We start from the raw sequence: 55,827 nt of genomic DNA, 5'->3' as shown, positions 1-55,827 counted from the left end.
CCTTAACGCCCATCACGCCAATTTAGCCACTGCCGTCGCCATTTTGTTGATCCTGTTCAACCCGCTGGGGATTGATCTTTACCTGCCGGCGTTGCCGCAGCTGCACAGCCAATTCCATGCCGACGCCTCGGCCAGCATCGGCGCCTTCGTGTTCAGCCTGGGCTTGGGCCAGCTGTTGTTCGGGCCGCTGGCGGACCGCATCGGCCGCCGCCCTGTAGCGCTGGGCGGCCTGCTGGTCTATGCCGCCGCCTCCGTGCTGGCCAGCCGCAGCGGCGCCTTGTCCGGTTTCATGCTGGCGCGCATGCTGCAGGGGCTGGGCGCCAGCGCCAGCGCGGTATGCGCCTTCACCCTGATCCGCGACTGCTACTCCGGCCACGCGGCCGCCCGCCGCTACAGCCTGCTCAACGGCACGCTCAGCATCGTGCCGGCGCTGGCGCCGTCCTTGGGCGGCTTGTTGATCCGGCAATACGGCTGGCCGTCCTGTTTCCAGCTGCTGGCGGCGCTGGCCCTGGCCGCCTTCGCCGTCCTGGCCTGGCGCATGCCGGAGACGCGTCCCGCCGCGCCGCCGCGGGCCGAGCGCATCGGCAGCGCCGATTTGCTGCGCCACCCGGAACTGCTGCGCTACGGCGCCTGCAGTTGCGCCGCGCTGGGCATGATATTGAGCTACGTCACACTGGCTCCCGGCGTGCTGATCGCCCGCGGCGGGATGGACGCTGCCGCCTTCGGTCTGCTGTTCGGCGCCAATGCCTTGTTGATCATGGCCGCCAGCTTCGCCAGCCTGCGGCTGATCGGCCGTTTTTCGCTGCAGGCGCTGCTGCACTGCGGGCTCAGCCTGATGGCCTTGGCCGGCTTGCTGCTGCTGGTGTTTTCCGGCCGCGGCGAAGCCTGGCATTACATGGGGCCGGTGGCGGTGTTGAGCGTGGGCTTCGCCTTCACCTTGGGGCCGGCCAGCAGCCTGGCGATGGCGCCGTTCAGCCATGCCGCCGGCCGCGCCGCCGCCTTGTTGGGCTGCAGCCAGATGCTGTTCGCCGCCGCGCTGTCGGCCGGACTGGCCGCCTTGCCGGTGCCGGGCGAGTGGGCGCTGGCCGGCGCGGCGCTGGTGCTGTCCGCCGGCTGCGCTCTGGCCTTGCGCCAGCCTGGGGTGCCGGCGCCGGCGGGCGCTTGACGATTTCCCGCAGGCGCTGCGGGAAATCAGGCCAACTGCCTGAATCGCTTGGGACATTTGCCGCGGCGCGAGTACAATCGCGGCTGTTCCAAGTTTTGGCAAATTCATGAGCACTCACATCCCGCGCAAGCGTTTCGGGCAGAACTTCCTGCAGGACGCCAGCGTCATCGCCGGCATCGTCCACGCGGTCAACCCGCAACCGGACGACATTGTCATTGAAATCGGCCCCGGCCTGGGCGCCATCACCAAACCGCTGCTGGCGCGTCTCAAGCACCTGCATGTGGTGGAAATCGACCGCGACATCATCGAGCGGCTCAAGGCCGAGCATCCAACCGACAAGCTGACCATCCACGCCGGCGACGCGCTGGCCTTCGATTTCGCCTCGGTCAGCCAACAGCCGCTGAAGATCGTCGGCAACCTGCCGTACAACATCTCCACGCCGCTGCTGTTCCACCTGGCCAGCTACGGCAACCGCGTGCTGGACATGCACTTCATGCTGCAGAAGGAAGTGATCGAGCGCATGGTGGCGGAGCCGTCCACCGCCGATTACGGCCGGCTCTCCGTCATGCTGCAGTACCGCTTCTACATGGAAAACATCCTGTTCGTGCCGCCGGAGGCGTTCTGGCCGCCGCCGAAGGTGGATTCCGCCGTGGTGCGGATGATCCCGGCGCCGGGCCGCTGCGGCGTGGCGCGCGATGAGGCGATGCTGGAAAAACTGGTGATCCAGGCCTTTGCCCAGCGCCGCAAGACGCTGCGCAACAATCTCAAGGGCCTGGTCGATGCGGCCGATCTGGAGGCGCTGGGCATCGATCCCGGCCTGCGTCCGGAGAACCTGCCGGTGGAGGACTATGTCCGCCTGGCTAACCATTTATCTGACAAAGGCATTCAGTCCTGACACAAACAAAAAATATCAGCATACTGTCAGACAATCGCTAAAAAGAAGATCAAGGCGCCGCCCAAGCGGCGCCGCCTCCCCCGCAAAGAGAGTCTATAAGGAGAAACTCCATGCATATCCGCACCTCCGTCATTGCCGGATGTACCTTGGCCGCACTGGCCTCCCTGCCTGCAGGCGCGGCCGAGCTGACCGGCACGCTGAAGAAGATCAAGGAATCCGGCGTGATCGTGCTGGGCAACCGCGATTCGTCCATCCCGTTCTCGTACTACGACAACAACCAGAAGCCGATCGGCTATTCGGTGGACCTCGCCAATAAAGTGGTGGACGAGGTCAAGAAAGAACTGAAGATGCCGAACCTGCAGGTGCGCTACAACCTGGTGACCTCGCAGACCCGCATCCCGCTGGTGCAGAACGGCACGGTGGACCTGGAGTGCGGCTCCACCACCAATAACGCTGAACGCGGCAAGCAGGTGGCGTTCTCGGTCGGCATCTTCGAGATCGGCACCCGCTTGCTGACGGCCAAGACCTCCGGCATCAAGGACTTTCCGGACCTGAAGGGCAAAAACGTGGTCACCACCGCCGGCACCACGTCCGAACGCCTGATCAAGGCGATGAACGCCAGCAAGAACCTGGGCATGAACGTGATCTCGGCCAAGGACCACGGCGAATCGTTCCTGATGCTGGAATCCGGCCGCGCCGCCGCCTTCATGATGGACGACGCGCTGTTGTACGGCGAAATGGCCAAGGCCAAGAACCCGGCCAATTGGACCGTGACCGGCAAGTCGCAGTCGTATGAAATCTACGGCTGCATGCTGCGCAAGGACGACCCGGCCTTCAAGAAGGTGGTGGACACCGCGCTGACCAATACCTTCAAGTCCGGCGAGATCAACAAGATCTACGCCAAGTGGTTCACCAGCCCGGTGCCGCCGAAAGGCCTGAACCTCAACTTCCCGATGTCCGACGAGCTGAAGGCGCTGTTGGCCAAGCCGACCGACAAGCCCGCCGAGTAAGCCGGCCTGGCCGCGGCTGCGGCCTTCGCCCTGAAGCTTTGAACGCCAAGCCGCCTGCCCAAGCAGGCGGCGGTTTCACCCTGCGCGGCCGTCTTGGGCCGGCAGGGGCATCAATCGCCGCGCCGTCTGACGACCGCGCGGCTGGGAGTGGTTGCCATGAATTATCACTGGGACTGGGGAATCTTCTTCAAACCTACCGGCGTCGGTAGCGAAATCTATCTCAATTGGTTTGCCAGCGGACTGTACTGGACGCTGGCGGTGGCGCTGAGCGGCTGGCTCATCGCGCTCGCCATCGGCACGGTGGTCGGCGTGGCGCGCACGCTGCCCACGCGCTGGCCGGCCGCGCTCGCCGCCGCTTATATCGATTTGTTCCGCAATGTGCCGTTGCTGGTGCAGCTGTTCATCTGGTATTTCCTGGTGCCGGACCTGCTGCCGGAGGGCGCGCAGGTCTGGTTCAAGCAGGACTTGTCGCCGACGACTTCGCAGTTCCTGTCGGTGGTCGTCTGCCTGGGCCTGTTCACCGCCGCCCGCGTGGCGGAACAGGTGCGCACCGGCATCGAAGCATTGCCTAAAGGTCAGCGCAACGCCGCCATGGCGATGGGCTTCTCGCAGGCGCAAACCTACCGCCACGTGCTGCTGCCGCAGGCGCTGCGCGTCATCATCCCGCCCTTGACCAGCGAGTTCCTGAACATCATCAAGAACTCGTCGGTGGCGTCGCTGATCGGGCTGATGGAGTTGCTGGCGCAAACCCGGCAGACCGCCGAGTATTCCGCGAATATCTTCGAGGCTTTCACCCTGGCCACCGTCATCTACTTCGTGCTCAATATGAGCCTGATGCTGCTGATGAACGGGCTGGAGAAACAGCTCAGGGTGCCCGGCATGATGGGAGGCAAATGATGGATTTCAGCCAAATCGTTCCCGCCTTGCCCGGACTGAGCCAAGGCATGCTGCTGACACTGAAGATGCTGGCCGGCGGCGTGATAGGCGGCGTGTTGCTTGGGATTGTGCTGGCGCTGGCGCGCTTATCCGACTTCAAACCGCTGTCGGCGCTGGCCACGGCCTACATCTATTACTTCCGCTCCATTCCGCTCTTGCTGGTGATCTCCTGGTTCTACCTGGCGGTGCCGCTGCTGTTGAACCGGATCACCGGCAGCCTGGAGCCGGTGGGCGCTTTCACCTCCTGCCTCACCGCCTTCGTGATGTTCGAGGCGGCGTATTTCGCCGAGATCGTCCGCGCCGGCATCCAGGCGATACCGAAAGGCCAGCCCAATGCCGCCTACGCGCTGGGCATGCGCTACCACCAGGTGATGGCGCTGATCGTGCTGCCGCAGGCGCTGCGCAAGATGCTGCCGCTGCTCTTGCAGCAGTCCATCATCCTGTTCCAGGATACGTCTCTGGTATACGCTGTCGGACTGATGGATTTTCTGAATACCTCCCGCTCCAAGGGCGACATCGTCGGCCTGCCGCACGAATTCCTGATATTCGCCGGCGTGGTCTACTTCGTAATCAGTTTTAGCGCTTCGCGTTTGGTGAAGCGCCTGCAACAAAGGTTGGCTGTATGACTGCAATGATTTCGCTGAACAAGGTCAGCAAATGGTATGGCGACTTCCAGGTGCTGACCGACTGCACCACCGAGGTCGCCAAGGGCGAGGTAGTGGTGGTGTGCGGGCCGTCCGGCTCCGGCAAATCCACCCTGATCAAGTGCGTCAACGCGCTGGAGCCGTTCCAGCAGGGCGAGATCGTCGTCGACGGCATCTCGGTGGGCGATCCTAAAACCGACCTGCCCAAGCTGCGTAGCCGCGTAGGCATGGTGTTCCAGCACTTCGAGCTGTTCCCGCACCTGTCCATCACCGAGAACCTGGCCATCGCCCAGGTCAAGGTGCTGGGCCGCAGCCGGGACGAGGCGGCGGACAAGGGCCTGAAGCTGCTGGACCGCGTCGGCCTGCGCGCCCACGCCGACAAGCACCCCGGCCAGCTGTCCGGCGGCCAGCAGCAGCGCGTGGCCATCGCCCGCGCGCTGGCGATGGACCCCATCGCCATGCTGTTCGACGAGCCGACCTCCGCGCTCGACCCGGAAATGATCAACGAAGTGCTGGATGTGATGAGCGAGCTGGCGCACGAGGGCATGACCATGATGTGCGTGACGCACGAGATGGGCTTCGCCCGCCGCGTGGCCGACCGCGTGATCTTCATGGACCAGGGCCGCATCGTCGAGGATTGCAAGAAAGACGAATTCTTCGGCAATCTGGATGCCCGCAGCGAGCGCGCGCGGCAGTTCCTGTCGAAAATCCTGCAGCATTGATCCGGTTTTCCGGCCAGACCCAAGCCCGCGCCTTGGCGCGGGCTTTTTGCATCGGCACCGCCTGCGGGCGCGCCATGAAAATGGCAAAGCGCTGAAAACTGCCTTTTTGCAACAGCCAAACTCATCGGGCAACAACAAAAACCATGTCATTCGCAATTACCGGATACGATTGCTGAAAACATTTCCAAGCAAAACCACCGTGAAGAAACTGACCGCTCTGTTGCTGTTCGTTCTGTCCGCCTCGGCGCTGGCCGCCGCGCAGGCTAAGCCGCAAGCGCTGGTTTTCGCCTACAACGCATTCGCCCCCTGGAAAACATTCGACAGCCAAGGCCAGCCGGCCGGGCCGTACACCGATATCGTGCGCGAGCTGGCGCGGCGCATGCATCTCTCGCTGCATTTCCTGCCCTGCCCGCTGTCGCGCTGTCTGGCCGCCATGCAGAATGGCAAGGCAGACCTGATGATAGGCGTGCAGAACACGCCGCAGCGGGCGCGCTATCTGGACTTCCTGGAGCCGCCGTTCGCCAACGACAACCGGCTGGCGTTTTACCAACGCAGCGGCGACAGCCGCGACATCAGCCATTACGCCGACCTGCTGCCGCTGACGGTGGGCGTGGTGGAAGGCGTGCAGTACCAGCCGCAATTCGACGCCGATGGCCGCATCCGCCGCGACGCCGGGCCGACGGTGGAATCGAGCTTCCGCAAGCTGGTGGCCGGCCGCGTCGACGTGCTGATAGACAATGAGCAGCAAAGCGCGCTGCTGGCGTCCACCGAGGAATTCGCCGGCCGGGTGCAGCGCGCGCGGCTGACGCTGGACAATCCCCATCCCAACCGGCTGGCCCTGGCGCGCCATTCGCCATTGCAGCCGGAAAAAGCCGAATTTGAACACGCGCTGCGCGCCATGCTGGCCGACGGCACCATCTCCCGCCTGCTGGCTTTCGAACGCGCCCGGATTCGCTAGCAAAAATCCGTACTGGCCGCGCGCGGTGGCGGCTGGCATAGTAGGGTCTTTGCACGATCACCAGTGGGACGCAACGCCATGCAAGACCAACACGCCTGGTCCGGCCGCTTTTCCGAGCCGGTTTCCGAACTCGTCAAGCACTACACCGCCTCCATCGGCTTCGACTACCGCCTGGCCGAGGTGGACATCGAAGGCTCGCTGGCGCACGCCGCGATGCTGAATCGATCCGGCGTGCTCAGCGACGCCGATCTGGATGCGATCCGACGAGGCATGGCCGACATCCGCACCGAAATCCGCGCCGGCCAGATGGAGTGGAGCGTCGATCTGGAAGACGTGCACATGAACATCGAGCGCCGGCTGACCGACCGCATCGGCGACGCCGGCAAGCGCCTGCACACCGGCCGCAGTCGCAACGACCAGGTCGCCACCGACATCCGGCTGTGGCTGCGCGGCGAGATCGACGCCACCGTCGGCCTGCTGGCGGAGCTGCAGCAGAGCCTGCTGGATCTGGCCGAGCGGCACGCCGACACCGTGATGCCCGGCTTCACCCATCTGCAGGTGGCGCAGCCGGTGACCTTCGGCCACCACCTGCTGGCCTATGTGGAAATGCTGGCGCGCGACGCCGAACGGATGCTGGACTGCCGCAAGCGCGTCAACCGCCTGCCGCTGGGCGCGGCGGCGCTGGCCGGCACCACCTATCCGATAGACCGCCACTACACCGCCAGCCTGCTGGGTTTCGACGACGTCTGCCACAACTCGCTGGACGCGGTGTCCGACCGCGACTTCGCCATCGAATTCACCGCCGCCGCCAGTCTGGCCATGCTCCACCTGTCGCGGCTGTCGGAAGAACTGATCCTGTGGATGAGCCCGCGCGTCGGCTTCATCGACATCGCCGACCGCTTCTGCACTGGCTCGTCCATCATGCCGCAGAAGAAGAACCCGGACGTGCCGGAGCTGGTGCGAGGCAAGTCCGGCCGCGTCGTCGGCCACCTAATCGCGCTGATCACGCTGATGAAGGCGCAGCCCCTGGCTTACAACAAGGACAATCAGGAAGACAAGGAGCCGCTGTTCGACACCGTGGACACGCTGCAGACCACGCTGCGCATCTACGCCGACATGATGCGCGGCGTGACGGTGAAGCCGGAGGCGATGCGCGCGGCCGTGCTGCAGGGTTACGCCACCGCCACCGACCTGGCCGACTACCTGGTGAAAAAAGGCCTGCCCTTCCGCGACAGCCACGAAGTGGTGGCGCTGGCGGTGCGCCATGCCGAACAGCAGGGCGTCGATCTGTCCGAGCTGGCGCTGCCGGTGCTGCAGGGCTTCAGTGCGCTGATCGCCGAAGATGTCTATACCGTATTGACGCCGGAAGGCAGTTTGGCGCAGCGCGACCACGTCGGCGGGACCGCGCCGACCCAGGTAAGAACGCAGATCGCACGCCACCGCGCACGGCTGGCATAAGCCCGCCCCGCGTCCGCCAAACCCTCCGCCCGGAGGGTTTTTGCATTTCTGGTTTAATATAAAACGCTTATTTAAAACCAAATTGCGGCGGACCAGGCCTTGAGGACGGGGGGTCCTGTCGCGGAGACGCGATGAATCCCTTGCATCCACGCCGCCAGCACCGCGTGTCGCATCTGCTGGCCAGCCTGCTGGTCAGCGCGCTGCCCTTGCTGGCCATCATTCCCACCCTGATATGGCAGGAAAAGCAGGACCTGCGGCGCCAGGCCGAGCAACAGGTGACGCAGGCCCAAATCCAGCTGGACGAAATTCTCGGACAAGCAGAGCTGGCAAGCCGCGCCATTCTACCGCTGGCTGGCGCACCCTGCGCTGATGCCGAACAGGAGCTGCGCCGCCAGGCCGCCATCGTGCCCTTCGTGCGCAGTACCGCATTGCTGCGCGATGATGCAATCTATTGCACCTCGATTTTGGGCGCTGTACCGCATCCCAAGCCCTATCGCACGCCATTCGTCGCCGGCACCTTGCGGCTGCTGCCCGGCAACCGCACCACGCCCGATGTGCCGGTGCTGCATTTCCGTCTGCACGGCGAGCATGGCGATGCGCTATCGGCAGTGGACGGCCGTTACCTGCAACTCGCCTTGCAGGACGCCAGCGACGAGGGCCCGGTCTACCTAATCGTGGGCGCGCGCTGGCTGGGCCCGCATAAAACCGGCGAGGGCCAGCCGCCGCACCCCACCCAGATCCAGGCGCAGCGACGGTCCGCGCGCTACCCGTATTCGGTTTCCACCGGCTACGTGCTGCCCGCCGGTCACTGGGTGCTGTGGCAACATCATGCCGCGCTGCTATTGGTGGTGGCGGCGTTGAGCTTGTTGGCCGGCGGCACACTGTATCGGCTGCTAGGGCGGCCGGCCTCGCCCACCGAGGAGCTGCTGCGCGCGCTGGACAACGAGGAATTCGAAGGCTTCCTGCAGCCCATCGTCCGGCCCAGGCAAGCCGGCTGGCTGGGAGCGGAGGTATTGATGCGCTGGCGCCATCCGCGCGAAGGCTTGATCCGTCCCGACCTGTTCATCCCGCGCGCCGAGGAGAGCGGGATGATCGTACCGATGACGCGCAGCATGATGAACCGGCTGCTGCGGCAACTGGCCGCGCTGCGGCTGCCGGACGGTTTCCATCTGGGGCTGAACATCAGCCGCGCCCATCTGGACGATCCGCGCTTCTACAGCGACTGCGAGAGCTGGCAGCAAACGCTGGCCGGCTGCGGCGCGACGCTGACGCTGGAGCTGACCGAACGCGAGATCATCGCCATCACGCCGGAAGTGGAGGCCTTGTTCCGCCAGCTGCATGCCTTGGGCGTCACGATCGCGCTGGACGATTTCGGCACCGGCCACTCCAGCCTGGTTTACCTGCAGCAGCTGGCGGTGGACGGACTGAAGATAGACCAGAGCTTCGTCGCCGGCATCGGCAGCGACGGGCTGTCGGCCCACATCGTGGACAGCGTGGCCGAACTGGCGGCCAAACTGGGCCTGGATACGGTGGCGGAAGGAGTGGAAACCGCCGAGCAGTTCGACTACCTGTGCCAGCTCGGCGTCGGCTGGCTGCAGGGCTACTACATCGCCAAACCGATGCCGCTGGATGCCTTCATCCGCCGGCTGCGCGCCGGCGACACCTGGAACGGTTATGGGACATTGTCATTTTAATGGCTGATGCGTAGACTGCCCCGATTGGCGCCGGCATGCGGCGCCGTCAGACTGGCAGAATCATGACAGCAAAAACCATAGGCATCGCCGGCGTGACCGTGCCCGGCGCCGTCGATTGCCTCTCCAAGATCCATCGTCTGTGCGCAGACCGCTTCCCCACCCATCACCACCCGCGCTTTGTGCTGGACCAGCCGGACTTCGGCATCGTGCACCAGGCCCAGGACGACGACCGCTGGGACAAGGTGGCCGACTCCATCGTCGGCTCGCTGCAACGCCTGGCCGGCGCCGGCGCCGAACTGGCGGTGATCCCGGCCAACACCGTGCACTTGGCGGTGGACGACATCCGCGCCCGCTCGCCCATCCCGCTGATCAGCATGCTAGACGTGGTGGCCGACGCCTGCGCGGCGCGCGGCCTGAAACGAGTGGCGATACTCGGCACGCGCTGGACCATGGCGCGCCGGTTGTACCAAGCGCCGCTCGCCGCCCGCGGCATAGCAGAAATGATCCCCGACGAAGCGCAGCAGGCCATCATCCAGCGCGCGATTTTCTCCGAACTGGTGCCCACCGGCCGCGCCAGCGACGAAACGCTGGCCGCGCTGCTGCAAGTGGTGCAGTCCATGCAGGCCCAGGGTTGCGACGGCGTGGCGCTGGCCTGCACCGAACTGCCCTTGGTGCTGAACGACGCCAATTGCGGCATGCCGGCCATCGATACCACGCTTACTCTGGCTGAAGCGGCCTTGAATGCCGCCTGCGCTTAATCCGGCAGCGCCGCGCGGCGGTATTCGCCCGGCGGCATCCCGGTCAGCCGCTTGAACGCGCGCTGGAAGGCGGCGTCGCTGTCGTAGCCGACGCGCGCCGCCACTTCGGCAAGGTGGTGATCACGCACTAACCCGCACACTGGCGCGAGGGCATCGCCTACGCGCCGGTCGGTATCGGCGCCGGGAATCACGCCAAGTCCCTTGCCCAAGCGCGAGCAGCCAGTCTTGCGCCAGAACGCACATGCGGCTTTTTTTGCATCCTGCATTTGCTATTGCGGGGACAAATATGTTACTAAAGTAACGTGATTTTCGATTCCGAATAGTTATGAGCCGCTCTCCACGTCACGACAAGATTCTGCAACTGGTCCGCGAAAACGGCTTCATGCCGATCGAAGAGCTGGCCCGTCTGCTCGATGTCACGCCGCAAACGATACGCCGCGACATCAACCAGCTGTGCGAAGCCAACCTGCTGCGCCGCTATCACGGCGGCGCCGCGCTGGGCAACAGCGTGGAGAACGAGGACTACTTTGCTCGCAAAGGAAAGTTCCAGAGCGAAAAAGCCCATATCGCGGACATGATCGCCCGCAGCATCCCGGACCACGCCTCGCTGTTCATGAGCATAGGCACCACCATTGAAGCGGTGGCGCAGGCGCTGACGGCCACCCACAAGGGGCTGCGCGTCATCACCAACAACATCCACGTCGCCTCCATCATGTCCACCAACCCGGACTTCACCGCGATGATCACCTCCGGCACGGTGCGCGCGTCCGACGGCGGCATCACCGGCGTGGCGACGCTGGACTTCATCAACCAGTTCAAGGTGGACTACGCCATCATCGGCGTCTCCGGCATCGAGCCGGACGGCTCGCTGCTGGACTTCGACTACCGCGAGGTGCGCGTGGCGCAGGCGATGATGAACAACGCCCGCCACCGCTACCTGGCCGCCGACCACAGCAAGTTCGGCCGCAACGCGCTGGTGCGCATGGGCCACATCAGCGAATTCCACACCGTATTCACCGATGCCGCGCCGCCGGAGCCGGTCACCAAGCTGCTGGAAGAGCACAACGTCAGGCTGGTGCTGTCCGAGGCCTGAGCCGCCTCATCCCTCCCCGTTTATTGAAACCCGGCCGCTGGCCGGGTTTTTCATTTTCAGCGCGCCGCCGCCACGCTAGGGGCTAGCACAGGTTCGCCAACGGCGATACCCGCGACAACCTTAGCCTCCGCTCAGCCCGCAAACACATGCGCCGCCATATAGTCGATGAAGACGCGCAACCTTGGCGGCATGGCCGGCGTGGCGGGCCAGAGCAGATACAGATTGCCGCTGCGCCGCACCTGCGGCGTTTCCAGCGCCACCAGCGCGCCTGAGGCCAGCTCGCGGCGGATGGAGAAGTCGGGCAGGCAAGCGATGCCCAGGCCGCGCGCCGCCAGCTCGATCAGCGCCTCGCCGGTATTGCAGCTGGCGCTGATCGGATGTTCTGCCTCCTCGCCCGGAGCCAACACCAGCGGCCACGGCAGCAGCTTGCCGCTGCTGGGAAAGCGGTAATGCAGGCAGCGATGATGGGCCAGGTCGGCAGCGGCGGCCGGCGCGCCGTATTCCGCCAGATAGCCCGGCGCGGCGACCAGCCGCATGCGGTAGCCGCCCAGCCGCCGCCCGGCCAGCCGAGAATCGCCCGGCTCGCCGCCGCGCACCACCACGTCGAAACCTTCGCCGATCACATCCACCAGCCGATCGCTGTAGTCCAGGTCTAAGGCCACCTGCGGATACGCGCGCATGAAGCCGGCCAAATGCGGCGTCAGCAAGCTGCTTTCGTGCGGCACTCCCACTTTCAGCCTGCCGCTGGGCGCGGCCAGGCCTTGCTGCAACTCGCGCTCGGCGGCATCCACCTCATCCAGGATGCGCTGGCAGCGCGCCAGATACTGCTGACCCTCGGCGGTCAGCGCCAGCCGCCGGGTGCTGCGGTGAACCAGCCGCACGCCCAACCGCTGCTCCAGCCGCAGCAATCCCTTGCCCACCGCCGACGCCGACAGGCCCAGCTGCCGTCCGGCCGCCACCAGGCTGCCCTGGCGCGCCACCTGGACGAACAGCTCGATTCCGTTCATTTTTTCCATTGAACTATCCATTACGGAATTTTGTTCCGCTTTAAATGGCATGCTAAATCATTTATTCGTCATGAGGCGGCCTTTAGCATGGTTCCACCAACACTTTCTGGAGTGGAATCATGTCTATCGCTTTATCTGTCGCCCTCGACAAGGCGCGGCTAGACAGCGTATTGGAACTCGCCTTGGCCGAAGGCCGGCTGGTGGGCGCTGAGGCGCTGCTGTCCGTGCGCGGCCGCGTGGCCTATCACCGCGCCGCCGGCTGGAGCGACCGCGAGGCGGGCCTGCCGATGCGGCCCAACAGCCTGTTCCGACTGGCCTCGCTCAGCAAACTCTACACCAGCGCCGCCGTCATCCGCCTGGCGGCGCAAGGCGCGCTGCGGCTGGATGCCGCTGTCAGCGACTACCTGCCTGACTTCACCCCGCTCTTGGCCGATGGCAGCCAGCCGCTCATCACCCTGCGCCAGCTGCTGACCCACACCGCCGGACTGGGCTATGGCTTTCTGGAGCCGGCCGGCGGCGGCGCTTACCGCGCGGCCGGCGTCTCGGATGGCTTGGACCACACGGAACTGAGCCTAGAGGAAAACCTGCGCCGCCTGGCTGCGCAGACGCTGTGGCAAACACCCGGCCAGGGCTGGATCTACTCCCTGGCCACCGATGTGTTGGGCGGCGTGCTGCAAGCGGCGACGGGCCTGCCACTGCCGGAGGTGATCCGCCGCGAGGTGAGCGCGCCGCTGGGCCTGGCCGATACCGACTTCCACGCCGTCGATCCAGCCCGGCTGGGCGCGGCTTATGCCGAAACCGATGGCGGGCCGCAAAGAATGGGCGCATCGCATCTTCTGGCCCTGTTGCCGGAGCTGGCCGGCATCGCCTTCGCCCCGGAGCGGGCGCTGGATAAGCAAGCCTATCCCTCCGGCGGGGCAGGCATGGTCGGCACCGCCGCGGACTTCCTCACGTTGTTGGAAGCGCTGCGCGGAGAACGGGATGATTGGCTGCCCAAAGACTGGCGCGAGGAAATGCTGCGCGAGCAGATCGCCGGCATCGACATGGAAGGCTGGCCGGGCTGGGGTCACAGCCTGGGCGGCGCGATATTGCGCGACCCCGTCGCCGCCGGCTTGCCGGCCAGCCGCGGCAGCTGGCGCTGGCTGGGCGCTTACGGCCATAGCTGGCTGGTGGATCCGGCGCGCGGCATCAGCTTCGTCGTCTGCACCAATACCGCCGAGGAAGGCTCGATGGGCGCATTCAGCCAAGAGTGGCTGCATGCCGTCTATGCCGCGCTGGATCTGGACAGGAGGGCCGCCTGATGCCCGCCGCCATCTATCTGCTCAGCCTGTGCATTTTCGCCATGGCCACTTCGGAATTCATGGTGGCCGGCATGATGCCGTCGCTGGCGGCCGCGTTTCACATCTCGCTGGCCGAGGTGGGCAATCTGGTGTCCGCCTTTGCCGCCAGCGTGGTGGTGGGCGGGCCGCTACTGACCTTGCGGCTGCGCGCGGTGCGGCGCAAACCGGCCTTGCTGGGCCTGCTGGCGCTGTTTCTGCTGGGCCAGCTGATAGGTGCCGCCGCCGACAGCTATGCCCAAATGCTGGCCTCGCGCATCGTCTGCGGCGTGGCGCAATCGGCCTTCTTCGGCGTGGCCTTGGCCTTGGCCGGAGAACTGGTGGGCATGGACCGCATCGCCCGCGCCGCAGGCCTGGTGCTCAATGGCTTGATGCTGGCGTCTGTCGCCGGCCTGCCCATGGCGACGCTGCTGGATCAGCGCTGGGGCTGGCGCGTGTCCTTCTGGCTGGTGGCGGCCCTGGTTGGCTTGGCCATGCTGGGCATCGCCGTCCTGACGCCGGCCGGCGCGAAGCCGGCGCGGCAAGGCGCAGCCGAGGAAATCCGCGCGCTGGCCAAGCCGGCCTTATGGGCGGCCTATCTTTCCAGCGCGCTGATCATCGGCTCGGTATTCGCCGTCTTCACCTATCTTGCCCCCCTGTTCCAACAAGTCAGCGGCTTCTCCGCCGCCCTGGCGCCTGCGCTGTTTGGCGTCTACGGCGTGGCCACCGTATTGGGCAATCTGGTGACCGGAAGACTGGCCGACCGCCATACCCGCCGCGTGCTGCAAGGCGGCATTCTGACGCTGCTGGCGGTGATGCTGGCGCTGGCCCTGGGCGCGCAATGGCAGGTGCTGACCGTGGCGGCGGTGTTCCTGCTGGGCGCGGCCGGCCTGCCGATGAACCCAGCCATGGTGGCGCGGGTGGTACGGGCCGGAGGCAGCGGCGCGATGACAAACAGCCTGCACATGTCGGTGATCAATCTCGGCCTGATGTTCGGCGCCTGGGCGGGCGGCCTGTGCCTAGACGCCGGCTGGGGCCTGCGCGCGCCCTTGTGGCTGGGCGCGGCGCTGGCCTTGCTGGCTTGGCTCAGTTTGAGCCTGGATAGAGGCGGCGACAGCTGGCAGGCCAAGACCCGACCGGCGGAGGTGTCCGTTTGATGGCAGTTGGTTAATGGGTACGCCGTGAGCGGCGGATCACCCCGTGAACGGGGCATCCGCCCTACGCGAAACCATCAACCGTAGGGCGGAATCCCGGCCAAGCGGGGAGTTCCGCCAAGCCACGCTCATCTTGGCAATATCCGGGGCGGCCAGCCTAAGCCTGGATAGGAGGGGCTACAGTTGGCAGGCCACCGCCAGCTCGCCCGGCCGACCCAGGTAGAAGCCCTGGTACAGTTCGACACCGAGCGCGCGCATCGCTTCCAGCTGCTCGGCGGTTTCCACGCCTTCCACCAGCATGCGGCTACCGATCTGCCAACCCGATTCCAGCAGCGCCGGCAGCTTTTTGGTTTCGCCCGCCATGTACTCGTGCAGCAGGCTGGGATGGAGCTTGATGATGTCCGGCGACAATTCGGTCACCTTGCCGTGAGGGGCCTCCGCCGCGCCGAAATCATCGACCGCCGTGCCGAAACCCATTTCCGCGGCATGGCGCAAACCGACCAGCAGGGCTTGGCCGTGGTGCTCCAACTCGCGCGCCGGCACTTCGAAAATCACCCCGCCGCAATCCAGCTCCACGCTTTGCAGCAGATTTTTCAGCAGGGGCAGGTGGGTGCGGCCGCGATGGTCTTCCTGCACCGTCGCCGCCAATAAGTTCAGCGTCAGGCAGCTTTCCTGCCGGCTCTGGGCAAAATTGCGGACATGGATCAGCCGCGCCAGGGTGTCGGCCAGTTGCGCCCGCTCCGGGGGCAGGCCGGCCAGGAAACGGTCCGGCGCCTGCCATTCGCCGCCTTCGTCCACCACCCGCAGCAGCGCCTCATAGCCGAACAGGCTGCCGCCTTTATAGAAAATCGGCTGAAACACGCTGAGAAAACGATAGCCATCCAGGCTGGCGCAATAGCGGCCCGAGGCATCGCGGAACAGCGTGCCGCTTTGGGCGGAAAAAGAGGGTTCCATGCCGCCCCTCCAGTTGGACGCGATGCTTCAGCATAGCAATGCCGAAAATACTTATCAGTGCTATTCGGCGATATGCAATTGCGTGCCGGCTTCCTGCATCAGGCGGGCGATGGCCGGCGGCACCGGCTTGTCGGTGAACAGCGCGGCGATCTGGGACAGCCGGCCCAACTCCACCAGCGCGGGGCGGTCGAACTTGCTGTGGTCGGCCGCCAGGAACACTTGGCGCGACTGCTGGATGATGGCCTCGGTGGTGCGCACTTCGCGGTAGTCGTAGTCGCGCAGTGTGCCGTCGGATTCGATGCTGGACACGCCGATGATGCCGTAATCGACTCGGAACTGGCGGATCATCTGCACCGTCGCCTCGCCAGTCAGGCCGCGGTCGCGCTTCCTGAGCGAGCCGCCCAGCACGATGACCTCGCAGTCCGGGTAGTCGCACATCTGCTCAGCCACGTGCAGATTGTTGGTGATGACCCGCAAACCGCGGTGGCGGTGCAGCGCCTTGGCCACTTCCTCGGTGGTGGTGCCCAGGTTGATGAACAGCGAGGCGTTGTCCGGGATGTGCCGCGCCAAGCAGGCGGCGATGCGGCGCTTTTCCTCTATGCACAGCACCTGGCGCGCCTGGTAGGCGACGTTCTCCACGCTGGACAGCACGCTGGCGCCGCCGTGGTAGCGCTGCAGCTGCTGATGCTCGGCCAGCAAGGTGATGTCGCGGCGTATGGTCTGCCGGGTGACTTCGAAGTATTCGGCCAGCTTCTCCACGCTGACATAGCTTTCGCGCCTGACCATGTCCAGCAGCTCTTGTTGTCTTTGATTCAGGATCAGCATGCTTGTGGTTTCTCCCCTTTGCCGGCGATTGTAAGCGATTTGCTCTAATCCAGCAGCGCGGCCACGGCATCGGCGATGGCCAGGCAGCTGGTGAGGCCGGGCGATTCGATCCCAAACAGGTTGACCAAGCCCTTCGCGCCGTGGCGCGCCGGCCCCTGAATGACAAAATCCGCGTCCGGCTGTCCCGGCCCGGCGATCTTGGCGCGGATGCCGGCGTAGCCGGGCGACAGCGCGCCGTCCGGCAGCTGCGGCCACCAGGCGCGCACCGCGCGGTAGAAGGCGTCGGCGCGCGCCGGATCGACGCGGTAATCGACGCCGTCCACCCATTCCACATCCGGGCCGAAGCGCGCCTGGCCGGCGAGGTCCAAGGTCAAATGGCTGCCCAGGCCGCCGGCTTCCGGCAGCGGATAGATCAGCCGCGAGAACGGCGCGCGGCCCTGCAGCGAGAAATACACGCCGCGCGCGTAATGGGCCTGCGGAATCGCAGCGGCGGGCAGGCCGGCGATGGCGCGTGCGACATCGGGCGCGAACAGGCCGGCTGCATTGACCACGCGCTCGGCCAGCAGCTCCAGGCCGGCCACGCGCAGCACGACGCCGTCCGGCGTGACCGCGCCGCTCTCCACCGGCGATGCCAGCGCCAGCTGCGCGCCGGCGGCTGCGGCGTCGCCCAGCAGCGACAACATCAGGGCGTGGCTGTCTATGATGCCGGTGGACGGCGACAGCAGGGCGGCGGCGCAATCGAGCGCCGGCTCCAACGCGCGGGCCTCTCTGGCGGACAGCCGCTGGATATCCGCCACGCCGTTGGCTCGCGCCTGCGCCTCCAGGGCATCCAGCCTGGCCAGCTGCCCGTCGCGGCTGGCGACGATCAGCTTGCCCAGCCGCGCATGCGGAATGGCGCGCTCGGCGCAGTAACGGTAGAGCAGGTCGCGCCCGGCCACGCACAGCCTGGCCTTCAGGCTGCCGGCCGGATAATACAGGCCGGCGTGGATCACCTCGCTGTTGCGGCTGGAGGCGTGCTGGCCGATGGCCCGCTCCGCCTCGACGATCACCACCTCGCGCCCGGCCTCGGCCAGCGCCTTGGCGACGGCCAGGCCAACCACGCCGGCGCCGATGACCACGCTATCGATTCTGTCCATCGTGTTGCCTCAGTCGATGGCGCGCCGCAAGGCGACGCGATTGCGGAAACCGGCCGCCGCCTCGGCGCGCAGCCGCGCCGCCAGTTGGCTGCCGGCGGCGGGCGCATCATCTTGAAAGCCATGGCGGCGATAGAACGGCGCATTCCACGGCAGATGGGCAAAGGTGGTCAGCGTGACGGCGGCGCAGCCGCGGCGCGCGGCCTCGGCCAATACTTGCCGCAACAGCGCCGCGCCCAATCCGCGCCGCGCGTGGTCCGGGTCCACGTCCATCTCGGCCAGATGCAGCTGGCCATCGACGATCTCCGCCAGGGCGAAGCCGGCCACGCGCCCTTCGTCCTCCGCCACCCACAACAGGCCGTCAAGCTGCGCGCCGGCCAGCGCTTCGGCCGGCAGCGCCGCGCCGCGCAAAGCCGGCGGCAGATCGGATTCCGGAAACAACGCGGCGGCACGGCGCTCGATGTCGGCCAGCAAGGGCAGGTCGGCCACGCGGGCCGGCCGGATGGCGATGCAGGTGTCTAGCATGTCTTCCTCAGTTGTTCGGTGGCCAATTGCCCCAGGCGGACGATGGCCTGCTGTTGCGCCGCGTCCCAGGGCTGGCCGAAGTTCAGGCGCAGGCAATGGCGGAAGCGCGGCTCGGCCGAGAACAGCATGCCCGGCGCGAAGCTGATCGATTCCTGCAGCGCCGCTTCCAGCAACCGGCCGCTGTCCAAGCCTTCCGGTCCTTCCACCCACAACAACAGCCCGCCCTGCGGCCGCCTGAGCGTGGTGCCGCGCGGGAAGGCCGCCAGCACCGCGTCGGCCACCTGTTCCATCTGCCGCGCCAGCAGTCGGCGCAGGCGCTGGCTGATGCGGGCGTAGTCGCCGCTGGCCAAGAGATCGGTCAGCGTGCCCAGCAGCAAGGCCGGGCTGACCAGGCTGCTGCTGGCGCGTAGCCGCTCCAAGGCCGCGTGGTGGCGGCCGCCGGACAGCCAACCCAGGCGGAACGACGGCGCCAGGCTCTTGGTGAACGAGGCGCAGTAGATCACGTCGCCGTCGCGGTCCCAGGCTTTCAGCGGCGTCGGCCGCGCCTCGCCGAAATACAGTTCGCCGAACACGTCGTCCTCGATGATGGCGACGCCATGGCGGCGCGCCAGCGCCAGCAGCCGTTTCTTGTTGTCGTCCGGCATGCGCGCGCCGGTGGGGTTCTGGTAATTGGTCACCGTCACCAGGCAGCGCACCGGCGGGCCGTACTGCAGCGCGAATTCCAAGGCCTCCAGTGACAGGCCGGCGTCGGGTGTGCAGGGAATTTCCAGCGCCTTCAGTCCCAGCGCCGCCAGCGTCTGCAGCAGGCCGAAGTACACCGGCGTCTCCACCGCCACCGTGTCGCCGGGCCGGGTCAAATGGCGCAAGGCCAGGCTGATGCCCTCGGTGATGCCGTTGCAGAACAGGATCTCATCCGTCTTCACCTCCATCTGCCAGGCGGCCGCCATCTGCTTGAGCAAGCCGCACAGCCGCTCATGCTGGGCCGCGGGCAGATAGGCGCCGATCAGCTCCGGCCGCTGCAGCAGGGCGTTCTGCAGCCGCCGCGCCAGCTCGGCCGACGGGTACAGGCTGTGGTGGGCCTCCGCCATGTGCAGCTGCACCGCCACGTCCGAGGCCGACAGCGCCACCAGTTGCGACATGCGGCTGTCCACGTCCACCAGCGTGGCCGGCGACGGCAATGCGCGGGCGGGCGGTTGACCGGCGGAACGAACAGGCAGCGCGGCGAAGAAACCGGCGCGCGGCCGCGCCACCACCCGCTGCTTTTGTTCCAGCCAGCGGTAGGCGGCCAGCGCGGTCAGGCTGTTGACGCCGTGGCTGGCGGCCAGCTGCCGCACCGAGGGCAGTTTGCTGCCGGGCGGGAATTCGCCGGCGTCCATTCTGGCCGCCAATTGGCGGGCGATGTCTTGGTAGATCGCTTCCATGCAGCTGTTATATCAAACAGATTGCGCCGCATACAAACTGTTTACCAGGCTTGTGGGAGGAAGCAGGCGGCCGGCATGGCACGCTGCCGCTATTCGTCTTGATGGAAGAAAGCCCGCTCATGAAGTTTTGGCACACACTGCGGCGCGACGCCGCGCCGTCCTCGGCCCTGGCCGCCGCGCTGGCCTTGCTGGTCGGTTATTCCGGCCCGTTTTTGATCATCGTCCATGCCGCGCAATCGGCCGGCCTCAGCGCCGGCCAGCTCGGCTCCTGGGTGTGGGCGGTGTCCATCGGGTCCGGCGTTGCCGGCCTGTGGCTGAGCTGGCGCTGGAAAGCCCCGGTGATCACCGCCTGGAGCACGTCCGGCGCGGCGCTGCTGCTGACGGCCTTGCCCGGCGTGCCTTACCCGGAGGCGATCGGCGCCTTCCTGGCCGCGGCGGCCATCGTGACGCTGGTGGGCGCGAGCGGCCTGTTCGACCGGCTGATGGCGCTGTTTCCGCCGGCGCTGGCGGCGGCGCTGCTGGCCGGCATCCTGTTCCATTTTGTCGGCGAGGTGGTGACCGAGGCCGGGCGGCAGCTGGCGTTGGTGCTGCCGATGGCGGCGCTGTTTTTTGCCGGCCGCCGCTGGTTTCCGCGCTGGGCGCTGCTGGCGGCCATCGCGCTGGGCGTGGCGCTGTGCGCGGTCCAAGGACAGCTCCACGCGCCGCCGGCCGGCGCGCTCTCCGGCATCGCCGGCCCGGCCTTCACTCTGCCAGCCTGGTCGTGGTCCGCTTTCATCAATCTGGCCTTGCCGCTGGCCCTGCTGGCCTTGACCAGCCAGTTCCTGCCCGGCATGGCCGTGCTGCGCACCTTTGGCTATGGCGTTCCCGCTCGCTCCCCGGTCACCGTGCTCGGCGTCGCTTCGCTGCTGACGGCGCCGTTCGGCGGCCACGGCGTGACGCTGGCCGCCATCATCGCCGCCATCTGCACCGGACCGGAAGCGCATGCGGACCGCAGCCGCCGCTACGTGGCCGGACTGTTCTGCGGCCTGTTCTACATCGTCCTGGGCCTGGCCGGCGGCGCGCTGGCCGCCCTGGTGCTGTTGCTGCCCAAGGCGCTGGTGGTGACGGCGGCCGGGCTGGCGCTGTTCGGCACCCTGGCTTCGTCCTTGGGCGCGGCGCTGGCCGACGGCGAACACCGCGAAGCGGCGCTGCTGACCTTCGTGGTGGCGGCCTCCGGCGTCAGCATCGCCGGCCTGGGCGCGCCCTTGTGGGCCATGCTGGCCGGCGGCCTGCTGCGCCGGCTGCTGCAACCGGCCAAGCCTGCGCCTTCCAAGACGGAGGCCGCGGCCGCGCCTTGAGCCGGCGGCTGGCCGGCCGGGCCGGCGCGTGATAAGTTAGACGGCTAAATCTATCCGCAGCGGCATGCTTAGCCGCCCTGCGGCAAAAGGAGAAAAGCATGTTCGCCCCTTCCGTCTTCGCCGCGCGCCGCGCCCGCCTGCAACAGGCTGGCCTGTCCGGCCTGCTGCTGTTCGTCGGCAATGTCGACTCGCCGATGAACTACCACGACAACACCCTGCCCTTTGTGCAGGACTCCAGCTTCCGCTACTTCTTCGGCCTGAACGAGCCCGCCCTGGCCGGCGTCATCGACGCCGACAGCGGCGAAGCGACGCTGTTCGGCAATGATCCGGATGTGTCCGACATCGTCTGGACCGGCCCGCTGCCCAGCTTGTCCGAACGCGCCGCCAAGGCCGCCGTGGGCCGCAGCCGCCCGTACGCCGAGCTGGCGCAACTGCTGGCCGAGGCCCGCGCCGCCGGCCGCCCCGTGCGCTACCTGGCGCCGTACCGCGGCGAGACGCTGATCGAAATGGGTCGTCTGCTGGACGTGCATCCGGCCGTGGTGAAGGCAGGCTTCTGTCCGGCGCTGACCCGCGCCGTGGTGGCGCTGCGCGAGATCAAGGGCGAGGAAGAGATCGCCGAGATGGAAAGCGCGCTGGGCGTGACCCACGCCATGCATATCGCGGCGATGCAAAACGCCAAGCCGGGCGTGCTGGAATACCAGGTGGTGGGCATCATGGAAGGCATCATGCGCCGCCATGACTGGCATCTGGCCTATCCGTCCATCTTCTCCAAGCGCGGCGAAGTGCTGCACAACCATGGTCACGGCAATGTGCTGCAGCAAGGCGACCTGGTGCTGAACGACACCGGCTGCGCCAGCGGCGGCGGCTACGCCAGCGACATCACCCGCACCTTCCCGGTGGGCGGCAAGTTCTCCACCCGCCAGCGCGAGCTGTACGACATCGTGCTGGAGATGCAGGAAGCCGCCATCGCCGCCATCAAACCCGGCATCAAATACCAGGACATCCACAAGCTGTCCGCCGCCGTGATGGTGGAGCGCATGGCCGAGCTGGGCTTCTTCCGCGGCGACGCCGACGCCATCGTCGAATCCGGCGCTTATGCCATCGCCTTCCCGCACGGCCTAGGCCACCAGATCGGCATGGACGTGCATGATATGGAAGCGTTGGGCGAAGACCTGGTCGGTTACGGCGACGGCGCCGAGCGCAGCCCGCTGTTCGGCCTGGGCTACCTGCGCCTGGGCAAGCCGCTGAAGGCCGGCATGGTGGTGACGGTGGAGCCGGGCGTTTACTTCATTCCGGCGCTGATCGAAGCCTGGGAGAAGGAGGAACGCCACAGCGCCTTCATCAACTACGCCAAGTTCCGCGAATACGCCGATTTCGGCGGCATCCGCATCGAAGACAACGTGCTGGTGACGGCAGACGGCAGCCGCGTGCTGGGCGAGCCGATTCCGAAGACGGTGGAAGAGATCGAGGCGGTGATGGCGGTATAAACGCCTGCCGCAGCCATCCCGCAACCCGCGCCGCCAGGCGCGGGTTTTTTGTTGATCCGGCGCAGGCTTATCCACAACGCCAGCTGAATAGCCGATTGATCCACAGCCCGCGCGCCTGATCCGAATCAACCAGCCTGCGCGGCGACGACATCGCGGGTGTACACCGCCATCCATACGGGATATCTTGAAGACAGTACCGTTCCCTGCGGAAATCCCTCCCCATGCGCTATCTGGACTGGCTGCCGCCCGAGGCGACGCAAATCACCCTGGTGCTGTTCCTGGCCTTCCTGATTGGCTTGGAGCGGGAAGAGCGCAAGGCCGGCGGCGATAAATACGCCTTCGGCGGCGTGCGCACCTATCCGCTGATCGGGCTGATCGGCTATGTCATCGCCACGCTGGCGCACGACGAATGGATGCCGGTGGCGCTGGGCTTCGCGGTGGTGGCGGCGTTCCTGCTGATGTCGTACTGGCACAAGCTCAGCGGCTCCGGCTATTCCAGCGTCACCACCGAGATGACCGGTCTGGCCACCTATCTGATCGGCGTGCTGGTCTGCCGCGAGCTGTACTGGCTGGCCGCCACGCTGACTGTGGCCAGCCTGCTGCTGCTGGAATTCAAGACGCGGCTGGAAACCCTGGCCCAACGCATCGACCCGACGGACATCCTCATCCTCACCCAGTTTCTGCTGCTGGCCGCAGTGATTCTGCCCCTGCTGCCCAATCAGGCCATGAGCCGCTTCCAGATCAATCCGTTCAACACCTGGCTGGTGGTGGTGGCGGTCAGCGCCATTTCTTATGGCAGTTATTTGCTGCAGCGGCTGCGCCAGGGGCGCGGCGGCCTGTTGCTGGCGGCGCTGGCCGGCGGCGCCTATTCGTCCACCGTCACCACGGTGGTGCTGGCGCGGCGTTCCGCCGGCGCCGCCGCGCCGCGCGTGTACGCCGGAGCCATCGTGATGGCTTCCGGCATGATGTATCTGCGGCTGATGGCCTTCCTGGCGCTGTTCAATTTCGCGCTGCTCTTGCGGCTGTGGCCGCTGTTTTCGCTATTGGCGGCGCTGGCGCTGGTGGGCGGCTGGCTATGGTCCAGAAGCGGATCGGACGCCGCCGTCGCCGACGAAGCCTATCAACCGAAAAACCCGCTGGAAATCGGCGCGGCCCTGCTGTTTGCGGCCCTGTTCATCGCCATGCTGGTGGCGACGCGGCTGGCGGCGCAATACCTGGGAACGGCCGGCGTCTATACGCTGGCGGCGGTGATGGGCGTCAGCGACGTGGACCCGTTCATCATGGGCATCACCCAGTCCACGCCGCAGCTGACGCCGCTGCCGGCGGCGGCCGCGGCCATCTTGATCGCCGCCTCGGCAAATAACGTGGCCAAGGGATGTTACGCGCTGTCGCTGGGGTCGCGCGAAGCGGGGCGGCAGGCCCTGATGATGTTGCTGGCGCTGGCGGCGCTGGGGTTCGCGTCTGTTTTATGGGCGTGAAGTCCGCTTATCCACAACCATGCAACACGCTGAAACTTATCCACCATTGCCTTCATTGCGCCGCGCGGCCTTGCAGCGGCAGGCGCAAGGTCTGCGGCAAACCTACGCCCCACACCACGGCCAAGATAGGCAACAGGCCCCACCAGGGCAAACCCGGCTGCAGAGCCTGCAGCTGGAAACCGGCGTAATAGGCGGCCGGACCAGCCAGCGCGCCCAAGGCGGCCAACAGACGCGGCGACGGCCGCCAGGCCTGCAGCAGCCAGACCCACCAGCAGGCGAAGCTGAGCCAGAGCGTCATCATCCACAAGGGCAGGGTGCCGACGCCGACGAAACGCAGCAGTCCGCTGGCGGCCAAGGCGAAATCCAGCGCGCTGCCGGCAGCCGCCAACAGCAGGGCGGGCTTTCTCAGGCCGGACGGCAGCGCCTCCCAGGCCAGCAGGGCGCCGGCCAGGGTCAGCACGGCCAGATGGTCGCGGAACCACACCAACAGCAGCCACCAGCCGTTGAAGGCCAAGCCGGCTAGGAGCAGCCACCCCCATGACGGCGCGCCGCGTTCAGGCGTCATAGCCCAGATTCGGCGCGAGATCGCGCTCGGCCTGTTCGATGCTGACGCCGCGGCGTTCGGCGTAGCTTTGCACCTGGTCCTTCTCCACCTTGCCGACGCCGAAGTAGCGCGACGCCGGATGGCTGAAGTAGAAGCCGGACACGGCGGCGGTCGGCAGCATCGCGTAGCCCTCGGTCAGCGTCATGCCGATGGCCGGCGCGTCCAGCAGCTGGAACAGCTCGGTCTTCACCGTGTGGTCGGGGCAGGCCGGGTAGCCGGGCGCCGGGCGGATGCCGCGGTACTGCTCATCGATCAGGCCTTCGTTGTCGATCTGCTCGTCGGCGGCGTAGCCCCAGAACTCGCGCCGCACGCGGGCGTGCATCAGCTCGGCGAAGGCCTCGGCCAGGCGGTCGGCCAGGGCCTTGAGCAGAATGGCCGAGTAGTCGTCGTTGGCGTCTTCGAAGCGCTTCACATGCGGCTCGATGCCGATGCCGGCGGTGACGGCGAAGGCGCCGATGTAGTCGTCGACGCCGCTGTCCCTGGGCGCGATGTAATCTGCCAGCGCCCAGTTGGCCTTGCCGTCGGTTTTCGGCAGTTGCTGGCGCAGGCCCACCCAGGTCATCAGGCTGGCGCTGTTGTCCGCGTTGCGGATTTCGATGTCGTCGTGATTGACGCTATTGGCCGGAAACAGCCCGATCACCGCGTTGGCGGCGAGCCAGTTCTCGTCGACGATCCGCTTCAGCATCACTTGGGCGTCTTCATACAGCGCGCGCGCCGATTCGCCGACGATCTCGTCGTCGAGGATGCGCGGGAAGCGGCCGGCCAGCTCCCAGCTCTGGAAAAACGGCGTCCAGTCGATGTACTGGGCGATCTCGGAAAGCGGATAGTGCTCGAAACGGCGCACGCCCAGCCATTGCGGCTTGGGCGGCGTATAGCCGGCCCAGTCGATTTTCTCTTTGTTGGCGCGCGCCTGCTCCAAGGAAACCACCTTGCGGTTGGCCTTGTTGGCGTGGCCATCGCGAGCACGCTGCTGCTCGGCGGCGTTTTCCAGCACGAAGGCGTCCTTCAGGGTGTCGGACAACAGATTGGAGCAGACGCCCACCGCGCGGCTGGCGTCCGGCACATACACCACCGGATGCGGGTAGTGCGGCGCGATCTTGACCGCGGTGTGCACCTTGGACGTTGTCGCCCCGCCTATCAGTAAGGGAATGGTAAAGCCCTGGCGCTGCATCTCCTTGGCCACATGGCTCATCTCTTCCAAGCTGGGGGTGATCAGGCCGGACAGGCCGATGATGTCGGCCTGGTGCTCGAGGGCGGCGTCCAGAATCTTCTGGCACGGCACCATCACGCCCAGGTCTATCACCTTGTAGTTATTGCAGCGCAGCACCACGCCGACGATGTTCTTGCCGATATCGTGCACGTCGCCCTTGACCGTGGCCATGATGATCACGCCCTTGGCCGGCGCGTCGGACAAGCCCAGCGCGATCTTTTCCTCCTCGATGAACGGCTCCAGGTGGGCGACGGCGGCCTTCATCACGCGGGCCGACTTCACCACCTGCGGCAAAAACATCTTGCCGGCGCCGAACAGGTCGCCGACCACGTTCATGCCGTCCATCAGCGGGCCTTCGATCACGTGTATCGGCCGCGCGCACTTCAACCGCACCTCTTCGGTATCCTCGACGATGAAGGTGGTGATGCCCTTGACCAGCGCGTGCTCCAGCCGCTTTTCCACCGGCCAGGAACGCCAGGCCAGGTCTTCGCCCTTCTTCTCGCCGGCGGCCTCGCCCTTGAACTTCTCGGCCAGTCCAATCAAGTGTTCCGTCGCGTCGCCGCCGTCCTTGGGCTGGCGCATCAGCACCACGTCCTCGATGCGCGCGCGCAGCTCGGGATCGACCTCGTCGTACACCTCCAGCGCGCCGGCGTTGACGATGCCCATGGTCATGCCGCGCTGGATGGCGTGGTATAGGAACACCGCGTGGATGGCCTCGCGCACCTTGTTGTTGCCGCGGAAGCTGAAGCTGACGTTGGACACGCCGCCGGAGATCTTGGCGTGCGGCAGGTGCTGCTTGATCCAGCCGGTGGCCTCGATGAAGTCCAGGCCGTAGCGGGCGTGCTCCTCGATGCCGGTGGCTACGGCGAAGATATTGGGGTCGAAGATGATGTCTTCCGGCGGGAAGCCCACCTCGTCCACCAGGATGCGGTAGCTGTGGTCGCAGATCTCGATCTTGCGGGCGTAGGTGTCGGCCTGGCCCTTCTCGTCGAAGGCCATCACGATCACCGCCGCGCCGTAGCGGCGGATCAGCCGCGCCTGCTCGACGAACTTGTCGCGGCCTTCCTTCATGGAGATGGAATTGACGATGCCCTTGCCCTGGATGCATTTCAGGCCGGCCTCGATCACGCCCCACTTGGACGAGTCGATCATGATCGGCACCCGGGCGATGTCCGGCTCCGACGCGATCAGGTTGAGGAAGCGCACCATGGCGGCATGGGCGTCCAACATGCCCTCGTCCATATTGATGTCGATGATCTGCGCGCCGTTCTCCACCTGCTGCCGCGCCACGTCCAGCGCGGTGGCGTAGTCGCCGTTCAGAATCAGCTTGGCGAAGGCGCGGCTGCCGGTGACGTTGGTGCGCTCGCCGACGTTGACGAACAGGTCTTCGTCGCCGATGTTGAACGGCTCCAAGCCGGACAGCCGGCACTTGGGTTCGATCTGCGGCAAGGGCCGCGGCGCGAGGCCGTCCACCGCTTGGGCGATGGCCGCGATGTGTTCCGGCGTGGTGCCGCAACAGCCGCCGACGATATTGATCAGGCCCGATTCCGCCCATTCCCGCACATACTCGCCCATCTTCTCCGGCTCAAGGTCGTAGCCGCCGAAGGCGTTGGGCAGGCCGGCGTTGGCATGCACCGACACATAGGTGGCCGATACCCGCGACATTTCCTCAACGTAAGGCCGCAGCAGGTCCGGACCCAGCGCGCAGTTGAGGCCGAAGCTGGCGGCGTCGGCATGGGACAGCGAGTTGTAAAAGGCCTCGGTGGTCTGCCCGGTCAGCGTGCGGCCGGACTGGTCGGTGATGGTGCCGGAAATCATGATGGGCAGGCGGGCGATAGCCGGCCGCTCATCAAAATATTTGTGGATGGCGAACACCGCCGCCTTGGCGTTCAGCGTATCGAAGATGGTTTCCACCAAGAGCAGGTCCGCGCCGCCGGCCACCAGGCCGTCTATCGCCTCGGTATAGCTTGCCACCAGCTGGTCGAAGCTGACGTTGCGGTAGCCGGGGTCGTTGACGTCCGGGCTGATGGAACAGGTGCGGTTGGTGGGGCCGAGCACGCCGGCGCAGAATCGGGGCTTGGCTGGGTTGCGGGCGCTTGCCGCCACGCACAGCTCCTTGACCAGCCGGGCCGCTTCGCGGTTGATCTCCCACACCAGGCCCTCCATCTGGTAGTCGGCCATGGCGATGGAGGTGGCGTTGAAGGTATTGGTCTCGACGATGTCGGCGCCGGCGTCGAGGTAAGCCTGGTGGATGCCGCCGATCACATCGGGCCGGGTCAAGACCAGCAGGTCGTTATTGCCCTTGACGTCGCAGGGCCAGTCGGCGAAACGCTCGCCGCGGTAATCGGCCTCGGACAACTGGTGGCGCTGGATCATGGTGCCCATGCCCCCATCCAGGATCAGAATGCGTTGCGACAGGTGCTGAAAAACTGGATGAGGTAATGGTTTTGTCATATCAATTGCAGCGTGTTTGTCTAAAACGGTATCTAGGGGCTGTTGATGCTTGCTGCGTGGATCGCGTTTGCGCCGATTTTGGCCGGATGCAAGGCGCGCAGTCCGCCGCATAGTTATTCTATGCTAGGGCTGCGCAACGCCGCATCCGGCCAAAAGCGGCCAAACCCGCAGGGCCGGGCGCCTTTCGCGACGACTCTTCGTTGTTCCGCACTGGCATAGAATGCTATGCGACGTGCGAAACGCCTCGATCCGTCGCGAAATGCGCTCCGGCGCGATCGCTCAGCAAGCGTCAACAGCCCCTGGTGGCCACCGGGCCTGCTACGGTCATCATAACATCGGCTTTCACTGCTTCTGACAGCCCTCATTAGAATTAAGAGAACGCATCGATATGGCCAGCATGAATAAGAAATGGTGGTTTTCCTGCCTGCTGCTGATCGCGTCCGCCGTCTCGGCCGCGCCCTTGCGCATCGGCGTCGCCGATACCGACGCGCCGCCCATGGCGGTACTATCGTCCGATGGCGCCAAACTGACAGGCGGATTGTCGCTCGATATCGGCCAACTATTGGCCGAAGAGCTCAATATGCAGCCGCAATTCGTCATCCTGGCGCGCCGCCGGGTGGAGCCGGCGATAGAGGCCGGCAAGGTGGACATCATCTGCAACGCCAATCCGGACTGGTACGGCAATTCCGCCCGCTTGAACTGGAGCCGGGAAATCTACCCGCTGACCGAACGAGTGCTGTCGCTGAAAGGCGTGCCGACCATCCGCCAGTTCGACGATCTGGCCGGCAAGCGCATCGGCACCCAACACGGCTACCACTACCCGGAACTGGAATACCTGTGGGCCAGCAATCGCAGCACGCGCGAAACCGAGGTGCGTTTCGACTTGCTGTTCAAATCGCTGGAAAAGCAATTGAGCGATGTCGCCATCGTCACCGAATTCATCTATGCATGGTGGGCCCGCAGCCACGCCCAGGAAGCCGCCGCGTTCAGACTTCACCCGCTGGTGGTGTCCTCGCATCCGACGATGTGCGCGCTGTCGCCGCAATCGCCGCTGAAGCTGGACGCTTTGAACCGCGCGATCGAGCGGCTGCACAAGAACGGCAAGCTGAAGGCGATGCTGACGCGCTATCAGGCCCAGGAGTAACGCCGGCCATGAGCTGACGGGGACGCATGCTAAAATGGCGTTTTTGCAGCGAAAACGTCCCGACATGAGCGATCTGTTAGCCGGCCTGAATCCCGAACAACTGCGCGCCGTCACCTGGCCCGCCAAGAGCGCGCTGGTGCTGGCCGGCGCCGGCAGCGGCAAGACGCGGGTGCTGACCACCCGCATCGCCTGGCTGTTGTCCACCGGGCAGACCTCGCCGGCCGGCGTGCTGGCGGTCACCTTCACCAACAAGGCCGCGCGCGAGATGCAGACCCGGCTGTCGGCGCAGGTGCCGGTCAATGTCCGCAATATGTGGATAGGCACCTTCCACGGCCTGTGCAACCGCTTCCTGCGCATCCACTACCGCGACGCCGGCCTGCCGCAAACCTTCCAGATCCTGGACTCCGCCGACCAGCAGGCGGCGATCAAGCGCCTGTTGAAAAGCCTGGAGCTGTCGGACGAGAAATACCCGCCGCGCGCGGTGCAAAGCTATATCAACGGCAACAAGGAAGCCGGCCTGCACGCCGAGGCCCTGCCGCCGGCGCTGAACCCGTACGAGGCCAAGCTGGTGGAGCTGTACGCCGCCTACGACGCGCAATGCCGCCGCGAAGGCGTGGTGGATTTCGCCGAGCTGCTGCTCAGAAGCTACGAGCTGTTGTCGCGCAACGAAGCGCTGCGCTCGCACTACTGCAGCCGCTTTTCCCACATCCTGGTGGACGAGTTCCAGGACACCAACCGCCTGCAGTACGCTTGGCTGAAGCTGCTGGCCGGCGAGCACGGCGCGCTGTTCGCCGTCGGCGACGACGACCAGAGCATCTACGGCTTCCGCGGCGCCGAAGTGGGCAATATGCGCGCCCTGCTGTCCGACTTCCACGTCGCCGAGCCGGTGCGGCTGGAACAGAACTACCGCTCCATGGGCAATATCCTGAACGCCGCCAACGCGCTGATCGAACAGAACGACGGCCGCCTGGGCAAGAATCTGTGGACCGACGCCGGAGAAGGCGAAAAGATACGCTTCTACCAGGCCGGCAGCGACGGCGACGAGGCCGAATTCATCATCGACGAGGTGAAAAGCCTGCACCGCGAAGGCCTGGCCCTGTCCGACATGGCCGTGCTGTACCGCTCCAACGCCCAATCGCGTTTGCTGGAGCATGTGCTGGTCAATGCCCAGATCCCGTATCGCATCTACGGCGGCCTGCGCTTCTTCGAGCGCCAGGAGATCAAGCACGCGCTGGCCTATCTGCGGCTGATCGCCAACCCGGACGACGACAACGCGCTGCTCAGGGTGATCAACGTTCCGGCGCGCGGCATCGGCGCGCGCAGCGTGGAAAACCTGCAGGCCGCCGGCCGCGAGCAGGGCATCTCGCTGTGGCAGGCCGCCTGCGGCGCCGGCAGCGGCCGCACCGCCGCCAAGATCGGGGAATTCGTGCTGCTGATCGAACGGCTGCGCGAGCAGAGCCGCGACTTCAGCCTGGCCGAAACCATCAGCCTGGCCATAGACCGTAGCGGCCTGCGCGACATGTACGAGCAGGACAAAAAAGACGGCGAGGAGCGGCTGGCCAACCTGGACGAACTGGTCAACGCCGCCGCCAGCTTCCTGCCCGACCAGCCCGAGCAGGCGCTGACCGAGTTTCTGTCCGCCGCCAGCCTGGAGGCCGGCGAACACCAGGCCGAAGCCGGCAGCGACGCGCTGCAGCTGATGACGGTGCACGCCGCCAAGGGCCTGGAGTTCGAGGCTGTGTTCGTCAGCGGCCTGGAAGAGGGCCTTTTCCCGCACGAAAACAGCGTGATGGACGGCAAGGGCCTGCAGGAGGAGCGCCGGCTGATGTACGTGGCCATCACCCGCGCCCGCAAGCGGCTGTACTTCAGCAGCGCGCAGAGCCGCATGCTGCACGGCCAGAGCCGGTATCCTATCCCGTCGCGCTTCATCGACGAGATTCCGGGCGAACTGATCCATTCGCTGTCTGCTACAGTGAAAGCACCCGTTGCGCCGCAGCAACCCAGGCGCGCCGCCATGCCGCGCCGCCAGGCCGACAACGCCTACGGCCTGTCCATCGGCCAGGCGGTCAGCCATGCCAAGTTCGGAATCGGCGTGGTGATAGACGCCGAAGGCAACGGGGAGGATGTGCGCTTGCAGATCAACTTCGCCGAACATGGAGTAAAGTGGCTGGACTTGCGCTACGCCAAACTGACGCCAGCCTAAGCAACGCCTACCCTGAGCCATGCCGTGGCAAGGCTACGGCAGGGGCGGCGGATCGACGAACCGGGCCGAAGTGGAGCATGCCCGCCGCAAAAACAATCCGACTGAGCCATAACCATGCCAGACCCAGGTGCGATGAGCGACTCTCCCTCCAGCCCGGCCGTCGCGACGGAACCGGCGCAACGCGCGCGGCCCGCCGCGCAGCGCGGCTATGACAATCCCTACGCCAAACGGCTGTTTCTGATCATAGACAGCCTGCCGCAGATGCAGCGGGCGATGGCGATGACCTTGTCGTCCTTCGGCGCCAACAGCGTCGAATACGCCAGCAAACCCAGCGACGCGTTGGCCAAGATGGCGAAGTACGAGTTCGACGTGGTGCTGTGCGACTACGATCTGGGCAACGGCTACGACGGCCTGTATCTGTTCGAGGAAATCCGCGCGCGCAATCTGCTGAAACAATCCTGCGTCTTCATGATCGTCACCGGCGAACGCCGTTCGCAACGCGTGGTTTCCGCCGCCGAGCTGGTGCCGGACGACTACCTGCTCAAGCCTTTCACCGGCGAAGTGCTGCGGGCGCGGCTGGAGAGGGCGATGCGCAAACGCGAGGCGTTCCGGCTGGTCGACGAAAGCATTCTGCACCATGAATACCTGAGCGCCATCGACGCCTGCAACCGCAAGATAGAAGAGAATGGCGAATTCGCCTTCGACTTCATGCGCCTGAAAGGCTCGCTGGCCCTGAAGATTCAGGACTTCGACACCGCGCGCGACGCCTATATGCAGGTGCTGCGCATCAAGCCCACCACCTGGGCCAAGATGGGTCTGGCCAAGGCGCTGGTCGGCCTCAAGTCGCTGGATGAAGCCAGGCTGCTGTTCGAGGCCGTGCTGGCCGACAACAACCAGGTGATGGAAGCCTATGACTGGCTGGCCAAGCTGTACCGCGGCAACGGCGATCTGAAACGCGCGCAGCATGTCTTGCAACAGGCGGCCGAACTGTCGCCAGTGGTGTTCAGCCGCCAGCAACGGCTGGCGGAAGCGGCGGTGATGAACAACGATCTGGCCGCCGCCGAAGCCGCTTATCAGCAGGCGCTGGACATCGCCAAATACACCTGGCACCGCAGCCCCACCCATTACGCCACCTTGGCCCGCATCCAGCTGGCCCGCGGCGACACCGCCAACGCCAGCCGCACCCTGGGCAATCTGCGCCACGACTACCGCTACAACGAAGAGGCGGAATGGCTCGCCAGCGTGGTGGACAGCCGGCTGCAGGCCAAGAACGGCGAAGACGGCAAAGCGGGCGAACTGCTGGACACCGCCGACGAGCGCTTCCGCCAGCTCTTGCCCAAACTGGACCAGGACGCGCAGATGGAATACGCCCGCGCCTGCTACCAGCAAGGCCGGGAAAGGCGCGGCAATGAGGTGATGGAATACCTGATCCGCAATCATCACGACGAAGAGGATGCCCTGGCCCGTTTCGGCGAGATGTTCGAAGAAATCGGCATGGCCGCCGTTGGCCGCCAGTTGATCGCCAGCAACGTCAAATCGGTGTCCGAGCTGAACAACCAGGCGGTGCTGCTGGCGCAATCCGGCCAATACGAAGCGGCGATCGAACACTTCATCCAGGCCTTGGAAGAATTGCCGCAGAACGTGCAGATCATGCTGAACCTGATCAACTCCGTCATGGCGTACGTCAGCCAGAACGGTTGGCACGAAAGCCATATGCGCCGCGCCTACGAGCTGCTGGGCAGGGTGCGCGATCTGGCGCCGACCAACAACAAGTTCCAGAAGATCCTGCAGTCGTGGCGGTTGCTGGTCAGCAAGATGGACAAGCCGCAATGGGTGATTTGAGCCGCCTGCGCGTGCTGGTGGTGGACGACGAAACGCTGGCGCGCGAACGCCTGCGCCAGCTGCTCGGCGATCTGGGCGTGACCCAGGTGCACTGCCAGGCAGACAGCCAGACTGCCCTGGACTGGCTGGCGCGCCATCCGGTAGACGTGGTGCTGCTCGATATCGGCATGCCCGGCCGCGACGGCATGGCCCTGGCCCGCCATCTGCGGCAGCAAGCGCTGCCGCCGCAGTTGATCTTCAGCACCGCTCATGACCATTACGCAGTGGAGGCGTTTGAACTGAACGCCGCCGATTACCTGCTGAAGCCGGTGCGCCGCGAGCGGCTGGCCGAAGGTCTGCGCCGCGCCGAGGCGCGTTGCGGCAATCCGGACGCGCCGCCATGCTTCGTGGTGCGTCAGCGCGGCCGGCTGCTCAACGTGCCGTTCAGCGAGGTCCGCTATTTGAAAGCCGAGTTGAAATACGTCACCTTGGTCACCCGCAGCGCGGAATACCTGCTGGACGAAGCGCTGGTGGCGCTGGAGCAGCGCCTGGGCGACGCCGCGCTGCGCATCCACCGCAGCTGCCTGGTCATGCGGGACACGGTTCAGGAGCTGAGTCAAACCGCCGTCGATCAATGGCAAATCAAGCTGCGCGACATCGATCAGCCGCTGCCAGTCAGCCGCCGCCAAATCCCCGCGATCAAGTCCGCGCTGGCTTCTCGCCATGCTTTACGTACTATTACTTAATTCGCTGTTTCTCCGATTTATTGCTAAAAAATAGCCCCCCGTTCTTATAGAATCAGTCATTGCCGAATTTATGTCGATGGTTTTAACATGCAAGCAAGACTGGTTTATGTTGTATGCATAGCTCTTTGGCTGATGCTCAGCGCGCTGGCCGCGCTGTCCATCGCCAGCCGCTCGCTGTTGGGCGCGGAGCAGCAATTCAACAACCAGATGCAGCAGTTGACCGAGCAATTGAAACAGCGGCTGCTGACCAACGAGACCGTGCTCGACAGCTATGCCACCTTCAGCGCGCTGGACCATCACAGCGAAACTCGGCAAAAAAATCCATTTGTCCTGCAGCTGCTGCGGCGCTACCCGCAGATCTCCGCGCTGGCTCATATTGAGCGCATACCAGCCGTTCAACTGACTGATTTCACTCAGAAACTGCAACGAGAATATGGCAAAGGCTATCGCCTGCGCGGCTTCTCCAGCGACGAAACACCGTTAGCCGGACAAGATGAATACTTTCCGCTGATGTTTGCCGAACCGCAGTCACAAACCAATCTGCTGCTGGTCGGCCGCGACGCCTGGCAACAACCGCAATTGCGCGACGCCTTGCAAGAGAGCCTGAACAGCGGCCGCACCACTTTGTCGCGCCAATTGACTCTCCCGCAAGGCGAAACCGGCTACGCGCTGCTGCGGGACATCGACACTCAACAGTCCCCCAGGATGCTTGATCTGCAACCCAAGCATTTCGCCATGCTGTTCATCCGCGCCGATTCTCTGCTGCCCGCCGACTTGTCCCTGCCTGCCGGCATGGAACTCAGCATTCGCCACCGCGATGATCCGCCGCAACCGCCAGACGGCCGCGCGCTGCGGCTGGGCAGCGCCGGGGCAAGCCAGCTGGAGCAGCTGTTGTTCCCGCGACTGGAGGCCACCCAGCAACTGGGCGGCGGCAATCAGCCGCTGCGCCTCACCTTGCGCTGGCAGCAGGGTTGGGCGCAAATCGGCCTATTCGAATGGTCGGTCTGGCTGCTGTTGAGCCTCCTGCTCGCCTTGGGACTCGCTTTGGCCAGTTACAGCTTTGTCCGCAGCAGCAATTTGCGGCGCCAGCGGGAAAGCCAGCTGTTCCATCTGGCCAATCACGACCGGTTGACAGGCTTGGCCAACCGCAATTTGTTCTACGACCGGCTGCAGCACGCCATCAGCCGCGTCGACCGCAACGGCAAGCGGTTGGCGCTGCTGTTTCTGGACTTGGATCGTTTCAAGCCGGTCAATGACACCTTCGGCCATGTGGTTGGCGATCGGGTTTTACAGTTGATCGCGGCCCGCATCCAGGAAGTGGTGCGCGACGAGGATACCGTCGCCCGCATCGGCGGCGACGAGTTCGTGATTCTCATGGAAGACGTCGTATCCAATCGCGAGGCCGACAAGGTGACCGCTCGGCTGAAACAGTCTATCCAGCTTCCCTATCAGGTAGAGCAGCATCGCGTCCTGGTCGGCGTCAGCATCGGCACCGCTTACTACCCGGAAGACGGCCTGCTGATTGACGAATTGCTGGCGGTGGCCGACCGCAAGATGTATGGCAACAAACAATCCTTGAACCGCGAATCCGAAACCATAGATTGAGCGCCGCACAACAAGAAGCCGCCCGGCATACAGGGCTGCTTCTTGGCTTGGATGGGCGCGAACGCGTTTACGCCAGGGTCAGCTCGACTTCGATATTGCCGCGCGTGGCGTTGGAATAGGGGCAGATGCCATGCGCCGCTTCGATCAGCTTCTCCCCAACCTCGCGCTCGATGCCGGGCAGCGACACCGACAGCTTGGCGGCAATGCCGAAGCCATGGGCGATGGGGCCGATCGATACCTTGCCGGTCACCGACACCTCCGCCGGCAGGCGCACGCCCGCCTGTTGCGCCGCTACCTTCAGCGCGCCGATGAAGCAGGCGGAATAACCGGCCGCGAACAATTGCTCGGGATTAGTGCCGTCGCCGCCAGCCCCGCCCAGCTCGCGCGGCGTGCTCAGCTTCACTTGCAGCGCGCCGTCGCTCGATTCGGCCCGGCCATCGCGGCCGCCCGTGGCGGTGGCTTCAGCGGTGTACAGCACTTTTTGCAGAAGATTCATGTGACTGCTCCTATGCTATCGCCGTTACGGCGAAAATGTTCACTATTAAATAGTGTACTATTTAATTATCAAAACCCTGACGGGTTCACTGCAGCAACTGATCGCGCAAACCGCATAAGGCCTGCCGTAAATGCGCGATCTCATCCAATTGCAGTCCGCTGCGGCATGCCAGTTGCAGCGGAATCCGCTCAGCCTGCGATCGCAGCGCTTTGCCGGCTTCGCTCAAACGGACCATCACCACGCGCTCATCGCTGGCCAACCGTTGCCGCTCCAGCCAGCCAGCCGCTTCCATCCGCTTCAACAACGGCGTCAGGGTCGCGGAATCCAGATACAGCTTGTCGCCGATGTCCGACACCGAACGCTGATCCTGTTCCCACAACACCAGCAACACCAGATATTGCGGATACGTGATGCCCAGCGGTTTCAGGCTGTCGCGGTACACTTTGTTCATCGCCAGCGAGGCGGAATACAGCGCAAAACACAGCTGCTGATCCAAACGCAGCAACTCGTCCGCCGAGGGACAGCAATCTTTGGTTTCCATGGCCGCATATTAAATAGTACACAATTTAATTGCAAGCTATTTTATTAATGGGGCGCGCTTCAGGCCGCCACCCGCACCGGCCCGCGGCCCAGATCGGCCAGCGAACGGCAGGCCTGATGCCAATCTGCCAATGAGTTGACGCCCTGCAACACGATGCGCGCCAGCGCATCATTGCATACGCTAGGACCAAACTGCATCAGCATCTCGTGCAAGGCGAAACGCAAGGTATGGCTGTCGCGCAGCAAGGCGTTCACCTCCTCGTGCACTTCGGCGAACACGCGCATGCCGCCTTGGGCATCCAGCTGCACCTGATGCAGCGGACAAAAACCGGAACGTATCAGCGCCTTGTCGGCATCGATGTCATCGGCGAACAGCAGGGCGCTGTGCTGCAGATAGCCGCAAGCGATGATCAGGCTTTCCAGCGAATGCGGCATGGCGGCCGGGCCGCCGGTAGGCAGATGATTCATGATGTTATCTCCTCGTGCTTGTATATTTGGCGCATATTTCAGCATCTTGCGGCATGCTATGACAATGGCTGGAAACCATTGGAAAGATGTTTTTACTCGATATTCACAACAACGGCCATCGGGTTTACCTGGCACTGACAATCGTTGGCATGGCGCGTACCATGAGCCCATCGTTACCGCGGATCCCGTCATGCACATCGTCTATCTTCATGGCTTCAACTCCAGCCCCAAATCGCTGAAAGCCGGCGAAACCGCCGTCTGGCTGAACCTGCATGCGCAGGATATTGAGCTGCACTGCCCGAAACTGTCTCCGCATCCGGCCGAAGCCATCCGCCAGGCGGAAACGCTGTTGCTGTCGCTGCCGGCCGATACTTTGCTGATAGGCAGTTCGCTGGGCGGCTTCTATGCCACCTACTTGGCCGAACGCCACGGCCGCCCGGCGGCGCTGATCAATCCCGCCATCCGGCCCGACCGCGACTTGGCGCGCTTCGCCGGCGAACAGACCAATCCGTATACCGGCGAAGTCTACACTCTGGGCGACGCCGATCTGGCGGCGCTGCAGGCGCAAAAAACAGATAAACCGACGGCGGGACGCTACTGGCTGCTGCTGGGCAGCCGCGACGAAGTGCTGGATTGGCGCGAGGCCGCGCGACATTACAACGGCAACCGACAAACCGTATTCAACGGCGACGACCACCGCTTGAACAACTGGCCCAAGGTATTGCCGGACGTGGTGGCTTGGGGCCAAAGACAATTGTCCAAACCTTCTTAACGCCCCGTTCAGCGCGCCGAGCTTGTTCGCCGCCCTGAGCGGCTGCACACTGATCCGATATTTTGCGCGAGGAGTTGCCCATGAGTCAGAAGATCGTTTTCGCCGCCGTCGGCGGCCCGGAAGTGCTGAAGCTGGAAAATGTGGAGATCGGCCGCCCGGGGCCGGGAGAGGTGCATCTGCGCCATAGCGCCATCGGGGTCAATTTCATCGATACCTACCAACGCAGCGGCCTGTATCCGCTGCCCTTGCCCAGCGGCCTGGGCAGCGAAGCGGCCGGCGTGGTGCTTGCCGTGGGCGAAGGCGTGGACTGGCTGAGAGCAGGCGATCGCGTCGCCTATGCCGGCGGGCCCTTGGGCGCGTATTCGAGCGAGCGGCTGATCGCCGCGGAGCATCTGCTCAAGCTGCCGGCTGGCATCGCCGACGAAACGGCCGCTTGCGCAATGCTGCAGGGCATGACTGTTGAATACCTGGTGCAACGCACCTTCCCGGTGCAGCCGGGCCAGACCGTGCTGTGGCACGCCGCCGCCGGCGGCGTCGGCCAGATCGCGTTGCAGTGGCTGTCGGCGATGGGCGTGCAGGTGATCGCCACCGTCGGCTCGGCGGCCAAGGGCGAGATCGCGCGCCGGCTGGGCGCTGCCCATGTCATCAATTACAGCGAAGAAGACGTCGCGGCGCGAGTGCGCGAGATCACCGGCGGCAAAGGCGTGCCGGTGGTGTTCGATTCGGTGGGCAAGAGCACCTTCGAAGCCTCGCTGGACAGCCTGAGTCCGCGCGGCATGATGGTGACCTTCGGCAATGCCTCCGGCCCCGTTCCGGCGGTATCGCCGCTGGAGCTGACCAAGCGCGGCTCCTTGTTCCTGACCCGGCCCAAGCTAGGCGATTACATCGCCAGCCGCGCCGAGCTGGAAGCGTCGTCCGCCGCGCTGTTCCGCCGCCTGGAAGACGGCACGATCAAGCTGGCGCCGTCCCATCGCTATCCGCTGGCCGAGGCGGCCCAGGCGCACCGCGACCTGGAAGCGCGCAAGACCACTGGTTCGGTGATCCTGCTGCCATAAGCGCTGCGCCGCCTGCACTGTCTGGGCCGGCGCGCCTTGGTTCAGAGCCGAGCGGGCGGCGACCTAACCCGCCTCAATCGCCCAAGGGCAGAGGCGGCGCGCACTCGCGGGCATCGCGCCGCCTGCCGCCGTCGCATCCTTCGTCGGCGGTGGCGCAGCCCGGCTGGCCGCGGCTGCAGCCAGCCGCCGGCAGCCTTTCGTCCACGCATTTCCGACGCGCGGCGCCGAGGGCGCCTTCGCAGGAAGTCTGAGCCGCCACCAGCGCCTCGCAACGCTTGGCATCCCGCTGGCGTTGGCAATTCAGGGGCGGGGTGTAGTAGGCCAGACAGGTCCGCCGGCGCGATTCGCCCAGATCCTGGCAGCTGCGCAGTCCTTGGCGGTGCAGCTGGCAACGCTGCGGCGCCACGGCGCGGCTGCAGTCATCATCGATGGCGGGCACCGCCGCATAGCCGTACTGGCAGAGCAGCAGCAAGCCCAAACCGGCCCGCAGATAGCCCTGCCATCTGGATGTCCCCTGCTGCTTCATCGCGGCGTCCCTTCCCGGTCGGACGACAATTCGGAACCCTGCGGCATTCAAGTGCCGCACTCTTATTCGGACTGGCTGTGCTCCAGTGCCTGTCTGTGCTTATCCTGCCAAAAATTGGGCTTGCTGGGTATAGTTTGTGGATGGCCGTCGGGAGGCGGCGGCATCATACGGTTTGGATGGCGCGCGGGATCGAAGCCGATATCGCCGTTGCGCGCGGCCTCGCGCAGCTGCAACTCCTGCAGCCGGCGGCTGTCTGGACAACTGCGCTTGGCTTCGCAGGTTTTGCGCGACATCTGATTCCAGGTTCCCCTGTCGCGCTGCGGCGGCGATTCTTTCTGCGGACGCGACCATGCCGCCTGTTGCAGCAACAGGCTTGCGCTCAGCAGAGTGATCAGATATCGCTTCATAATCGCCATTTTACCTTGTCCACGGCGGGGGGGAACCCTTCATGCTCAAGTCATTCCCCGATCAAGACCGGCCCGGAAGGCCACGGACCGTTTGTAACCATCACGCGGCAACTAAAGGTATTGCGCCGCAGGTTTTCGACAGTTGCTTCAGCTTAAACGCAAGCATTTGCCCATACGTCAGTTCTGGCGGCACAATTGTTAAGGACTGTAGCGCGGGGCATCAGCTTAACATCTGTAAAAACAAGGCCCGACAGCTGAGGCGCGCGAGCGCTTAAGCTGCCAACCAGAACACCCAAGGAACAGCATATGGAACACAATAAAATCCTGGTCGTCGACGACGACGCCAAGCTGCGCGAACTGTTGACCCGTTACCTGACCCAGCAGGGCTACAGCGTGGAAACGCTGCCGGACTCGAAAGACCTCGACCGCAAGCTGGCGCGCAACCGTCCCGACCTGATCGTGCTGGACGTGATGATGCCGGGCGAAGACGGCCTGGCCGTGGTGCGCCGCCTGCGCGCGCAGGGCGAGACGCTGCCGGTGATCATGCTGACCGCGCGCGGCGAGGACATCGACCGCATCCTGGGCCTGGAAATGGGCGCCGACGACTACCTGCCCAAGCCCTTCAATCCACGCGAACTGACCGCGCGCATCCAGTCCGTGCTGCGCCGCCACCATACCACGCCGGCGCTGGCTGCCCAGCACAGCGCAGATGACGCCGTCGAATTCGGCGATTTCACGCTGAACCTGGGCCAACGCGAACTGCGCCGTTGCGGCCAGCCGGTGGCGCTGACCAGCGCCGAATTCGCCGTGCTGTCGGTCCTGGTCAACCATCCGCGCCGCCCGCTGACTCGCGAACAGCTGATGGAGCTGGCGCTGGGCAAAGGCAATGGCGAATCGCTGGACCGCAGCATAGACGTGCATATCTCGCGGCTGCGCAAGGCTCTGGAAAACGGCGACAGCCCGCTGCGCTATATCCAAACCGTCTGGGGCTACGGCTATGTGTTCGTGCCAGACGGCTCCCCCAGGGAGTAAGACTTGATACGCAAGCTGTTCGGCTCCTTGTTCTTCCGGCTGGCGCTGCTGGTGATGACGGTGGTGATCGCCACCCAGTTGTTCACCATCTCGCTGGCCAACCGGGAACGCCACAAGCTGCTGGAGCGCCAGCTGTACATCCAGGTGCTGGATACGCTGTCCTTCCTGGAAAACTCCATGACCGGCATGGACAACGAGGAGAAGCAGAACTTTCTGGACAGCTACAACCGTCCCGGCCTGCCCAGCCTGCTGCCGTTCAACGCCGATCAGGGACAACAGTTTGCCGACGAGCTGCCGCCCATCGGCGCCATGCTGACGCAGCGGCTGTCTCATGACCTCAATGAGCCTATCCAGGCGCATTTCGCGCTGCGCGACGACCATAGCGAGCTGTGGGTGCATGTGCATGTGCTAGGCCAGCCGTACTGGCTGGTGATGCCGTTCGGCCGCTATCGCGACCGGATGATCACCACCATGCTACAGGCCTCGCTGCTGGCCGGGCTGTTCGCCACCATCCTGGCCTCCTTGTTTGCCTGGCGCATCACCCGGCCGATCAGCCGCGTGGTGCAGGCCAGCCGGGAGCTGGCCAGCGGCGAAATGCCCAAGCAGATTCCCGAAACCGGCCCGCGCGAAGTGCAGCTGCTGGCCCACAACTTCAACAGCATGGCCCAGGCGCTGGACAATGCGGCGCGCGAACGGCGGCTGATGCTGGCCGGGCTGTCGCACGATCTGCGCACGCCGCTGACCCGCCTCAAGCTGACGCTGGAAATGCAGGAAGCCAGCGTAGACCAGCACGACATGCTGTCCGACATCGACGAGCTATCGCGCATCGTGCGCCAGTTCATCGATTTTGCCCGCGCCGAGGAAAGCAATCAGATGGTGCCGGTCGCCCTGGCCGACCTCGCCTCCAGCGTGGTGGCGCGTTTCCGCCGCGAAGGCATGGACGCGCGGCTGGACATCCGCGGCGAACCGGAACTGCAGGCCGACGCGCTGGCGCTGGAGCGCCTGCTGAGCAATCTGCTGGAAAACGCCCGCCGTTACGGACAGCCGCCCGTAGTCGTGCGGCTGGAGCGCGGCGAGAATGAAGCGCGGCTGGCCGTAATAGACCACGGCAAAGGGATACCGGAGGCGCTGCGCGAAACCGCGCTGGCCCCGTTCGAACGCTTGGCCGAACATCGCGGCACCGATGGCGGCAGCGGCCTCGGCCTCGCCATCGTCTCGCGGGTGGTCAAACAGCACGACGGCACCTTGAACCTGACTGAAGAAGACGGCGCCTTCAAGGTCGACATCCGCCTGCCCATGGCCTGAGCCGAACCTGCCAGGCAAACATGCGCCTCATGCCACCGATGCTGTGAGCGTCTCGCGGCTCAGCCGCGCGTTTTCCCAGGCGATCAGATCGAGCTTGCGCTCCTCCCCCCAGCGGTATTGGCCCAGCGCCCCCTCAGACCGGATCACCCGATGGCAGGGAATCAGCCAGGCCACCGGATTGGCGCCGACCGCGCTGCCGACTGCGCGCGCCGCGCTAGGCTGCCCCATGCGCGCCGCCAGCTGGCCATAGCTGATCAGGCCGCCATATGGCACGGACAGCAGCGCCCGCCATACCTGGATCTGGAAATTGCTACCTTGCACCCGCAGCGCCAGCGGCGCGCCGCTGCGCTCGGACAAGGGAGAAAACAGCCGTTCGCACAGCGCCTGCCCCTGGCCAGGCCGCCAATGCAAAGCGGCGTGCGGCCACTGATCCTGCAACCAGGCTTCGCCGGCGGCTTCGTCGGCGACGAACTGCAAGGCGCAGATGCCGCGATCAGTCCGCGCCAGCAGCGCCGGGCCAAAACGGCTGGCTTCCACGCTCCATATAATGTCCAGCCCGGCGCCGCCGCGCTGGAATTCGCCAGGCGTCATGGCCTCCAAGGTGACGAACAGATCGTGCAGCCGGCTGCCGCCGGACAGGCCCAGTTCATGCGACAGCGGCAGCACCGGCGCGCCCGCCGCCAAACGAACCTTGGCGGCTTCGCAGGTCAGCTGCTGGATGAAGCGCTTGGGACTGACCCCGGCCCACTGCGTGAACAAGCGCTGCAGGCGCGATTCGGACAGATGCAGCGCCGCGGCCACATCGGCCAGCCGCGGCTGCTCGCCGGCATGGGCAATCAGGTAGCGGATCGCGTCGCGGATGCGGACGTAATCGCGTCCTCCCTCCGCGGCGTTTTCCCCTGCATATTCGAGCGGGCCATTCATGTCTAGCTCCCGATGCTATGTCATGAAGCCAGTCTAAAGGGGCATTGCGCGAGCCGCGACCCGATTCTTGCCGACTTGCGCAGGTGTCAGCCGGTATACAGCAAGGAGTACTGGATTTCCGACAAGGCTTGCGGCACGCGAATGAAGGACAAAGGCATGCCCAGAAGACGCGCCATGTGGGAGGTGGAGAACAAGCCGCACACTTCGTAATGGCCGTTGCCCGGATTGATTTCCAGCACCAGCGCGTGCTGGCGGCCCAGCTGCTTCATGGTGGCGATCAGTTGGCCGACATTCGCCGCCGCCACGTCTTCCAGCCGCAAGGCGTCCAGCTTGTCGCGCGGCGTCATCACATCGGACACCTGCAGATCTGCATGATGCTTGCCATGCTCCTTCATGCACTGGATGGGCCGCTCGCCCAAGAGATCGACCGCGGTGACGATGCCGAGCAGGCTGCCGTCGTCGTCATGAACGAACAACAGGCGGATGCCGTGGCTGATCATGCGCTGATGGGCCTCGCGCAGGTCCGCGCCGCCGCGGATGCCGACTGGATTCACCAGCCTCAGATCGGTCATGACGCTCAACGCCGGGCTTTGCATATTGATGGGCGGATGCGGACGCTGCTCCAGTTGCACCAAATCCGTGGCGCGTGGCAGAGTCAGCGTGGGCAGGGGCTGATATTCGTTGGCCATGGCTGCTCCTTGTCAGGACAATGAGTAAGGAAAACGGCGCCAACCCGCCCGTTGCGGCCAGCGCAATTTTCAAGGTAGCGGAAAAGCCGACGAACTTCAGTATTCAGACAGTAAACTTTACGTTTATCTTTAGGGTCTTTAATGTATTTATTCTAATTGATGCGAAAATCTATGAAGCATAATCGCCCAATGCGGGGTTCCGCCGCACGTTTTCTCCCCTTTGCCTGCGGGTTGTTGCTGTGCGCGAGCGCCGCGCGAGCCGATGGCTGGGATTATCCGGGTTGGCGCGACGACGCCGCCACCCGCGTCAAGGCGCTGGCCCTGCTGCAATCGGTCAACGCCACGCTGTTGAGCCAGCCCAGCGCCACCCGCACGCTGCAACAATGGTGCGAGGCGCACCAACTGGCGGCCGAGCCTCGCATCCGCGCGTTGCGCGACACCGCCACCCGCAAGCCGGCCGACGCCGAGGTGCGCAGCCAGCTGAAAGTGGGGGCCGACGAGGCGATAGGCTATCGCCGCGTGCAACTGGCCTGCGGCGACCATGTGCTGTCCGAAGCCGACAACTGGTATGTGCCGTCGCGGCTGACGCCGGAGATGAACCATCTGTTGGATACCACCGACACCCCGTTCGGCACCGCAGTGCGCGCGCTGAACTTCACCCGACGCACCGAAAGCGCGCGCCTGTTGTGGTCCCCCTTGCCGCAGGGCTGGGAAACGCGTCCGCTGCCGGCGGCCATGAGCCAGTCCGGCCTGGATATCCCGGAGCGGGTGCTGCAGCACCGCGCGGTGCTGTACAAGGACGGCGGCACGCCGTTCAGCCTGGTGGTGGAAACTTACCGCCGCGACCTGTTCGCCTTTCCGCTGAATCCGCCGGCCGCCCGCAACTAAGCTTCGCGCTCAGCCCCAAAAGACCAGGCCGCCTTGCCAAATCGACAGGCGGCCTTGTCGTCTAAGAGCGGTTCCTCAGCTGGCCGGCTCCAATACCGACTTCAGCACGGCCAACATCCGTTCGCTGGCGCCGCGGTGCGCATCGCGGAAACGCGCCGCGCCGCCGCGCATGGCTTCGGCAGCCGCCGGATCGGCCAACAAGGCCAGGGCGGTGGACACCAGCTCGCCGGCATCGGCCACCTGGCATCCGGCGCCGGCGGCCAATGAATCGGCCGCGGCCTGCTGAAAATTGAACACTGACGGTCCAAACAGCGCCGGCACGCCCATCAGCGCCGGCTCTATCAGATTATGGCAACCAAACGGCAGCAGGCTGCCGCCGATGAAGGCCACATCGCAAGCGCCCAGGTAGCCGAACATCTCGCCCATGCTGTCGCCAAGCCACACCTGAGTGTCGGCGACCACGGCTGCGTCGTCGCTGCGCCGCTGCAGCTTGAAGCCGCGCTCGCTCGCCAGCCGCGCCACCTCGCCCCAGCGTTCCGGATGGCGCGGCACCAGCGCCAGCAGCGTGTTGCCCACCGCGCCGCCGGCCGCCCGCCACGCGTCCAGAATCAGCGCTTCCTCGCCGTCCCGGGTGCTGGCGCACAGCAGCACCGGCCGCCGGCCAATGCGTTCATGAAACGCGCCGGCCAGATGCCACTGCGCTTTATCAATTTCAATATCATATTTGCTGCTGCCGCAGACGATGATGTTTTGCGCGCCCAATTGACGCAAACGGTCTGCATCTTCTTTGGTTTGCGCGGCAACGGCGGTCAATTTCTGAACAGCAGGCCGAATCAGCCCCAATGCCTTGCGATAGCCTTTCAGCGATTTATCCGACAATCTGGCATTGGCCAACAGCAGCGGCACTCCTTGCTCGGCGGCGGCATGCAGCAGATTGGGCCAGATCTCGGTTTCCATCAGCACGCCGCAACGCGGCCGGTAAGCGCGCAGAAAATCCGCCGCCGCCTGCGGGTAATCATACGGCAGATAGCGCACTTCGGCGTCCGGATACAGCTGTTCCGCCGTGGCGCGGCCGGTCGGCGTCATCTGCGTCAACAAAAGCGGCGCATCCGGCCATTGACGGCGGATGGCGGCCACCAGCGGCTGCGCGGCTCGGGTTTCGCCTACCGACACCGCGTGTATCCAGATCGCGCCGTTAGCTTTGGGCGACAGCGCCTGGCCGAAACGCTCGTCCCAATGCTCCAGGTAGGCCGGCGCCTTGCGCGCCCGCTTTTGCAGATAGCGGCGGATCAGCGGCTTCAACGCCCATAACAAGCCGTTGTAAAGCGCGCGCTGCCAGCTCATTGCCAATCCTGCCGCGAGCGCAGCGCCGCCAGCACGTCTTCCACCGTCGGGCATTGGCCGATATGGCCCAGATTGGTCGCCCAAGGCGTCTCCACCACGCCGGTCTGCTGCGGATCGGTGTCGGTGTAAATCGCCACTAGGGGTACGCTCAAGGCATTGGCCAGGTGGGCCAGGCCGGTATCGACGCCGATGACGGCGCTGGCGTGGCCCAGCAATCCGGCAGCCTCGATCAGACTCATCCGCGGCGCCACCACCGCGGCAGGCAATTGGGCGGCCTGCCGTTCGGCGCGCGCTTTTTCCCGCTCATTTCCCCAGGGCAGCACCGTCACCATGTCGTGGGCGGCCGACAACGCCTGCCCCAGCGCGACCCAATGCGTCTCCGGCCATTCCTTGGACGCGCGGCTGGTGGCATGCAGCAGCACAGCGTAACGGCCGGAGAGCATCCAGGCGGGCCGCTCGCCCGGACAAACGCCGAACTGCGGCGCGCCTTGCGGCGCATAGCCAAAACAGCGGCCGAACAGCAGGCGGTTGCGCTCGATGGCCGACAGCTGCCGGGAAACCGTGTGTTTCTTGTCGTAGAACAGGCTGGCCAGCGATTCGCGCGCGCTGGACCAATCCAACCCGGCCAGCGGCGCGCCGGCCCACTTGGCCGGAATCGCGCTCTTCAGCAAACCCTGGCTGTCCAGCACCAAATCGAAGTGGGTATCGCGCAGCTGACGCTTCAAAGCCCGCAACTCTCGCCAGGCCTCGAGCTGCAGCAAACGCTTGCGCCAGCTTCGCCAGCGCAGCGTCAACACCTCCGCCACCTGCGGATGCAGCCGGGCGATGTCGGCAAAGCTTTCTTCCGCCAGCCAACTCAGCCGAATATTCGGGTAGTGCGTCTTCAACTCAGTGATGGCCGGCCAAGTGTGGATAAGGTCGCCCATCGACGAGGTGCGCACAATCAGCACATTCATCATGGCGCGCATTGTACCCGAGCGGGCCTGTGGTTAACCAAGTAAAATCCGCCCTGACCAGATGTGGATAAGGTTCTGTGAATAAGTTTGACCATATTTATCCACAATCTGCCAGAACATTGCGCGTTGCAATAATCCCATGTCTATCAACAGGGCAAGACCATGAGCGGTATGGATTTTTTTCACTTGTCCACACAAAAAGCCCACCTTCAGTAGTTTCATCAATTTATAGTTGCGTTAATGAAAATCCGTTGGTGAAGCGCAAGTCTGTCGCAAAAAATTTGCCTAACAGGACAGCGGGCAAAACTGCTTGCCGCGATGTGAATAACTCAAGGTCTGCAACAAGCGTGAAAGTTATCCACAACTGGCTAGCCGCAGACGCGCATGGTAGACAACAGTTTTCAAAGCACAACAAGTGACTGAAAAATAAAGATAAATAGTGGTTATCCACAGCAATGAAGGAACTTCTACCAGTTTCTTCATTTTATAAATGGGAAAACATAGAAAAGATGCGATACGCGATTAGCGTGGTGCTCATCACCAAAAATGCAGGTCAACAACTGGAACAATGTCTGCAGAGCGTGGGCTTTGCCGACGAAATCGTGCTTGTGGATTCCGGCAGCACGGATAACACATTGGCAATAGCCGCAGCCTATCGGGCAAAAGTTATCCACCAGGAATGGCTGGGATTCGGTCCGCAAAAGCAATTCGCCGTGGAACAGGCAAGCCATGACTGGGTGTTGTGCTTGGATGCGGACGAATATCTGTCGCCTGAATTAGCCTTATCGATCAATCAGATACTGGACAATCCACAGGCCGCGGCCTACCGCTTTGCCCGCTGCAACCGTTTCATGGGCCGTTTCCTGAAACACGGCGAGGGCTATCCGGATTGGTCGCTGCGCTTGTTTGATCGCCGCCGCGCGCGCTGGTCCGACGACGTGGTGCACGAGTACGTGATCTGCGAAGGCCCTGTGGAAAAACTCGATGGCGACTTGATGCACGAGTCCGGCGAGGACATCGCGCGGTATTTATCGAAGCAGAACCGCTACACCACGCTGCAGGCGGAGCAGCTGTTCGCCCGCGGCAAAAAGGCGGGGGCCGCCAAGCTGGTGTTGAGCCCGCTGCTGCGCTTCTTCAAGTTTTATCTGGTTCGCCGCGGTTTTCTGGACGGCTTGGCCGGGCTGGTCCATATCTGCATCGGCTGCTTCAACAGCTACATCAAGTACGCCAAGTTGATCGAGCTGCATCGGCTTAATAAATGACATTTGGTTTGCCAGGCCGTTTGCCTTAGCATCGGTCTTTTTCTGGAAAAGACGGCATGGCTGCAAACCAGATCCTCATCCGGCCCATGACAGAGGCTGATATCCAGGCGGTGGCGCGTTTATGCGGCGACCTCGACTATCCGACCACGCCGGAGCAACTGGCGCGGCGCTACGCCGCGGTGCGCGCGTTTCCCGATAACGAGATCTGGGTGGCGGAACGCCATGGCGAAGTGGTGGGGTGGTTGCATGGCCACGGCGGCCATCTGCTGGAAGCGGAAAGTTATGTCGAGATTGGCGGCATCGTGGTAGATCCGGCCTGTCGCGGACTCGGCATAGGACGGCGTTTGCTGGCCGCCTGCGAGCAGTGGGCGCAGTCTTTGGGCTACCCGCGCATCCGTCTGCGCTCCGGCGTCCAGCGCGTCGAGGCGCATGCTTTTTACCGCCATATCGGCTATCAGCAGAAAAACACCGGCCTCACTTTTGCGCTCGACCTGCCGCGACAAGACTGAGCGGCGCTGTTATCCACAAGCTTTTGCCAGTCGGCATGCCGATCCGCTTTTCCATCTGCCTTGTGCCCGCAAGGGCATGGCCAACTCGAAGCCGCGCGGGACGGTTTGCCGTATTGGGTGGGGGTGGACGCCGGCATCGGCCACGTACCGCCGCAACGGCGCTTGTTTAACGGCGCCTGGGCGGCCTGGCAGGTATCGGGGGAGGACGGGTGGCTTGACGCAGCGCCAGGCGCGCTGAGGGGCCTTAACGTCGGTTTATGGCCAGGGGGGGTTGACGATTGCGGCGCGGACCGCGCATGCGCTCCGCCAAACCCGCGGGGCCGGGGGTTTTTCGCGGCGACGCTTCCTGATGGACTGGCGCGGAAGGCGGTCAGTCGCCATGGAGGGGGCTGCGCAGCCGCTGGGCGGCTTTGCAGGCGTTCGGGCAGATTGCGGGGGGCTTGAGGCGGCGCCAAGCGCGCCACGGGGTCTTACAGCGCCATCCGGTAGAACACCACGCGCTCGGTCTCCTCGAAACCCAGCGCCAGATGGGCGGCTTGCGCCGTCAGATTATCCAGGGTGGTGTCGGAGGCCAGTTCGGCGCAGTCCCGGGCGCGGGACCATTCCCGCGCCGCGCCCAGCAACAGGGCGGCCACGCCGGCGCGGCGATGCGATGGCGCGACGTAAATACCCTCGACAAAGGCCACCGGCGAGCGGCTGGTGCCGTTGACGTAGTCGTTGCGAATCGCAACTTCAAGCAGGCCGATTGCCGCGTCGTCGTCGCGGGCGACAAAGGCGGCGAAGCGTGCGGGATTGGCCGTTTGTTCGGCGATCTCCTGCTGGTGTTCCGCGGCCGGGCAGTCCGGCCACAGCGCCGCGCGCAGGTTAAGCCAGTCAGCGGCATGGGCAGATGCGGGGCTGAGCGAAATCATATCGATTCGAACTCCGGTTGCGGCAGGTGGCGGCGTTGCACCAGGATTTTGTCGACACGGGTCTTGTCCATGTCCACCACTTCAAAGCTGAAGCCGTTCCACTCGAAACGGTCGGTGACGCTGGGAATGCGGCCGAGCTTGTACATCATCACGCCGCCCAGCGTGTGGATGTTGCCGCCGGCTTCGCCCGGCAGCGTGCTGTCCAGTTCGAAAAATTCGCGGAAGTTGTCCAGCGACACCATGCCGTCCACCAGCCAGCTGCCATCTTCGCGCTGCACAATCTCGTCGTCTTCGCCGCTGATGGCCTGCATATCGCCGACGATGGCTTCCATCACGTCGTTGATCGATACCAGACCTTCCAGCTCGCCGTACTCATCCACCACCAGCGCGCTGTGGCTGCGCGCCTGCTTGAACTGCTCCAGCAACTGCATCAATGAAGAGGTGGCCGGCACGTATAGCGGCGGGGCCAGGTCGGCGGAAAAATCGACTGACTGTCCGGTCAGCAGGCGGTCCAGCAGGCGCTTGGCGTTGAGGATGCCGATGACCTGGTCGGTGTCGCCGCGGCACACCGGAAAGTGGCTGAAAGCGTGCTGCAGCAAGACTTCGCGGTTTTGCTCAGGACCGTCTTCCAGATCGAGGATCACCACGTCCTTGCGCGGCGTCATCACCGAGGCCACTTTGCGGTTGTCCAGCCGGAAGATGTTATCCACCAGCTCCTGTTCGGCGCGGTCGAACACGCCTTCGTCGGCGCCTTGTTCCATCAGGGTGCGGATCTCGTCCTCGGTGATGGATGGCTCGTCGCTTTTCTTGGCGCGCAGCAAGCGCAGCAGACCATCGGTGATGCGGCTGAACACTTGCACCAGCGGCCCGCTGGCGCGCGACAGCAACAGCATGGGCCGCGCCAGCGTCATCGCCACCCGCTCAGGATTCAAGAGCGCCAGCCGCTTCGGCACCAGCTCGCCCAGGATCAGCGACAGCGTGGTGATGAACAGCACCATGATGGCCACCGACAGCGGCTTGGCGTACGGCGCCAGCAGCGCGTAGTGGCTCAGCGCGCCGCGCAGATGCTCGGACAGCGCCGCCTCGCCGTAGACGCCGGACAGGATGCTGATCGAGGTGATGCCGATCTGGATGGTGGACAGGAAGCGGGTGGGTTCGGCAGCCAGTTTCAGCGCGGCGCGGGCGCCCTTGTGGCCTTCGTCGGCCTTTTGCTGCAATCTGACTTTGCGGCAGGAGACAATGGCGATTTCGGCCATCGCAAAAACGGCGTTCAACAGCACCAGGCCGAGCAGCAGCAAGATTTCCACGGTGTAGACAGAGGAGTGGCGGAGCTACTAGCTTAGGGCAAGCCGTCCGCCGCGAAAAGTGGCGCAGCGGACAGTCTTGTTTAGAACAGGCTGCTCTGCGTGGCGGCGGGCGCCCAGCGCACCGGCTGGCGGCCGCGCGCGATCAGCCAGGCATTGACCTGGGAGAAGTGGCGGCAGCCGTGGAAGCCGCGGCTGGCGGACAGCGGCGACGGGTGGGCGGCGGTCAGCACCAGGTGGCGGCTGGCGTCGATGCGTTCGGCCTTGGTGTGCGCCCAGTTGCCCCATAGCAGGAAGACGCAGCCCGCGTTGTCGCGGTTGACGGCGTCTATCAGCGCGTCGCTGACCATTTGCCAACCCAGCTTGCCGTGGCTGCCGGCCTTGTCGCGCTCGACGGTCAGCACGCTGTTCAGCAGCAGCACGCCCTGTTGCGCCCAGTGGCTGAGGTCGCCGCTGACTGGAATGCCCAGGCCGAGGTCGGCCGCCAGTTCCTTATAGATATTGCGCAAGCTGGGCGGCACCCGCGCGCCCTCCGGCACCGAGAACGACAGGCCCATGGCCTCGCCGTCGCCGTGGTAGGGATCTTGGCCCAGGATCACCACCTTGACGTCGGCCGGCGCGGCGAAGCTCAGCGCGTTGAACACTTGCGGCGGCGGCGGAAACAGCGTCTTGCCGTCTTGCTGTTGCTGGCAAAGCTGGCGGTCGATTTCGGCCAGTTTTGCGGCGATGGCCGGCTGCCGCAGTACGGTTTCCCAGGCGGGATGGACGCGGGCGAGGGCGGGGGACAGGTAAGTCAGAGCGGACATAAGGTTTCTTTGCGGCGGGTGGTGCGGATCTGGAGGCTTGGAATGGGGACGGCGCGATTCGTTCCAAACAAAACACCGCCCGGAGGCGGTGTCGTCTGGCGGGCGCGGCGCGCTTAGTAGCGGGCGACCGTCGAATCCACCTGCGTCGACCAAGCGTCGATGCCGCCTTGCAGATTGATCACATCGTCAAAACCGGCATTCTGCAGGAACAGCGCCACCTGGGCGCTGCGCATGCCATGGTGGCAGATGGCGACGATGGTGGCGTCGTCCGGCAGCTCGCTCATCCGGATCGGAATCAGATTCATCGGGATGTGCACGCTGCCGTCGATGTGCGCGAGCTGATATTCCCAGCCTTCGCGCACATCCAGCAGCACTGGGCGCTTGGCCTGCGGGTCTGCCAGTTGCGCGGCGAGGGCGGGGGCGGTGATTTCGCGCAGCATGATCAGAAGCTGAAACGGGCGGGTTCCACCGCCTCGTATTTTTGCAGCCGCTCGATACAGGTTTCGAAGAGCGCCGTTTCGCGGAAGCTGGTTTCGGTTTCGCGCTGAATCAGCTTGCAGCTCATCACCGGCAGATCGCCGACCACCAGGATCAGGCGGCCGCCGACGGCCAGCTGGTTCTTCAGCTCTTGCGGCACGACCGGCAGCGAGCCGCCCACCACGATCACGTCGTATGGCGCTTGTTCCGGCAGGCCCAGCACGCCGTCGGCTTCCACCAGCGTCACATTGGCGATGCCGGCTTTTTTCAGGCTGGCGGCGGCGCGCGCCTTCTGCGCCGGATCGATTTCGACGCTGACCACTTGCTTGCCCAGCTTGGCCAGCAGCGCGGTCAGGTAGCCGCTGCCGGTGCCGATTTCCAGAATCTTGTCGGTCGGCTGGATGGCGGCATCCTGGGCCAGGCGCGCTTCCATCTTCGGTTGCAGCATCTTGCGGCCGTTGGGCAGCGGCAGTTCGGTATCGACAAAGGCAAGCTGGCGCTGGCTGTCGGCGACGAAGTCCTCGCGTTTCACGTGGAACAGCAGATCCAGAATGGTCTGATCCAGTACATCCCACGGGCGAATCTGCTGTTCGACCATGTTGAAACGGGTTTTTTCGAAATCCATCAACTTACACTCCGGAGGGCTGGGAGTCCGCTCCGCCGGATGGAAGACAGCGGCGGCGGCAAGACTCTGGTCATGACGATAACTTGCGATTATCCCATATTTGCCTTACCTTCACAGCATCGCTAGGGGTCCTGCCCCCGGCGTCCGTCGCAAGGGCTACCCCAGTGTAGTCCGTCGAGACGGGCGGCGGGATGCGGGTGAGAAATACCCTTGGAACCTGACCCGGATAATACCGGCGTAGGGAAGCGTCAACTGCCCTCACAGGCCCGTCCGGGCCCGCAGCCGGCCACGCCGGATCGCTCCTTGCGCCGTTTCATCGTTTTTGGAGACCCGCCCGATGAACGCGCCCGTGAACCAAGCCATGGTGGTGGATGCCGCCGCCATCCAGCCTTTGCCGAATTCCCGCAAGATCTATGTACAGGGCAGCCGTCCGGACATTCAAGTGCCGATGCGCGAGATCCGCCAGGCCGACACGCCGACCCAGTTCGGCGGCGAGCGGAATCCGCCCATCTTCGTTTACGACACCAGCGGCCCATACAGCGATCCGGCGGTGAATATAGACATCCAGAGCGGCCTCGCGCCGCTGCGCGCCGGCTGGATCGCCGAGCGCGGCGATTGCGAGCAACTGCCCGGCCTGTCCAGCGAATACGGGCGCGCCCGCGAAGCGGATCCCAAGCTGGCCGAACTGCGTTTCAATCTGCAGCGCAAGCCGCGCCGCGCCAAGGCCGGCCGCAACGTCAGCCAGATGCACTACGCGCGCCGCGGCATCATCACGCCGGAGATGGAGTTCGTCGCCATCCGCGAAAACCTGAACCGCCGCGCCTATGTGGCATCGCTGCAAGCCACCGGCAACCAGCGCCTGCTGGACCTGATGACGCGCCAGCACCAGGGCCAGAGCTTCGGCGCCAATCTGCCGGAAGAGATCAGCGCCGAATTTGTGCGTGAGGAGATTGCCGCCGGCCGCGCCATCATCCCGGCCAACATCAACCACCCGGAAAGCGAACCGATGATCATCGGCCGCAACTTTCTGGTGAAGATCAACGGCAATATCGGCAATAGCGCGGTGACGTCTTCGATATCCGAAGAAGTGGACAAGATGACCTGGGGCATACGCTGGGGCGCCGACACCATCATGGATCTGTCCACCGGCAAGAACATCCACGAAACGCGCGAGTGGATTCTGCGCAACAGCCCGGTGCCCATCGGCACCGTGCCGATCTACCAGGCGCTGGAGAAAGTGAACGGCAAGGCCGAGGATCTGACTTGGGAAATCTTCAAGGACACGCTGATCGAGCAGGCCGAGCAGGGCGTGGACTACTTCACCATCCACGCCGGCGTGCGCCTGGCTTATGTGCCGATGACCGCCAATCGCATGACCGGCATCGTGTCCCGCGGCGGCTCCATCATGGCCAAGTGGTGTCTGGCGCATCACCAGGAAAACTTCCTCTACACCCACTTCGAGGACATCTGCGAAATCATGAAGGCCTACGACGTGGCCTTCAGCCTGGGCGACGGCCTGCGTCCCGGCAGCGCCTGGGACGCCAATGACGAGGCGCAGCTGTCCGAGCTGAAAACCCTGGGCGAGCTGACGCAGATTGCCTGGAAGCACGATGTGCAAGTGATGATCGAAGGTCCGGGCCACGTGCCCATGCAGCTGATCAAGGAAAATATGGACAAGGAGCTGGAATGGTGCCGCGAAGCGCCGTTCTACACCCTGGGGCCGCTGACCACCGACATCGCGCCGGGCTACGACCACATCACTTCGGCCATCGGCGCGGCGCAGATCGGCTGGTACGGCACCGCCATGCTGTGCTACGTGACGCAGAAGGAACACCTGGGCCTGCCGAACAAGCACGACGTGAAAGAGGGCATCATCACCTACAAGCTGGCGGCGCACGCCGCCGACCTGGCCAAGGGCCATCCCGGCGCGCAGATCCGCGACAACGCGCTGTCCAAGGCGCGCTTCGAATTCCGCTGGGAAGACCAGTTCAATCTGGGCCTGGATCCGGACAAGGCACGCGATTTCCATGACGAGACCCTGCCCAAGGACAGCGCCAAGGTGGCGCACTTCTGCAGCATGTGCGGGCCGCACTTCTGTTCGATGAAGATCACGCAGGACGTGCGCGATTTCGCCGCCAAGCAGGGCATCAGCGCGCAGGACGCGCTGAACAAGGGCATGCAGGAGAAGGCCATCGAGTTCGTCAAAGGCGGCGGCAAGCTTTACGACAAGGTCTGATGTTGCAGAGGCGGAACAACGGCGGGGCTGCCCGCCGTTTTTTATGCCTATCGTAGCGGCAAGCGGTCTAGGATGAGCGTATCCCCCAGCACAGGAGCCTGCGATGGATACCAGTAATCACCAGTTGCCCGGTCTGTTTCGCCAACTGGGCTTGGCTGACGATGCCGCGGCGATGCGCGCCTTCATCGCCAGCCATCCGCTGCCGCCGGGGGCCAGTTTGGCCGAGGCGCCGTTCTGGAGCGCCGCGCAAGCCTCATTCTTGCGCCAGGCATTGGAGTGCGACGCCGAATGGAGCGAGGCGGTGGACGAGCTGGCGGTGTTGCTGCAGCAAGGCGAGTCCTGAAACTGTGGGTAAAAATAGAAACAGGCGATGGTTTGTGGATAAGCCATCGCCCCCTGCCTATCGCCCTTTGCGGCCAGCGGCGATATAGACCCAGGCCCGTTCGCCCGTATCCAGCAGCGCTTCTACCCGTTGGTAATCATCCACTTCGTAGCGGTCCGCCTGTTCCAGCTCCGCATCGCTGATGTCGAACACGCT

55 protein-coding genes and 1 riboswitch (2 of these 56 only partly in view) are annotated in these 55,827 nt (G+C 64.8%); of the genes, 30 read left to right on the top strand and 25 right to left on the bottom strand.

From position 1 onward, the window contains the following. The 10 genes from BI343_RS18195 to BI343_RS18150 form a co-directional block, all read left to right on the top strand. A protein-coding gene (locus BI343_RS18195) for a Bcr/CflA family efflux MFS transporter (RefSeq protein WP_083341064.1) crosses the window boundary here: on the top strand, positions 1–1,165 show its 3' portion. It extends 44 nt beyond the left edge of the window; 1,165 of the gene's 1,209 nt are visible here — the last part of the coding sequence; its start codon lies beyond the left edge, outside the window; the stop codon is at positions 1,163–1,165. A gap of 106 nt (positions 1,166–1,271) precedes the next feature. Beyond that, positions 1,272–2,060 (top strand): 16S rRNA (adenine(1518)-N(6)/adenine(1519)-N(6))-dimethyltransferase RsmA, encoded by a 789-nt coding sequence (gene rsmA / locus BI343_RS18190; RefSeq protein ID WP_071110774.1) that lies wholly within the window; start codon positions 1,272–1,274, stop codon positions 2,058–2,060. Positions 2,061–2,170: 110 nt separating this feature from the next. Then, positions 2,171–3,070: a glutamate/aspartate ABC transporter substrate-binding protein gene (locus tag BI343_RS18185; RefSeq protein ID WP_071110773.1), complete on the top strand. Its 900-nt coding sequence runs from the start codon at positions 2,171–2,173 to the stop codon at positions 3,068–3,070. 156 nt (positions 3,071–3,226) lie between these two features. Next, a complete protein-coding gene (locus BI343_RS18180; RefSeq protein WP_043627748.1) occupies positions 3,227–3,967 on the top strand; it encodes an amino acid ABC transporter permease in 741 nt (246 codons plus the stop codon). Further along, positions 3,967–4,632 carry an amino acid ABC transporter permease gene (locus BI343_RS18175; RefSeq protein ID WP_071110811.1) on the top strand — a complete coding sequence of 222 codons (666 nt, stop codon included), beginning with the start codon at positions 3,967–3,969 and terminating at the stop codon, positions 4,630–4,632. The genes BI343_RS18180 and BI343_RS18175 overlap by 1 nt, the downstream gene beginning before the upstream one ends. Positions 4,633–4,637: 5 nt before the next feature. Further along, on the top strand, positions 4,638–5,372 hold the full coding sequence (locus BI343_RS18170) for an amino acid ABC transporter ATP-binding protein (protein WP_043627751.1): 735 nt from the start codon (positions 4,638–4,640) through the stop codon (positions 5,370–5,372). A 199-nt stretch (positions 5,373–5,571) separates the two neighbouring features. Further along, a complete protein-coding gene (locus BI343_RS18165; RefSeq protein WP_169829045.1) occupies positions 5,572–6,330 on the top strand; it encodes a substrate-binding periplasmic protein in 759 nt (252 codons plus the stop codon). Between the two features lie 78 nt (positions 6,331–6,408). Further along, positions 6,409–7,788: an argininosuccinate lyase gene (gene argH, locus BI343_RS18160; RefSeq protein WP_071110771.1), complete on the top strand. Its 1,380-nt coding sequence runs from the start codon at positions 6,409–6,411 to the stop codon at positions 7,786–7,788. Between the two features lie 131 nt (positions 7,789–7,919). Further along, positions 7,920–9,482, top strand: a complete 1,563-nt coding sequence (locus BI343_RS18155; RefSeq protein WP_071110770.1) for an EAL domain-containing protein — start codon at positions 7,920–7,922, stop codon at positions 9,480–9,482. Between the two features lie 62 nt (positions 9,483–9,544). Further along, complete coding sequence (locus BI343_RS18150; protein WP_071110769.1) at positions 9,545–10,240, top strand: aspartate/glutamate racemase family protein; 696 nt, start codon at positions 9,545–9,547, stop codon at positions 10,238–10,240. Here BI343_RS18150 and BI343_RS18145 read toward each other — a convergent pair. Further along, a complete protein-coding gene (locus tag BI343_RS18145; RefSeq protein ID WP_043627758.1) occupies positions 10,237–10,506 on the bottom strand; it encodes a helix-turn-helix domain-containing protein in 270 nt (89 codons plus the stop codon). The two genes, BI343_RS18150 and BI343_RS18145, sit on opposite strands and share 4 nt — an antisense overlap. Positions 10,507–10,565: 59 nt before the next feature. Between BI343_RS18145 and BI343_RS18140 the strand changes: the two genes are divergently transcribed. After that, a complete protein-coding gene (locus BI343_RS18140; RefSeq protein WP_043613317.1) occupies positions 10,566–11,333 on the top strand; it encodes a DeoR/GlpR family DNA-binding transcription regulator in 768 nt (255 codons plus the stop codon). 131 nt (positions 11,334–11,464) lie between these two features. On the opposite strand, the gene BI343_RS18135 is transcribed toward BI343_RS18140, so the two are convergent. Beyond that, on the bottom strand, positions 11,465–12,349 hold the full coding sequence (locus BI343_RS18135) for a LysR family transcriptional regulator (RefSeq protein WP_071110768.1): 885 nt from the start codon (positions 12,347–12,349) through the stop codon (positions 11,465–11,467). Between the two features lie 110 nt (positions 12,350–12,459). Between BI343_RS18135 and BI343_RS18130 the strand changes: the two genes are divergently transcribed. Both BI343_RS18130 and BI343_RS18125 read left to right on the top strand, forming a co-directional pair. After that, complete coding sequence (locus tag BI343_RS18130; protein ID WP_071110767.1) at positions 12,460–13,641, top strand: serine hydrolase domain-containing protein; 1,182 nt, start codon at positions 12,460–12,462, stop codon at positions 13,639–13,641. Beyond that, complete coding sequence (locus BI343_RS18125) at positions 13,641–14,813, top strand: MFS transporter (protein ID WP_071110766.1); 1,173 nt, start codon at positions 13,641–13,643, stop codon at positions 14,811–14,813. Before BI343_RS18130 ends, BI343_RS18125 begins: the two co-directional genes overlap by 1 nt. A gap of 174 nt (positions 14,814–14,987) precedes the next feature. On the opposite strand, the gene BI343_RS18120 is transcribed toward BI343_RS18125, so the two are convergent. Genes BI343_RS18120 through BI343_RS18100 form a run of 5 tightly spaced genes read right to left on the bottom strand, consistent with a single transcriptional unit; the run spans position 14,988 to position 19,668 of the window. After that, complete coding sequence (locus BI343_RS18120; RefSeq protein WP_071110765.1) at positions 14,988–15,764, bottom strand: EAL domain-containing protein; 777 nt, start codon at positions 15,762–15,764, stop codon at positions 14,988–14,990. Positions 15,765–15,824: 60 nt separating this feature from the next. Beyond that, positions 15,825–16,589 carry a DeoR/GlpR family DNA-binding transcription regulator gene (locus tag BI343_RS18115; protein WP_043624839.1) on the bottom strand — a complete coding sequence of 255 codons (765 nt, stop codon included), beginning with the start codon at positions 16,587–16,589 and terminating at the stop codon, positions 15,825–15,827. A gap of 44 nt (positions 16,590–16,633) precedes the next feature. Continuing rightward, positions 16,634–17,725, bottom strand: a complete 1,092-nt coding sequence (locus BI343_RS18110) for an NAD(P)/FAD-dependent oxidoreductase (RefSeq protein ID WP_071110764.1) — start codon at positions 17,723–17,725, stop codon at positions 16,634–16,636. Positions 17,726–17,734: 9 nt separating this feature from the next. Further along, a complete protein-coding gene (locus BI343_RS18105; protein WP_071110763.1) occupies positions 17,735–18,247 on the bottom strand; it encodes a GNAT family N-acetyltransferase in 513 nt (170 codons plus the stop codon). Continuing rightward, positions 18,241–19,668: an aminotransferase-like domain-containing protein gene (locus tag BI343_RS18100; RefSeq protein WP_071110762.1), complete on the bottom strand. Its 1,428-nt coding sequence runs from the start codon at positions 19,666–19,668 to the stop codon at positions 18,241–18,243. The genes BI343_RS18105 and BI343_RS18100 overlap by 7 nt, the downstream gene beginning before the upstream one ends. 119 nt (positions 19,669–19,787) lie before the next feature. On the opposite strand from BI343_RS18100, the gene BI343_RS18095 reads away from it, so the two are divergent. The 3 genes from BI343_RS18095 to BI343_RS18085 all read left to right on the top strand — a co-directional run bounded on the left by BI343_RS18095 (position 19,788) and on the right by BI343_RS18085 (position 23,970). Further along, entirely contained in the window at positions 19,788–21,005 is a 1,218-nt protein-coding gene (locus tag BI343_RS18095; RefSeq protein WP_071110810.1) for a benzoate/H(+) symporter BenE family transporter, read from the top strand. A gap of 98 nt (positions 21,006–21,103) precedes the next feature. Continuing rightward, positions 21,104–22,492 carry an aminopeptidase P family protein gene (locus tag BI343_RS18090; RefSeq protein ID WP_071110761.1) on the top strand — a complete coding sequence of 463 codons (1,389 nt, stop codon included), beginning with the start codon at positions 21,104–21,106 and terminating at the stop codon, positions 22,490–22,492. A 221-nt stretch (positions 22,493–22,713) separates the two neighbouring features. Next, positions 22,714–23,970 (top strand): MgtC/SapB family protein, encoded by a 1,257-nt coding sequence (locus tag BI343_RS18085; RefSeq protein ID WP_071110760.1) that lies wholly within the window; start codon positions 22,714–22,716, stop codon positions 23,968–23,970. 52 nt (positions 23,971–24,022) lie between these two features. On the opposite strand, the gene BI343_RS18080 is transcribed toward BI343_RS18085, so the two are convergent. Together BI343_RS18080 and metH are read right to left on the bottom strand one after the other, a co-directional pair. After that, positions 24,023–24,535, bottom strand: a complete 513-nt coding sequence (locus BI343_RS18080) for a DUF2878 family protein (RefSeq protein ID WP_071110759.1) — start codon at positions 24,533–24,535, stop codon at positions 24,023–24,025. Further along, a complete protein-coding gene (gene metH, locus BI343_RS18075) occupies positions 24,525–28,238 on the bottom strand; it encodes a methionine synthase (RefSeq protein ID WP_071110758.1) in 3,714 nt (1,237 codons plus the stop codon). Before metH ends, BI343_RS18080 begins: the two co-directional genes overlap by 11 nt. A 388-nt stretch (positions 28,239–28,626) precedes the next feature. On the opposite strand from metH, the gene BI343_RS18070 reads away from it, so the two are divergent. The 5 genes from BI343_RS18070 to BI343_RS18050 all read left to right on the top strand — a co-directional run bounded on the left by BI343_RS18070 (position 28,627) and on the right by BI343_RS18050 (position 35,757). After that, a complete protein-coding gene (locus BI343_RS18070) occupies positions 28,627–29,382 on the top strand; it encodes a substrate-binding periplasmic protein (RefSeq protein WP_043624820.1) in 756 nt (251 codons plus the stop codon). Between the two features lie 64 nt (positions 29,383–29,446). Further along, positions 29,447–31,585 carry a UvrD-helicase domain-containing protein gene (locus BI343_RS18065; RefSeq protein ID WP_071110757.1) on the top strand — a complete coding sequence of 713 codons (2,139 nt, stop codon included), beginning with the start codon at positions 29,447–29,449 and terminating at the stop codon, positions 31,583–31,585. A gap of 132 nt (positions 31,586–31,717) precedes the next feature. After that, positions 31,718–33,427 carry a response regulator gene (locus BI343_RS18060; protein WP_071110756.1) on the top strand — a complete coding sequence of 570 codons (1,710 nt, stop codon included), beginning with the start codon at positions 31,718–31,720 and terminating at the stop codon, positions 33,425–33,427. Beyond that, complete coding sequence (locus BI343_RS18055; RefSeq protein ID WP_071110755.1) at positions 33,415–34,152, top strand: LytR/AlgR family response regulator transcription factor; 738 nt, start codon at positions 33,415–33,417, stop codon at positions 34,150–34,152. Before BI343_RS18060 ends, BI343_RS18055 begins: the two co-directional genes overlap by 13 nt. A gap of 132 nt (positions 34,153–34,284) precedes the next feature. Further along, positions 34,285–35,757 (top strand): sensor domain-containing diguanylate cyclase, encoded by a 1,473-nt coding sequence (locus tag BI343_RS18050; RefSeq protein ID WP_169829044.1) that lies wholly within the window; start codon positions 34,285–34,287, stop codon positions 35,755–35,757. 67 nt (positions 35,758–35,824) lie between these two features. On the opposite strand, the gene BI343_RS18045 is transcribed toward BI343_RS18050, so the two are convergent. From BI343_RS18045 to BI343_RS18035, 3 genes are all read right to left on the bottom strand, one after another. Continuing rightward, positions 35,825–36,253, bottom strand: coding sequence for an organic hydroperoxide resistance protein (locus BI343_RS18045; protein WP_071110753.1), 429 nt, complete (start codon positions 36,251–36,253; stop codon positions 35,825–35,827). Between the two features lie 85 nt (positions 36,254–36,338). After that, entirely contained in the window at positions 36,339–36,794 is a 456-nt protein-coding gene (locus tag BI343_RS18040) for a MarR family winged helix-turn-helix transcriptional regulator (protein ID WP_043624803.1), read from the bottom strand. Positions 36,795–36,853: 59 nt separating this feature from the next. Further along, a complete protein-coding gene (locus BI343_RS18035) occupies positions 36,854–37,261 on the bottom strand; it encodes a hypothetical protein (protein WP_071110752.1) in 408 nt (135 codons plus the stop codon). 190 nt (positions 37,262–37,451) lie between these two features. Here BI343_RS18035 and BI343_RS18030 point away from each other — a divergent pair, with 190 nt between their 5' ends. Together BI343_RS18030 and BI343_RS18025 are read left to right on the top strand one after the other, a co-directional pair. Then, a complete protein-coding gene (locus tag BI343_RS18030) occupies positions 37,452–38,033 on the top strand; it encodes a YqiA/YcfP family alpha/beta fold hydrolase (protein WP_071110751.1) in 582 nt (193 codons plus the stop codon). An 80-nt stretch (positions 38,034–38,113) separates the two neighbouring features. Continuing rightward, positions 38,114–39,088, top strand: coding sequence for a quinone oxidoreductase family protein (locus BI343_RS18025; RefSeq protein ID WP_071110750.1), 975 nt, complete (start codon positions 38,114–38,116; stop codon positions 39,086–39,088). Between the two features lie 73 nt (positions 39,089–39,161). Here BI343_RS18025 and BI343_RS18020 read toward each other — a convergent pair whose 3' ends face one another. Then, positions 39,162–39,614, bottom strand: a complete 453-nt coding sequence (locus BI343_RS18020) for a hypothetical protein (protein WP_071110749.1) — start codon at positions 39,612–39,614, stop codon at positions 39,162–39,164. Positions 39,615–39,676: 62 nt separating this feature from the next. Then, the gene (locus tag BI343_RS18015) at positions 39,677–40,030 is read right to left on the bottom strand and encodes a hypothetical protein (protein WP_139165783.1); all 354 of its coding nucleotides are present in this window, start codon (positions 40,028–40,030) and stop codon (positions 39,677–39,679) included. A 297-nt stretch (positions 40,031–40,327) separates the two neighbouring features. Between BI343_RS18015 and ompR the strand changes: the two genes are divergently transcribed. Together ompR and BI343_RS18005 are read left to right on the top strand one after the other, a co-directional pair. Further along, positions 40,328–41,053, top strand: coding sequence for an osmolarity response regulator transcription factor OmpR (ompR, locus tag BI343_RS18010; RefSeq protein WP_043624791.1), 726 nt, complete (start codon positions 40,328–40,330; stop codon positions 41,051–41,053). 3 nt (positions 41,054–41,056) lie between these two features. Next, on the top strand, positions 41,057–42,358 hold the full coding sequence (locus BI343_RS18005) for an ATP-binding protein (protein ID WP_223253332.1): 1,302 nt from the start codon (positions 41,057–41,059) through the stop codon (positions 42,356–42,358). A gap of 27 nt (positions 42,359–42,385) precedes the next feature. Here BI343_RS18005 and BI343_RS18000 read toward each other — a convergent pair whose 3' ends face one another. Continuing rightward, the gene (locus BI343_RS18000) at positions 42,386–43,282 is read right to left on the bottom strand and encodes a methylated-DNA--[protein]-cysteine S-methyltransferase (protein ID WP_071110748.1); all 897 of its coding nucleotides are present in this window, start codon (positions 43,280–43,282) and stop codon (positions 42,386–42,388) included. 86 nt (positions 43,283–43,368) lie between these two features. Further along, positions 43,369–43,971 (bottom strand): CBS domain-containing protein, encoded by a 603-nt coding sequence (locus BI343_RS17995; protein WP_043624787.1) that lies wholly within the window; start codon positions 43,969–43,971, stop codon positions 43,369–43,371. A gap of 189 nt (positions 43,972–44,160) precedes the next feature. On the opposite strand from BI343_RS17995, the gene BI343_RS17990 reads away from it, so the two are divergent. After that, positions 44,161–44,859, top strand: a complete 699-nt coding sequence (locus tag BI343_RS17990) for a hypothetical protein (RefSeq protein ID WP_223253333.1) — start codon at positions 44,161–44,163, stop codon at positions 44,857–44,859. A 75-nt stretch (positions 44,860–44,934) separates the two neighbouring features. On the opposite strand, the gene waaA is transcribed toward BI343_RS17990, so the two are convergent. Genes waaA through BI343_RS19870 form a run of 3 tightly spaced genes read right to left on the bottom strand, consistent with a single transcriptional unit; the run spans position 44,935 to position 47,381 of the window. Next, the gene (gene waaA / locus BI343_RS17985) at positions 44,935–46,203 is read right to left on the bottom strand and encodes a lipid IV(A) 3-deoxy-D-manno-octulosonic acid transferase (RefSeq protein WP_071110747.1); all 1,269 of its coding nucleotides are present in this window, start codon (positions 46,201–46,203) and stop codon (positions 44,935–44,937) included. After that, positions 46,200–47,162, bottom strand: a complete 963-nt coding sequence (waaC, locus tag BI343_RS17980; protein WP_071110809.1) for a lipopolysaccharide heptosyltransferase I — start codon at positions 47,160–47,162, stop codon at positions 46,200–46,202. The genes waaA and waaC overlap by 4 nt, the downstream gene beginning before the upstream one ends. A 30-nt stretch (positions 47,163–47,192) precedes the next feature. Next, on the bottom strand, positions 47,193–47,381 hold the full coding sequence (locus BI343_RS19870; protein ID WP_139165782.1) for a hypothetical protein: 189 nt from the start codon (positions 47,379–47,381) through the stop codon (positions 47,193–47,195). Positions 47,382–47,668: 287 nt separating this feature from the next. Between BI343_RS19870 and BI343_RS17975 the strand changes: the two genes are divergently transcribed. Both BI343_RS17975 and BI343_RS17970 read left to right on the top strand, forming a co-directional pair. Beyond that, a complete protein-coding gene (locus tag BI343_RS17975; RefSeq protein ID WP_043624781.1) occupies positions 47,669–48,421 on the top strand; it encodes a glycosyltransferase family 2 protein in 753 nt (250 codons plus the stop codon). Positions 48,422–48,477: 56 nt separating this feature from the next. After that, on the top strand, positions 48,478–48,930 hold the full coding sequence (locus BI343_RS17970) for a GNAT family N-acetyltransferase (RefSeq protein ID WP_071110746.1): 453 nt from the start codon (positions 48,478–48,480) through the stop codon (positions 48,928–48,930). Between the two features lie 470 nt (positions 48,931–49,400). Here the strand turns inward: BI343_RS17970 and aac(6') are convergent, their stop codons facing one another. The 5 genes from aac(6') to BI343_RS17945 all read right to left on the bottom strand — a co-directional run bounded on the left by aac(6') (position 49,401) and on the right by BI343_RS17945 (position 53,053). Continuing rightward, entirely contained in the window at positions 49,401–49,841 is a 441-nt protein-coding gene (aac(6'), locus tag BI343_RS17965; RefSeq protein WP_071110745.1) for an aminoglycoside 6'-N-acetyltransferase, read from the bottom strand. Continuing rightward, positions 49,838–51,148, bottom strand: a complete 1,311-nt coding sequence (locus BI343_RS17960; RefSeq protein ID WP_083341061.1) for a hemolysin family protein — start codon at positions 51,146–51,148, stop codon at positions 49,838–49,840. The genes aac(6') and BI343_RS17960 overlap by 4 nt, the downstream gene beginning before the upstream one ends. 80 nt (positions 51,149–51,228) lie before the next feature. Beyond that, positions 51,229–51,951 (bottom strand): uracil-DNA glycosylase, encoded by a 723-nt coding sequence (locus BI343_RS17955; RefSeq protein WP_071110744.1) that lies wholly within the window; start codon positions 51,949–51,951, stop codon positions 51,229–51,231. Between the two features lie 113 nt (positions 51,952–52,064). Next, positions 52,065–52,391, bottom strand: coding sequence for a rhodanese-like domain-containing protein (locus tag BI343_RS17950; RefSeq protein ID WP_071110743.1), 327 nt, complete (start codon positions 52,389–52,391; stop codon positions 52,065–52,067). Positions 52,392–52,393: 2 nt separating this feature from the next. Then, positions 52,394–53,053 (bottom strand): protein-L-isoaspartate O-methyltransferase family protein, encoded by a 660-nt coding sequence (locus tag BI343_RS17945; protein ID WP_071110742.1) that lies wholly within the window; start codon positions 53,051–53,053, stop codon positions 52,394–52,396. Positions 53,054–53,167: 114 nt separating this feature from the next. Beyond that, positions 53,168–53,314: riboswitch (TPP riboswitch) on the top strand. Positions 53,315–53,390: 76 nt separating this feature from the next. Here BI343_RS17945 and thiC point away from each other — a divergent pair. Together thiC and BI343_RS17935 are read left to right on the top strand one after the other, a co-directional pair. Next, on the top strand, positions 53,391–55,289 hold the full coding sequence (thiC, locus tag BI343_RS17940; protein ID WP_071110741.1) for a phosphomethylpyrimidine synthase ThiC: 1,899 nt from the start codon (positions 53,391–53,393) through the stop codon (positions 55,287–55,289). A gap of 103 nt (positions 55,290–55,392) precedes the next feature. Next, positions 55,393–55,632 (top strand): DUF2789 domain-containing protein, encoded by a 240-nt coding sequence (locus BI343_RS17935; RefSeq protein WP_043627002.1) that lies wholly within the window; start codon positions 55,393–55,395, stop codon positions 55,630–55,632. Between the two features lie 57 nt (positions 55,633–55,689). On the opposite strand, the gene BI343_RS17930 is transcribed toward BI343_RS17935, so the two are convergent. Beyond that, positions 55,690–55,827, bottom strand: partial view of a gamma-glutamylcyclotransferase family protein gene (locus BI343_RS17930; protein ID WP_071110740.1) — the final stretch only. Its footprint extends 210 nt past the window's final position; only the last 138 of its 348 coding nucleotides appear in the window; the start codon falls outside the window, past its right edge; it ends in the stop codon at positions 55,690–55,692.

The organism is Chromobacterium amazonense, from assembly GCF_001855565.1.
In the GTDB taxonomy this organism is placed as follows: Bacteria; Pseudomonadota; Gammaproteobacteria; order Burkholderiales; family Chromobacteriaceae; genus Chromobacterium; species Chromobacterium amazonense.
Note: the sequence above shows the minus strand (reverse complement) of the source record. Positions and strands in the feature narration are given on the sequence as shown.

Coding starts and splice junctions, on each gene's coding strand:
- BI343_RS18000 (WP_071110748.1), bottom strand. CDS start 43,282: ATGAATGGCCCGCTCGAATATGCAGGGGAAAACGCCGCGGAGGGAGGA.
- BI343_RS18100 (WP_071110762.1), bottom strand. CDS start 19,668: ATGGAAGCGATCTACCAAGACATCGCCCGCCAATTGGCGGCCAGAATG.
- BI343_RS18090 (WP_071110761.1), top strand. CDS start 21,104: ATGTTCGCCCCTTCCGTCTTCGCCGCGCGCCGCGCCCGCCTGCAACAG.
- ompR (WP_043624791.1), top strand. CDS start 40,328: ATGGAACACAATAAAATCCTGGTCGTCGACGACGACGCCAAGCTGCGC.
- argH (WP_071110771.1), top strand. CDS start 6,409: ATGCAAGACCAACACGCCTGGTCCGGCCGCTTTTCCGAGCCGGTTTCC.
- BI343_RS18155 (WP_071110770.1), top strand. CDS start 7,920: ATGAATCCCTTGCATCCACGCCGCCAGCACCGCGTGTCGCATCTGCTG.
- rsmA (WP_071110774.1), top strand. CDS start 1,272: ATGAGCACTCACATCCCGCGCAAGCGTTTCGGGCAGAACTTCCTGCAG.
- BI343_RS19870 (WP_139165782.1), bottom strand. CDS start 47,381: ATGAAACTACTGAAGGTGGGCTTTTTGTGTGGACAAGTGAAAAAAATC.
- BI343_RS18025 (WP_071110750.1), top strand. CDS start 38,114: ATGAGTCAGAAGATCGTTTTCGCCGCCGTCGGCGGCCCGGAAGTGCTG.
- waaC (WP_071110809.1), bottom strand. CDS start 47,162: ATGATGAATGTGCTGATTGTGCGCACCTCGTCGATGGGCGACCTTATC.
- BI343_RS18145 (WP_043627758.1), bottom strand. CDS start 10,506: ATGCAGGATGCAAAAAAAGCCGCATGTGCGTTCTGGCGCAAGACTGGC.
- BI343_RS17995 (WP_043624787.1), bottom strand. CDS start 43,971: ATGGCCAACGAATATCAGCCCCTGCCCACGCTGACTCTGCCACGCGCC.
- BI343_RS18020 (WP_071110749.1), bottom strand. CDS start 39,614: ATGAAGCAGCAGGGGACATCCAGATGGCAGGGCTATCTGCGGGCCGGT.
- BI343_RS18175 (WP_071110811.1), top strand. CDS start 3,967: ATGGATTTCAGCCAAATCGTTCCCGCCTTGCCCGGACTGAGCCAAGGC.
- BI343_RS18050 (WP_169829044.1), top strand. CDS start 34,285: ATGCTCAGCGCGCTGGCCGCGCTGTCCATCGCCAGCCGCTCGCTGTTG.
- BI343_RS18140 (WP_043613317.1), top strand. CDS start 10,566: ATGAGCCGCTCTCCACGTCACGACAAGATTCTGCAACTGGTCCGCGAA.
- BI343_RS18125 (WP_071110766.1), top strand. CDS start 13,641: ATGCCCGCCGCCATCTATCTGCTCAGCCTGTGCATTTTCGCCATGGCC.
- BI343_RS17970 (WP_071110746.1), top strand. CDS start 48,478: ATGGCTGCAAACCAGATCCTCATCCGGCCCATGACAGAGGCTGATATC.
- BI343_RS18135 (WP_071110768.1), bottom strand. CDS start 12,349: ATGGAAAAAATGAACGGAATCGAGCTGTTCGTCCAGGTGGCGCGCCAG.
- BI343_RS18185 (WP_071110773.1), top strand. CDS start 2,171: ATGCATATCCGCACCTCCGTCATTGCCGGATGTACCTTGGCCGCACTG.
- BI343_RS18055 (WP_071110755.1), top strand. CDS start 33,415: ATGGGTGATTTGAGCCGCCTGCGCGTGCTGGTGGTGGACGACGAAACG.
- BI343_RS18105 (WP_071110763.1), bottom strand. CDS start 18,247: ATGCTAGACACCTGCATCGCCATCCGGCCGGCCCGCGTGGCCGACCTG.
- thiC (WP_071110741.1), top strand. CDS start 53,391: ATGAACGCGCCCGTGAACCAAGCCATGGTGGTGGATGCCGCCGCCATC.
- BI343_RS18085 (WP_071110760.1), top strand. CDS start 22,714: ATGCGCTATCTGGACTGGCTGCCGCCCGAGGCGACGCAAATCACCCTG.
- BI343_RS18180 (WP_043627748.1), top strand. CDS start 3,227: ATGAATTATCACTGGGACTGGGGAATCTTCTTCAAACCTACCGGCGTC.
- BI343_RS18030 (WP_071110751.1), top strand. CDS start 37,452: ATGCACATCGTCTATCTTCATGGCTTCAACTCCAGCCCCAAATCGCTG.
- waaA (WP_071110747.1), bottom strand. CDS start 46,203: ATGAGCTGGCAGCGCGCGCTTTACAACGGCTTGTTATGGGCGTTGAAG.
- BI343_RS18150 (WP_071110769.1), top strand. CDS start 9,545: ATGACAGCAAAAACCATAGGCATCGCCGGCGTGACCGTGCCCGGCGCC.
- BI343_RS18170 (WP_043627751.1), top strand. CDS start 4,638: ATGATTTCGCTGAACAAGGTCAGCAAATGGTATGGCGACTTCCAGGTG.
- BI343_RS18065 (WP_071110757.1), top strand. CDS start 29,447: ATGAGCGATCTGTTAGCCGGCCTGAATCCCGAACAACTGCGCGCCGTC.
- BI343_RS18110 (WP_071110764.1), bottom strand. CDS start 17,725: ATGGACAGAATCGATAGCGTGGTCATCGGCGCCGGCGTGGTTGGCCTG.
- BI343_RS18035 (WP_071110752.1), bottom strand. CDS start 37,261: ATGAATCATCTGCCTACCGGCGGCCCGGCCGCCATGCCGCATTCGCTG.
- BI343_RS18015 (WP_139165783.1), bottom strand. CDS start 40,030: ATGGCGATTATGAAGCGATATCTGATCACTCTGCTGAGCGCAAGCCTG.
- BI343_RS17935 (WP_043627002.1), top strand. CDS start 55,393: ATGGATACCAGTAATCACCAGTTGCCCGGTCTGTTTCGCCAACTGGGC.
- BI343_RS17950 (WP_071110743.1), bottom strand. CDS start 52,391: ATGCTGCGCGAAATCACCGCCCCCGCCCTCGCCGCGCAACTGGCAGAC.
- metH (WP_071110758.1), bottom strand. CDS start 28,238: ATGACAAAACCATTACCTCATCCAGTTTTTCAGCACCTGTCGCAACGC.
- BI343_RS18130 (WP_071110767.1), top strand. CDS start 12,460: ATGTCTATCGCTTTATCTGTCGCCCTCGACAAGGCGCGGCTAGACAGC.
- BI343_RS17990 (WP_223253333.1), top strand. CDS start 44,161: ATGCGGGGTTCCGCCGCACGTTTTCTCCCCTTTGCCTGCGGGTTGTTG.
- BI343_RS18045 (WP_071110753.1), bottom strand. CDS start 36,253: ATGAATCTTCTGCAAAAAGTGCTGTACACCGCTGAAGCCACCGCCACG.
- BI343_RS17975 (WP_043624781.1), top strand. CDS start 47,669: ATGCGATACGCGATTAGCGTGGTGCTCATCACCAAAAATGCAGGTCAA.
- BI343_RS18060 (WP_071110756.1), top strand. CDS start 31,718: ATGAGCGACTCTCCCTCCAGCCCGGCCGTCGCGACGGAACCGGCGCAA.
- BI343_RS18070 (WP_043624820.1), top strand. CDS start 28,627: ATGGCCAGCATGAATAAGAAATGGTGGTTTTCCTGCCTGCTGCTGATC.
- BI343_RS18120 (WP_071110765.1), bottom strand. CDS start 15,764: ATGGAACCCTCTTTTTCCGCCCAAAGCGGCACGCTGTTCCGCGATGCC.
- BI343_RS18095 (WP_071110810.1), top strand. CDS start 19,788: ATGAAGTTTTGGCACACACTGCGGCGCGACGCCGCGCCGTCCTCGGCC.
- BI343_RS18040 (WP_043624803.1), bottom strand. CDS start 36,794: ATGGAAACCAAAGATTGCTGTCCCTCGGCGGACGAGTTGCTGCGTTTG.
- BI343_RS18080 (WP_071110759.1), bottom strand. CDS start 24,535: ATGACGCCTGAACGCGGCGCGCCGTCATGGGGGTGGCTGCTCCTAGCC.
- BI343_RS17945 (WP_071110742.1), bottom strand. CDS start 53,053: ATGGATTTCGAAAAAACCCGTTTCAACATGGTCGAACAGCAGATTCGC.
- BI343_RS17955 (WP_071110744.1), bottom strand. CDS start 51,951: ATGTCCGCTCTGACTTACCTGTCCCCCGCCCTCGCCCGCGTCCATCCC.
- BI343_RS18115 (WP_043624839.1), bottom strand. CDS start 16,589: ATGCTGATCCTGAATCAAAGACAACAAGAGCTGCTGGACATGGTCAGG.